Raw genomic sequence first — 57671 nt, 5'->3', positions numbered from 1 at the left:
ACGTCAAGGATTACCTTTATATTGTGAACAAAAAATATGACGATCGAATTGACATTGAGTTTCTTATTCAAGACGAGGCCATTCTAAAAAACAGAACAATTAAGTTGATCCTGCAACCGCTTGCAGAAAACGTAATTTTTCACGGATTTGGCGAGAATCCACAGTCAGCAAAAATCAAGATTAGGGTTATGAGAGTCAAAAAAGGAATGATGATCGTTATCCAAGACAACGGTAAAGGGATATCGAGGAGCAGAAGCCGTCAATTGGCCAGACAACTGAACCAACAAGACTTTAAGGCCGAGAGCATAGGTCTGTCTAACGTCAATCAGCGTATTCGATTGAAATTTGGACCTGATTACGGTCTAAAGATTAGAAGCAGGCAAGGGGTATTTACATCGGTATATATCGTGTTACCCATTACATGACATCTACAGGAGGTAGCGGGCATGAAGTTGCTTATTGCAGACGATCAATTATCTTTGCATAGATATTTAGATAAAGTAATGGATTGGGCGGATCTGGGAATTAGTGAGGTACAACATGCATATAACGGGGACGAAGCAGCCAACAAGATTGAAACCTTCCGCCCCGATCTGGCAATCATGGATATTCATATGCCGTTGCTTGACGGAATCGAATCGTTGAGACGGATTCAACATTTGGACAAAATTCCTCGTACAATCATTCTAAGTGCGTATGATCAATTCGAATATGCTAGGGATGCGCTTCGGCTTCAGGTTTCCCACTACCTGTTAAAGCCGGTCGATGCGGAATTGCTTAGGGATGCAATACGCGAGCTGATTCAACAATCTATATTAGATGCTGAGCAATCAATACGCAGCGAACTCGATCGAACGATATACTCTGGACATATCGAAGCAGATTCGTTAAAAAACTTCCAAGACGGTCTAGAGTTTCTCTCTATCAATCATTTTGCTATTATGACATTCGTAGGCAGTATGCCATCGAAGAATGATTATTCCTACTTGCTGAAAGAGCAAGCGGTCATCAAAATCCACTGTGTGATGTGTTGTAATAACCGAAAGGAGCAAGTGGTACTAATCGGTGGGGGGAAAGATCTAACGAACATTCTTTTGCTTGAGTTTTGTGAATCTGTGATGAAAAAAGCGGCGGGGTCAACACCGCCCCACACATTGTCTGTTGGAATTAGTTCAATTGCCCAAGAAGCCCCTTTCCTTCCACAGCTAATTGCTGAGAGCACACGTGCGGTAAGAGGACATGCTTCGGAAACCATATCCAAGCTTCTGGATGCTGTATGCCGGATTAAACCGTATATAGAAAGGGGATATCAAGAAGATTTATCTTTGCAATCAGTGGCAGATCGCTTCGATATAGACAAGTACCAATTAAGCCGTACGTTCAAACAAGAATTCGGAGTGAATTATTGGGCTTATGTGACACAGGTGCGGATGAATAAAGCCGCAGAACTGCTCGTTTCAACGAATTGGAGGAACAATCACATCGCGGAGCATACAGGCTTTTTGGATGAGAGCCACTTTAGCCGCGCTTTCAAGAAGCATTTTGGTGTTACGCCTAAAGAGTACCGCGCATCTTTTATTCGCCCCTCTAACTGAATATGCTACAAGTGCAACATTTGGCAACCAATATTGCAACAATATGAATTCAAATTAAAGCGCTTTCATATTAAACTTTACTTGTAAGTGCTTACAACGAGTGCTTATTACAAAAAAATGATTATATGGGGGTAAGTCAAACATGAAGAAAACGTCTCTTTTGCTATTAATCACTGTCCTTTGTTTGTCAGTTGTGCTCGCTGCATGCGGCAATACCAGCAATACAGGTAATACCAACAATGAAGGTTCAACCAACAATGCTACAAAGGGTGAAAATCAACCTAAACCGGTTAAGTTAAGTATTCTTGCATGGAACAATGAAAAAGAAATGAAACCTCTTATTGACGGCTTTAAAGAAAAATATCCGCATATCACATTCGATTTTCAATTTGCTCCACCAGTAGCGGATTATGTTGCTAAACTTCAGACGATGTTGTTGTCTGATACGGCGCCTGATATCTTCATGATTGCCGCAGAAAATCGTAATGAGATTATCGATGGCGATTTTGCACTTGATTTGACAGACGAACCATTCATGAAAATAATGTTGGACAGCAACAAATCGATGGTTAGTAAAGATGGAAGAACGTATGCCTTTTCACAATCCGGATGGGCAGGTGGCTTGTTTTATAATAAGGAATTGTTCCAAAAGGCTGGCATCACACAATTACCAGAAACATGGGATGAGTTCATTGAGGCCTGTTTGAAGCTAAAAGAAATTGGCGTCATTCCTCTCTATGACAGAATGCATGATATTACAATTATGCAATCTGCGATGTTCGGCAGTAATGTACTATCGAAAGACCCAACGTTTGACGAGAAGCTGTTTAAAGGCGAGGCAACATTCGCTGAAGGCTGGACTGAAGTGCTCACGATGTGGAAGGAAGGACTTATCGACAATAAAATTCTGACGCCAGATATGATCGGAATGACAAGTGATCAAGTGGCTACCGAATTCGCCCTTGGCAACGTGGCTATGTTCCCTGGTGGTCCTTGGAATATTGGTCCAGTTGAGGAAATGAATCCGGATATTGATTTCGAAATTATGGGTATTCCAGGTAAAGAACCTGGTAACAAATATTACAACGGTGCTCCAGGTACAGGTTTTGCTATCAACGTTAAAACGAAAAACAAGGAAGAAGCGATGCTGTTCCTTGAGTATATGGCATCCCATGAAGGACTGAAGCAATTCGAGGAAGGTACAGGCGGCATCATTACGGTTCAAGGCTATGAAAGCGAAGTAGACCCGAGATATCTACCTGCATATAGAGATGGGCTGATGGCAAGTAAGATTTACTTGCCAATGGTAACATGGAACAGGCATCAAGAAGCGCTTCGCAACCAATTCCTTGTATCATATCAAGATATTGTAGTTGGCAAAATAACACCTGAGCAAGCTACTGCTTCACTGGATAATAAACTGAAAGAAATGGATAATAAATAATCGAAATTAGTCAAAGGAGTGGGAAGGGAAACCCACTCCCTCTCTTCAACTATATATACCTCTATTCCTTATTAAATATGTGCTTCCGTTTCCATTTTATCTACTACCGACATAAGCAAACAACGTTTTAAGGGAGGCAAATTATGGCCAAGTTTGTTCGTCAACTACAGTTTCTTTTGTTTTTGCTTCCGATTCTAGCTATATACTCATTGTTTACGATCTATCCGTTAGTAAAATCGTTTTTCTTAAGTTTTACTAATTTTGACGGATATACGAAGACATATGATTTTGTTGGCTTGAAAAACTATGCGCGGATATTTGTTGATGATGCGATTACATCCGCCATTTCCTATACGTTATTTTTCACTTTTGGAAAAGCCTTACTTGTTACGTTATTAGCTATCCCGCTTGCTATGATATTGGATCAAAAATTTTTAACCAGAAACTTTCATCGCGCAATTTTTTTCTTCCCATCGATTCCAAGCGGCTTACTACTCGCCTATATTTGGGGATTTATCCTTGCACCGATTAGTTCGGGTGTACTGAATAACGTCCTTAGAGAGCTGTTTAACTTCGGCCCTCAGCCCTGGCTGTCCGACCCTTTACTAGCGAAACTATCTACGATCGTCGTAGCAACATGGGCGATAACAGGATGGCACGCAGTGTTGTATTTAGCATTTCTGCAATCCATTCCGAAAGATTATTACGAAGCAGCGTCAATAGATGGGGCGAACCGTTTACAGAAAATTCGGTTTATAACTTTTCCGCTTCTCGCACCTGCGATGACGGTCAGTGTCATGTTACTGCTAACCGGCGGGCTCAAAGTTTTTGAGATTCCATTCGCATTGACAAAGGGCGGGCCTGGCTATGAAACTTACTCGATAACCCAGGTAATTGTACAAAGGGGAATATCTGAAACACAGTACGGACTAGCATCGGCAATGTCGATCGTCTTTTTCCTAATTGTGTTAGCGATTGCGATCTTCCAAGTTACAGTAATGCAACGAAGGGAGCAGGGCTTACAATGACAAAAACATCTGAAAAACGGTTATGGATACTAGATATATTGATGCTCCCTGCCGGAGTAATTGCGTTTTTCCCATTTTATATGATCATTGTCAACACGTTCAAAACGATGCAAGATGCTGCAAAGAGCCCTATGGCTCTCCCTTCGAAATGGATATTCAAAAACTATGTTCAGGTTCTCGAGGAAACTTCGATCATACGCAGCTTTTGGAACACTCTGACAATCACGACCTTTTCTGTCGTATTAATTGTTTTGATTGGTGCAATGGCGGCGTATCCGGTTGTGTTCAATGCGAATCGATTAACACGGTTTGCTATGCTCTATTTGCTTGCCGGTTTTATGATTCCTTTCCAAGCGACACTCATTCCTTTATTCGTATTGATGAGTGATTTGCACCTGATCGATAAAATATATGGTTTGATAATTCTGTATATGAGCGGATCTGTTTTCGTCTTCTTCCTAATGACAGGATATATGAAGTCGATTCCGCGGGAGCTGCCCGAAGCGGCCGTCATTGATGGCTGCAGCATATGGGGCATCTTCTGGAGAATCATCTTCCCGCTACTTAAGCCCATTACGATTACGAGTATCATCTTTCAGACAATGTGGATATGGAACGACTTTTTGGCACCTATGCTGTTCTTGAATTCAAACTCCAAATCGACACTTGTTCTGCAAATTTATAGAGCCAAAGGCGAATTTACCGTTAATTGGCCAATGTTCATGACACTTACGGTCATCACATTGGTGCCGATATTCATTTTCTTTATTATTATGCAAAAGCATATCGTCAAGGGGATCGCCGCGGGCGCTGTCAAAGGCTAGAACATACGAAAGCCTATTCATATCTAATATCATACTGAGGGGGGGGATTAAGTTGGTTTTCATTTTGTAGGCGATAGTTATGTCGTCAAACTGTAATGAGTGGAAAAAAGGAATAAGAGAGGATGTTGTAGACAATGCGTAAATTAAGATTAGTGGTAGCTCTTTTGATTTGCTTTATTATGGTATCAGGTGTAATGTTACCCAACTTTTCTCAGAACAAGGCGGAGGCAGCTCCGGGACCAAGCGACACGTGGAGGCAGGTCGACCTTGCTGATTTCCAGATTGGCAAAAGCTATCTCATCGTATCCGAGATCGGCGCGCTTGCTAACGCTCAAGCGACAATTGACACACCCGGCGACGTCACCGGCGACACTCAGATTGGTATGTTGTCCAAGCCCGTGACGATTGATGAAGAAGGCTTAATCACATCCGAAGTGACGGACGACATGATCTGGCAGTTTGGCCTTGGCACAAACACTGCGGCGGCATCCGGCGGTCTTGGCGAAGGCCCGGGCTACCATGTATTAAACAACGCCCCTGGCGCAGGTGGAGGCACGGAACCCCTGAGAAGAGAATCCAGCTTCAACGCGCAGCATGCGCCCCTCAACACGACTGGCGCAGCCATCAATGGCAACCAGCAGAGCATGTTGATGCATGTTCTGGATGAAAATGAAGGCACAGTGTCCCTTTACATTTGGGGCGGGAACAGCCAGTGGAACATGGCCCTAACGAGTACGGAATCCGGCTACACCGCGAAAAGCAAGGCGGCTAGCACGACGAGCGCGGCTCAACTGCTTGCTCAGATGCAGGAGTCACCGGCATTGCGGTTGTATGAACCGAACGTGACCGTCGGCGTTCAGCACTACGTCATGGCGTCATCCGGCACGAACGGCAGTATAAGCCCGTCCTCCCTAGCAGGCCATGTTTGGGTGAACGATGGCGAAGACGTGACCTTCACGTTTAACCCCGCGTTCGGGTTTGAAGTAGACAAGGTTACGGTTAACGGCGAAGAAGTCGCTGTTACAGACAACACATACACAATAGAGAACGTCACCGCAAGCAGCACAAGCATCCACGTGACATTCAAGCCTGCTTCAAACGCGGGGGATTTACCGTTCACAGTGTATAACGACATATTCTCTGTCGGTAACGTCACTACAGCGGTCATCATCGACCTTGGCGAAGGCAACGCGGCAAACCTTGCCGACCTGAGCGCCGACATGTTCACGGCGGCCGCCAAGAACACAAGGCTTGATGGCTCGACCGTGATTTTCGACGGCTTGCGCAATATCACCAGAGTATATGTAAACAATGATCCCGAGCCGCTTGGCTACATATCGCCCGCACCGGGATCCGACGACCTCGTAACAGATATGCCAGCGAGCGGACGCTACATCATCGTTGAATTAGAGTTCTGGAATGTCAATGGCTATACATCCGGCGCAATGGTTTCGGGCAACTTGCAAAACGCATACTCGGCGATCCTCAATTACCGCGTCAACGTGGATCGTGAGATCAAGCTGACAAACGGCACTGCCGTAACCCCGAGCTTCACTCAGGTAGCGGTAGTAAACCCGGCGCTTGACAAGTTTGTCCCGGACAAAACGAACCCGGGCGGCACAGGTAGCATGGACATCCTGATTTCGATCGACGAGTCATGGGAAGACGAAGGTCCTCTCCCGCTGTTTATCTACAACCATGGCGGCGGCCGCGGCGGCCCTTCAGGGGACTTCTTCGCGCCTATGCAAACCGCGAATGGCGCAGCCGTGCTTTCCAAGCGCCAACTGGAGAACCCAGGCAAGTACAACGCGCACATCATAGCTACGCAGAACCACGCGGACAATCAGACCAACAACTTGGCCCTAATTGCATATGTGGGGAAACTGGCCGCTGAGGGCAAGGTGGATCCGAGCCGTGTCTACATGTCCGGCTTCTCGATGGGCAGCATGTACACACTCGGTTTTTTCAACCGCAATCCTGAGTTCCTCGCAGCAATCGTTCCGCTTGCAGGGGGCAATTTGCCAAACGTGGCACAGCTTACCGCGAATCCCGAGTACACAAAAACTGCCATATGGCTGAATGCACATAAGAATGACACCACTGGTGCAGGTACCTCATGGAGACAGTATTTCGAAACAGGCGCTGGCACCAGCGGCTTATATTTAGAAGCCAACGTGTCGATTCTGGAAACCAACCAGGCCTTTAATTTCCCGTACTACGGCTTTGACTGGACGCCGCACGAAACCGAAGCCCAAGTGTTCAGCAACCTTATCGGCCAATCAAACATAAGCTTCAAGTCTGGTAACCATGCAGAGTACGCAGATAAGAACATTTTTGATTGGATGTTCGATCAGCAAAGAAAAAATACTACTAGCTCAGCAACTTTGTCAGGACCAGATTTAGTGAAGTTTGGTGATACTTTCGATGTGACCTACGGTCTTGAAAGCTTGAAACAAGAAGTGTATGCTCAAGACATTACGATCGAATACGATGCTGATAAGCTAGATCTTGTAGGCGAGCCTGTATCTGTGGATACTCTGAAGTTTGAAATTCTAGATACGGATAAGCTAGAAGGAATCATTCGGATAATCGGTATTCATTTGAATGAAAGCGCTAACAATCCAAATCAGGACCTCTTTAAACTTAGCTTCAAAGCCAAGACTACAGCGGGAATAGCAGATATCGAAGTGACGCAGCTAGTTCTTGCCGATGGCAATGGAGTAGAGGCGGAAATAGATGGAGATACGCATAAGGTTAAGATAGAGAAACCTATAACTACGGGTGATTTCAACGACGATAGCAGAGTAAGCGTAGGTGACCTGGCTCTACTTGCTAAAGCCTATGGTAAATCTTCTGATAGTCCAGATTGGGATCTAGTAAAGCAGTACGACTTGAATAAAGATGGCACAGTCGACATTGAAGACCTTGTCAAATTGGCTCGTCTTATTCTGAATAAATAATTTTTAAAACAGCCCAAGGGTATCGCCTAAGCTTTATTCGGTCAATACCCTTGGACCTGTTTCTCAACTATCCGTTCTATGAACAAGGGAGACGATTCAATTGGAGATTCAAAAATTGCCGTTGCTACTGTCTAAGCTTCTGTTGTCTATGCTTCTGCTATTCACGATGATGCCGATCATGGCTAACGCTGATGAAAATCCCTTTTTTTTATTAAGCAGCTCCATCGGCAATGCAAAAGTTGGCGATGAAGTGGTAGTCACTGTTGAAGGCCATAGCGCGAAGAACGTTTTTGGATATGAACTTCGTCTATCCTACGACCCTAATGTATTGAAATTCCGTCAAGCATCTACAACTTGGGAAGGCTTCACAGTCCCATCGATTGTTGAGAACGGGAAAATTATATTCGCACATACGAAGGTTGGCAATGCCATGGGCGAAAGCGGCGATGTACACTTTGCCTCGTTGCGATTCGAAGCTATAAGTGAAGGCGATGCTACCATTCAATTAACTCGCGTCAAGCTGGTTGACGGCGGTGGTAGCAGTGCAACTTCAGAACCAGGTCAATCGTTGAAGGTCGTCATTTCGGGTAACTATCTTGACACAAAAGGCCATTGGGCAGAGGAAAACATTGTAAGAGCGACGGCAATGGGGTGGATTAAAGGATATCCAAATGGCACATTCGCTCCAAACAAGGAGGTTACTCGGGCTGAATTCACCACAATGCTTTCAAGAGCGCTGGCTCTGTCTTCTCCATCTGTCCAAGCACAGACATTTAAAGATTATGAGCAAATTCCACAGTTTGCAAAATCCCATGTATCGCAAGCGGTTGCTGCTGGATTGGTGAAAGGGTATGATGACGCCATGTTCAGACCATCCCAATGGATTAACCGCTCTGAGATGACGGTCATGCTCATGCGTGTAATTGGGTACGAAGACAAGATGAAGAATTTGAGTCCTGCGCTCGCCTATGATGATGCGGACCAAGTTCCAGATTGGGCTTACCCAGCCATTGCAACAGCTACGGACATGGACATAGTCAAGGGAAGAGGCAAGAATAAGTTTGCTCCAGACGGTTACTCAACCAGAGCCGAAGCCGTTACCTTGATTATGAGATTAGTAGACCATATTGCCTCAATGTCTAAAGTCAACTGATATTGATTGTTTCACGCATTAGCCTGTCAATAACAATGATACTTAGCAGGGTTAGTCTTGTTACAGACAGGCTATACTCATGGGGAGTTTACTGCTGATAGGAGATTCTAGGACACTACAGACGTGAACAAACAGCTACTCTATCCATTTATTGAATATTGTGAATGCGACATACAAACGTATCTATCACGATGCGTTATGTAGCTATCTGGAGCTATGAATTGAGATACGAAAATAAATTTACGAAGGAGACATTCGATGTCTGTAAGTACGACTGTCATTTTACGACTAGAAATGGATAAAAATGCAGCGACATTTGGAGAAATTGTTAATGCGATTAGTCAAGCAAGTGGAGATGTAGTTGCAATAGATGTAATTTCATCAGGCAAGCATATGACGACTCGTGACATTACGGTCAATGTATCTGATAGTTCTTATCAGCATGTAGTTGATTCGGTTAAAAGCTTATCCCATGTTCGATTAATTAATGTGTCTGACAGTATTTTTCTTGCTCATCTCGGTGGGAAAATCAGTGTGGAGCCCAAAGCACGTATTAAAAATAGAAGTGATTTATCTAAAGTATATACGCCCGGTGTCGCAAGAGTGTGTAAAGCGATAGAAGAAAATCCGAAGAAAGCTTTCTCATTAACGATTAAACGTAATACTGTTGCTGTTGTAACGGATGGTACTGCTGTACTTGGGCTTGGTAATATTGGTCCTCTTGCAGCGATTCCTGTTATGGAAGGTAAGGCGATGCTGTTTAAACAGCTAGCGGGAGTTGACGCATTTCCTATCTGCTTAGATACACAGGATACTGAGCAATTGATTCAAGCGATTAAGCAATTAGCTCCCATTTTTGGTGGAATTAATTTGGAAGACATAAGCGCGCCGCGCTGTTTTGAAATAGAAAAGAGATTGTCTGCAGAGCTAGATATTCCTGTATTTCACGATGATCAGCACGGAACAGCCGTTGTTGTACTCGCAGGCTTAATTAATGCTCTAAAAGTAGTAGGTAAATCAATCACGGATATTAAAATTGTTGTGAATGGAATTGGCTCTGCTGGCTCTGCTTGCTGCAAAATGCTGTTGGCAGCAGGTGTACAGCATCTAGTCGCAGTAGATCGGTATGGTGCACTAAATCCGCAAGAATCCTATGACAATCCAATGTGGCAGTGGTTATCGGAGCAGCAACAATTACATTACGTGGCGGGTGGTTTGTTGGAAGCGATAGACAATGCTGATGTATTTATCGGCGTTTCTCAGCCTGGTGTTTTAACAGTAGAGCATATAGAAAAAATGGCTACTGAAGCGATCGTATTTGCCATGGCCAATCCAGAGCCAGAGATTGAGCCAGACATTGCCGAACCACTAGTGCGCGTTATTGCAACAGGGCGCAGCGATTATCCGAATCAGATTAACAATGTGCTTTGTTTTCCCGGCATATTTCGCGGTGCCCTTGATTGTAGAGCAGCGACTATTAATGAAGAAATGAAATTAGCCGCTGCCGTTGCTATCGCCTCAGTTGTAACAGACGATGAACGGAGTGAGCAGTACATTATCCCAAGTATATTCAACGAGAGCGTTGTTGACAAAGTGCGCGATGCAGTAATCAAGGCTGCAATTGAAACGAAAGTCGCCCGCCGTATTCCTCTTGAGTACCGGCTTGATCGATCAGAGCAGAAAAAAGGGTGAATTACAAAAAGCAGTTGGAGGAAAACGATTGATTTTTCTCCAACTGCTTCGTGTGTGTGTAACAGCACATTCGATTAAGGAGCGAAAGTCTATATATCTGGCTGTTGAAAAATGATGGAATTTCTATAATGAAGGTTCTAACGGACTGCGTGGGCGCTAAAGTAGCTCATTTGACACATTTGAGATTTTAATGGACTTTTGTCCTTGCATAGTTCCTCCACTACGATAAGATTCGTCCGATCACTGGTGAAAACCGTGTATCCGTATTGGTGATCGATGATTCCATGTTTGAACGGAATCGCAGCAAGGCCTAAACACCTTTCTCGATTTAAGGATCATGCAACGGGCTGCTACTTCGAAGGGTTTCGAATGCTCACGCTTGATTGGTCGGATAGTGGGCCTGCCCTGATGTGTCATCGGAATGTGTGATTAAAGCTTAAGCGTATAGCTTGGGCTTTTTTTGTTGTTTTAGAAGCAGGAACCATCAGCCAAAACCAACACAAACGCCAATAGCATTTTTGAAAACAGTCATGATTTGTGGAATATTGTGGTTTTCAAATCAGTAAAACATGTAAAATTAACATAAAATCCACGAGTAGTTAACTCTCAGCTGACATTTCGGTATTAAGATTGTAATTAATCCACAATAAACAATAATAATCCACAAAAAAGTGATGCAAATATTTTGAATGTGAGGTTTGCATATGTCTCTGTCGTTCGAGAAAAGAAAGAAGAGAATTTTAGAGGCGTTAAGAAGGGACGGCCGGGTTGAAGTTCCGGTTCTGGCTGATCAGCTGCAAGTATCTGCTGAGACGATTCGCAGAGATTTGGAGCGTCTCGATCGGGAAGGCAATTTGAAAAAGGTGCACGGAGGAGCAGTCAAGCTTGAATCGGATTCACAGGAGCTTCCTTACGAAATTAAGACAAGGCTTAATGCGGAGGAAAAGGCAGCAATCGGAAAACAAGCAGCAGCTTTAATCAATGATGGAGATACAGTCATGCTTGGCAATGGCACAACCACCATTGAAATTATTCGCAACCTGGGAGAAAGTAGGGACGTGACGATCATTACCCATTCGACGCCGACACTGCTGCTGGCTCTTGAGAGCTTTCCGGGAAGAATCATTTTCATTGGCGGTGAAGTTAACAAGCGACAAAAATCAGTAGAAGGTCCGTTGGCTGATTTGGTGCTCAATCAATTACGAGTGAACAAAGCGTTTATCTCAGCTGGAGGGGTTTCTTTAGTAGATGGAATTACCGACTATGAGTTGTCCGAGGCCAAAATTTCAAGAATGATGATGGATAGAGCTGATGAAGCGTTCATCCTGGCGGATTCCTCGAAGCTAGGAAGAACGACCTTTGCTAATGTATGTCCCTTGGATGATGTCTATATGTTTATTACAGACAAGCACTGCAGTCCGGAATGGAAGCAATATTTGTCGGATAGAGATATACGGGTTTTCATAGCTGAGGCAGAGTAGCGAATAGAAGAAGTTTTGTTTGAAGAAGGGGCTACACAGAATAGACAGCTTAGATGAGCAGGAGGAACTAGAATTTGAAGCGGATTGCTATAGATATGGATGAGGTTATTGCCAATACATCAATCTCACTTCTGAAATTATTTAATCAACTATATGATCAGGATGTTACTGAAGATGAGCTTAAAAGTAAAAACTTGATTCAAGTCAGACCGCATTTTCGAAAAGAAATCGAGAGCTTTTATACTTCTGAAACGTTTTTCAGAGGGCTAGATGTCATTTCGGATAGTCAGACGGTAATCCTTGAGCTCCAGGAGCAATATGAGATTTTCATTGCAACAGCAGCGATGGAGGTGCCGGCTTCCTTTAAGGCAAAGTACGAATGGCTTAAGGAGCATTTTCCTAGCATTCCAGATAGTCATATCGTATTTTGCGGAGATAAAAGCATCATTCACGCTGATTACTTAATTGATGACAATGTGAATCAGCTTCAGTTATTCAGAGGGAAAGGGATATTGTATAGTGCCCCTCATAATCGATTTGCAACAGGCTTTACGAGAGTAAACAATTGGCTGGATGTAAGGGCGTTATTCATGAACAAAGCAGTGGAGGTTATGTAAATGAAACATGAACGAGCATATGATGCAATGGCATTAAAGCATCCTTTCACACCTCTCGCTCATTGGAGGTTTTCACTAGAAAGCGTGCTAGGCGGATCTGTTAAAGAGAAGGACCTCGTTATACGGGATGAAAGCGGGAATGGCAATAGCATTAAACTAGCAATTGCAACGACAACAAATACTGAGCCGGTAGAAGCAGTCAATAGTATGACGTGGGAACATAGCGGGGCTGATACCTTCCTGCACTTCCATAACGATGTAAACGATAAAGGAAATGGTTACTATTTTCGCACAGAAGAGCATGCGCCATTAAATAATGAGATTTTTGATGAAGGCTTTACATTTGAAGCGATTATTCGCCTGCCAGCTCCATTTGATGAGAAGATTCACAGCTGGATGGGAGTTGTAACACGACAAGGGCAAGGTGCAGAGCTTGACCGAAGCGGCGAAGCTGAGGTGCTGGCGACCATGTCTGTGTCCAACTGCAAGGAGATCCAATGGGTCAGCCACCCAATGAATATGAGAACCTCTACTACAAGCTGGTCACGTTACTTGGATGAGGGCAAATGGCATCATATTGCCATTGTTAATGATACTAAAAGAACCTTGATATATGTAAATGGCATCTGTGATTATAACAGTCCTGTTGAGCCTATTGTCGGTATAGCAGCTATAGAAGGAAACGGATGGAATATCGGAGCTTCCGAATGGGCTGGTCGAGTCGACTCCTTATTCAGCGGAGTTATTCAGGAAATCAGAATTTCAGGTCAGGCGCTTCATCCGAAAGATTTGCTTTCTTTTACTGCAGAAGAGGAGCTTCTTAAAGGCAGCTATACTGGAGAACCGCAGCTTACAGGAGACAATAACTATCACTTCGTGTTTGTACCTGATCCACAAATGCAATCGTACTTGAATCCAGAAATGCTCGATGCGCAGACAGAGTGGATTGCGAAGCAGCAGCATCATTTGCAAATTGAGATGACCGCCTTTGTTGGTGATTTTGTTCATAATAATGACTCTACCGTTGAATGGAATAGGGCATCGTCAGCGGTGTTAAAGCTGGATGAGAGTCATTCTGCCTATATGGCAACTGCCGGCAACCATGATTACGATGATACTCATGCGTATCTTCGATTTTTCGGACCGGAGCGCTTTGCTAGCAAAGCTTATTATAAAGGCTTCTCACCTTCACGTTATAGCTCATATGCGATTAAAAATGCAGGCAGTTACTGCTACTTGTGGCTATTGGTCGATATGAAAAATCTGCATGAGGACGCAGCTTGGTGCAAGGAAATATTAAATAAGTATGCTAATTATCCAACTATTCTAGTATCTCACGACCTGATCTATATGCTTCCTGATGGTGAAACAAACGTACCGCATCAATCAGAGAATGGTGCATTCATATGGGAACAGCTTATTTTCCCGTATGAACAAGTGTTTATGACTGTTAATGGACATTTTAATGGCAACGTGCATCAAGTTCGCTCCAACAAAAATAGACAGGAAGTAATTCAAATGCTGGTGAATTATCAGGATCGTTACCGAGGCGGAAACGGCTGGCTTCGATTAGTGGAGATGGACGAGCAAAACAATGCTATAAAATGCCGAAGCTTTTCTCCTTGGGTTGCCAAGCTCTCTGAGGATACAGTGCTGCAATATCCTGATTATCTTTTTTTAACTGGGCGCTATGACGAGTTTGAGTTGGAATTTAATTTTGCTGCAAGATTTGCTTTTGCAGAGCAAAACAAAGGAAATTGTTAACGAGCTTGATTATGAAAAAAGAGCTTATGCTATGAAGCTGGGGAAATACACACTTGTAACCGCACATACAGGTTTTGGTCATGCACCAGACAATACTTGGAACTCCTTCATGGAAGCTATTCAGCATCAAGCAGATATCGCAGAGGTCGATGTACGAGTGATGGGCAAGGGAGAACTGATACTGCTGCAGGGAGCACGAGCTTTTAGGTTCTGTTTATATAGAAAATAAGACAGAGCAGTTGCAGAGATGTCTGCAGCTAGGAGCAGACAGCATTACAACGATGTAGGTGGAGAAGCTGAAGGCTTTGATTAATGAAGAAGCTTCTTAGAAGAAAGGAGTACGAACAGCATGAGCTCGAAAGTATCGGTAGCTGCTGGAGGAGATAAGAGACATATCGAACCAACCGCAGGAAATAGAACGTTGAAGCGAATAGGTAGGCATTATCAACTCTATTTGATGCTGCTGCCATGTATTGTATTCTTTATTATTTTCTCATATTGGCCTATGACTGGTCTTGTACTGGCATTTAAGGATTATCAATTCAACAAAGGGATTTTAGGCAGTCCATGGATTGGCTTAAGATATTTTGAAATGTTTTTCATGGACCCGCAGAGCTGGAAAATTATAAAAAATACACTGGTCATTAGTGCCATGAAAGTATTTCTGGCCATGCCATTTCCAATTATTCTTGCCCTAATGTTTGCTGAAATAAAGCGTAAAAAAATACAAGGATTATTTCAAGGTATTGCATACTTACCGCATTTTCTATCTTGGGTCATAGTCATTGGACTTACCGAGCGCATGCTTGCGCCGGATACAGGACTAGTCAATCAAGTTATTTCATGGTTTGGCGGAGATGGAAGCACGTTCTTCTTAATGAAGGAAAGTGCGTTTTATCCGATTATGTTCTGGAGCCATATATGGAAGGAGATCGGCTGGAGCTCCATAATTTATTTTGCTGCCATAGTGGGCATTAACCTTTCGTTATATGAGGCTGCGAAAATAGATGGTGCCAGCAGATTGCGTCAGATATGGCATGTTACACTCCCAGGCATACGCTCAACGATTCTTATCGTTTTTATATTATCCCTTGGCAATATTCTATCAGCAGGCTTTGATCAGATTTACATGCTGAAAACGCCAGGCAATATGAATATATCCGAAATACTGGACACCTACATTATTTATATGGGCCTTGAAAGTGGACAGTTTGGCTTTGGAACAGCACTTGGTTTGATGCAAAGTATTATCGGCTTGATTCTTGTACTAGCTGTTAATAAAGCATCTCGCAAATGGTTTGAAACTTCGTTGTGGTGATATGGCGCAAGCCTTCACAAATAGAAAAAGATAGTCAGGGAGAGGGAGAATTCAGCAATGAAGAACAAAAGCTGGTCGAAATCGCTTTTACTAATGTTGGCAGCAATGATTGTATTGACGGCATGTACAGGGAAGTCTTCTTCTGATTCAACAAGCAATTCAGGCAACAGCGGTACTCCATTGGACAAGCCGGCAACCTGGATTGCGGATCGCAAAGTTAAAGGTTTGGTTTTCATGGGTAGTGATGTCGATGAGGCAATGAATCCTGAAATTCAGGCGAAGCTCAAGGCAATGACAGGTATTGAACTAACTCTACAAGCGATTGGACATGACGATTCTACAAAGGCGTTAGCTGCTGGTCTGGTTGCAGGAGATTTGCCTGACTTTATCGGCTACTATTTGAACCACAGCGGCCGTCCAGAGATGGAGATCATCAATAAAGCTGCGCGCGAGGATATGTTCCATGATCTTGCTCCTTATTTGAAAAACACGAAGATATACAGCAAATATTTTGAAAAAGGATATTTGCCAATGGATACGGAGTATGGCGTAATGTTTCGTCCAGAGTATAATGGCTCAGCTTATTCCGTGCACATTAATATTCCCCGTGAAGGTGGCTACAGTGTTCGAAAGTATATTTCTGGCCCGTACATCCGTAAAGATATTGCAGATGCGCTTGGTGTAGATCCGCGCACGATTACGACTTCGTCGCAGCTGTATGAGCTTGCAAAGAAAATTAAAGAGGGACACTTCAAAGATAATAACGGAAAAGAAGTCTCTCCAATCGGTCCAATTATATGGGGCGGCGGCGATCGTGCAAGCCTATATAACGATTTAGTATGGACAGGCTATAACGGTGAAGGCTTCAAGCATGATGCAGCAACAGGGAAAATTATGCATGAAAGCCAAACGGACTATGGCTTGAAGCGTGTGGAATTTGTTCAGAAGCTGCTTAAAGAAGGACTTATGCAGCTAGAGTACTACACCATGGAAGAAACACGTGCCAAAGAGGGTATGTTGAACAATTCCTTTGCCATTATAGGCGAGATGCATAACTATGTGGATGAAAATAAGGATGGTCGTTATATTCCAGTAGGTCCACTAAACTCGGTGGATGGTCCTTATAAAATGGAATTGCTTTTCAAAAGCGGATATGGTGGATGGTCGGTTCCAAAAACAACTAAAAACCCAGAGGATATTGTAAAGCTTGCTGATTTCCTTGCCACTCGAGAAGGTAAGCTGCTTTGGATGTATGGTATTGAAGGACGCGACTACGACTTGGATGACAAAGGAAACCCAGTACCGAAAAAAGAAGTGATGGATTTGCTTGAGAAAGATCCAGCAAAGGCAAAGAAGCTGGGCTTTGGTGGAGTAGGCAATGACTGGGGCTGGTACCTAGGCGGCACTGACAAAAACGATTTGGTTGATTTCGGTGAAGCTACTTATGGTTCTTCATTAGCACCTGATAAAGATAAAGTAGCTTTATCCATTGCTGATTATTGGGGTTATGACGAAAAGAATAAAAATGCGGATGTGAAGGACGGTTATGCTGCCCTTGCCTTTATTGGAGAATTTGGCAAAGGATTGCAGCTAACGATGGCGCTAGATAAGTACAAAGAAAGCATGATCCGCGCATACTATGCGAAGGACATGGATGAAGCGAAAACGATTCTTGATGCAGCAGCGAAGCAGCTTCAAGCTGCTGGCCTAGAGGAATATATCAAGCTACTAGAAGCGAAAGATAAAAACCCACAAACCAAATTGCAATTCTAATCGTTCACAGGTAATTATTACATGTAGTCATACCTCGCAGAAGCCTTCTCCTATTTAGGCAGAGGGCTTCTGTCACATGAAACGGGGAGAAGCGTCACATGAAGAAAATAGCTACGTCTTCCACAATACTCGACAAGTTAATTAGCTTTATAAATTTTACGATTCTTGTCTTGCTAAGCTTAAGTATTCTCTTACCGATCTTAAATGTACTGGCTCTAGCGTTTAATGAAGGGTCGAATGCTGCAAAGGGCGGTATTTATTTTTGGCCGAGGGCATTTACGTTTGGAAACTTCACGGAAGTGTTCAAGCAATCCAACATTATTAATGGATTTTTTGTTTCGATGTTTCGAACGGTAGTAGGGACGGTTTTAAGCGTAGTACTGACAGCGATGGCTGCTTATGCTTTGAAAAGCCGTTCACTGCCTGGTCATAAGCAGATTACTTTTATTATTTTCTTTACGATGCTGTTTAGTGGCGGCATGATTCCATACTATCTTGTGCTCAAAAATCTATCGCTGACAAACAGCATTTGGGTTTATGTGCTTCCAGCCTTGTACAGTGTATGGAACATGATGATTATGCGGTCCTTCTTTGAACAAATACCGGCTGGTCTAGAGGAAGCTGCAAAGATAGATGGCTGCGGGGATTTTGCGATTTTCATGCGTATGGTTGTACCGGTAAGCAAGCCTGTATTTGCAGCTATTGCTCTCTTTAATGCAGTAGGACATTGGAATGACTGGTTTACTGGCGCATTTTACGTAAGGGACGAATCCTTAAAGCCGTTGTCTACTGTTTTGCAGGAGATGCTGACGAAGCAAAAGGCACTGGCAGATACGTTAACAAGTGTAACGAACGCTATTCAGTTGGAAATGGCAGCGAAAATTACAGTGACAGGAACTTCTTTGAAAATGGCGACGATTATTATTGTTATCACACCGATTATAATCGTGTATCCGCTGCTGCAAAAATATTTTGCACAAGGCGTTATGATTGGTTCTATTAAGGAATAACAAGCGCAGCTAACTTGATTCAACATAGAGCACCATAGAGATAGAAGGAGAGAAACAGGATGAAGCTTGTTAGTCCTTATCGACAAAGCGGAGTATGGCTAAAAGGAAGTCTTCATAACCATACAACAATCAGTGAGTGTCATCATCCCCTTACAACAGTGTACCGGATGTACAGTGTTTATGATATGCTTGCGATTTCGGATCATAATTTAGTTACACCTCATGCGGAAGAAAGCAATATACCAACCTTGTTTGAGGCTGTTGAGGTTAGCAGTCCTGAATGCCATATGCTTCTTGTTCATTTACCGGAGCACTTAATGGATCATTTCAGTTATGACTTCAGCGTGGAGCATTATGACCATTTATCGGCAGCGTGTATAGCGCACGGGGGATTTTCTGTCCTAGTTCACTCTAACCGAGTTTACTCGCAAGATTGGAAGCTTGAGTACATGCTTGCGATGAAATCCTACACAGGCATTGAGGTTATTAACGGTGATGGGTCCCCTCAATATGATATTGCCTTTGAAAGATGGGATGCGGTATTACCACATGGCTGCAGGGTATTGGGCTTTGGAAAATTTGTGACGCTAATTGGTAAACATGGAGAAGTACTGTACGAACAAGCGGGTCGCTTTAACGAGCTTACCTACACATGCCGTGGCAATGAGGGATATGTCCGAATAGCTGCATATTTGGAGGGCGGCTTTGGTGCTTTTAGTCAGCCGATATTCATAGAGCAGGGAGCTGATGAAGTTGTCTTCTAAGCGTTCAGCAGCTTTGAATACCCCTGGATTGTTTACGCTGACCTGGCCTATCTTTATTGAGTTATTGTTTGGTATGCTGCTAGGTGCAGTTGATACTATGATGTTAAGCGGGTATTCGGATGAAGCGGTAGCTGCAGTTGGAATAGCCAATCAAGTACTTACTGTAGCGGGAATGATATTTGGATTTATTACAATTGGTACTGCGGTAATGTTGAATCAATGGCTTGGCGCAGGGCAGTTTGGAGGAGTGGAGCGAATAAGTTCTACATCATTGACGCTGAACCTAATGCTGGGTCTTATTATTAGTGCGGCTTTATTCTTTTTTCCTGAAGCGTTTATTTCACTATTTCACTTATCCGATGAGGTTAGTAGAATTGGAGAGGCATACTTGTCTATAGTAGGCGGTTCGATGTTTATGATTGCATTAACGATGACATTAGGGACTATGCTGCGCTGCCGAGGTATTGTAAAGGAAATGATGGTGCTGTCTCTCGTGATCAATGTAATTAATATTTTAGGCAATTATTTGGTATTAATGGAGCCATTCGGCTTGCCAGTGCTTGGTGTAGAAGGAGTCGCGGCTGTAACCTGGGTATGCAGAATTATATCGTTGCTTGGCTTTCTAGTGCTTTGCTATCGCAAGCTTGAGCATCCTATTCGTTTGATTAGTCCTAGGCGAATCCAAGGAGGAGACCTGCGCTATCTATTTAAGCTTGGTTTGCCATCTGCTGGAGAGCCGGTTTCTTATAATTTATCGCAAAGCATCATTACTTATTTTATTACGCTGCTGGGAGCGGCTGCACTTACAACAAAAATATATACGCAAAATATGACCTCTTTTATATTTATTATTTCGATGGCAGTAGGATCAGGAACACAAATTATTGTAGGGCATTTGATTGGAGCCGATAAAAAGGAGGACGCGTATCGTTCAGGAGTGTACAGCTTAAAGGTCGGGCTTCTGCTAACAGGTAGCGTAAGCGTCATTTTATACTTCATTTCAGAGCCACTACTTCGACTGTTCACCTCAGATACGGATATTATCCAACTTGGCACCGAGCTTTTCCTGCTATCCATATGGCTAGAGCCTGCAAGGGCATGTAATATGGTGCTTATTAGCTCACTCAATTCAGCAGGAGATGTGCGCTTTCCAGTTATCATTGGAATTATATCCATGTGGGGAATAAGTGTGCCACTAGCATATGTTATGGGAATTACATTAAATATGGGCTTAGCGGGAATTTGGATTGCTTTTGCAATTGATGAATGGGTTAGAGCAGGCTTAATGTTCTATAGATGGAGAAGAAGGGCATGGAAGAAGGTAGTTCTCGTTACTTCAAGTAGCGTGTCCATGTAGCTGGCGGCATGAGTTAAAAAGGAGGTATACAGCTTGAATAATGAACTGAAATTTCGACCGGACGGGACATTTAAAATCGTACAGCTGACCGATTTGCATATTGGAGATGAACATGCAAAAGAGCGTGGAGATGATGATAGGACAGTACAGCTTATCGAACAAATTCTAACCGCAGAACAGCCGGATCTTGTCGTGCTGACAGGTGATCTGCATGGGAGCCATGGTGTAACAGATCCGCTGCTTTCGTGCCGCAAGGCGATTGGGCCGGTTGTCCGTTCGGGGATTCCTTGGGCTGCTGTATTCGGCAATCATGATGCTGAAGAAGCTGTGACGAGGGAACAACTTCTAGCTGTTCAGCAAGAATACGCCGGTTGCTTGACGATGGCGGGACTTTCCGGTATTCATGGAGTTGGCAATTATACGCTGCCTGTGAAGCGTTCAGACGGAAGTGACGATGGTTGTATGCTGTACTTTATTGATTCAGGCTCGTATGCGCCTGAGCGAATTGGTGGATATGAATGGATTCATCATGATCAGATTCAATGGTATATGGAGCAATCCCGCCAGTATACCAAGCATAATGGAACCCCTCTATCTGCACTCGCATTTTTCCATATTCCGTTCCCTGAGTACGAATTCGCATGGACAGGTGAGCAAGTTACCGGAATAAAGGGAGAAGATGTTGAATGTCCAAAAATCAATAGCGGATTGTTCAGTGCGATGGTTGAATTGGGGGATGTGATGGGAACCTTTGTCGGCCATGATCATGATAATGACTACTGTGGAACATGGCATGGGATTCGCATGTGCTATGGCCGAGCGACCGGGTATAACACTTATGGCAATCTAAAAAGAGGGGCGAGAGTCATTAGCCTTCATGAAGGCAAGCGTTCATTTGACACTTGGATCAGACAAGACGACGGGGAGGTAGTGTGATGAATATTGATTTTGGATCGAACATCCTATCAGAAACCATCATTATTCCGGTATTCGAGGATCGGCTAGATGCACTTCCAGACGTTTTGCAAAGCTTCCGGGCATTGAAGCTAGTGTCCAGTATTGGCACAAGGCATGCTGTGAACTGGTTTTACGGCCGAAATGATGAACATGATTTCCTGATCGTTGGACTTGGCAAGACGGATGGTTTCAATGAGGCTATCATTCGAGAGGCAGCAGGGAATGCGGGCCGTTCCATATGGCAGGAGCGTCGTCAGTCGGCGGTCGTTTCTTTCGAAGCGTTGATTAGAGGAGATTTGGTCAAACAGCTTGATACGGATCTCATTTCCGGATGGGTTGAAGGGTGGAAGCTCGGCACCTATTCCTTTACGAAGTATAAGTCCAAGCCAGGGGAGAAGATGGCGACGCATTTATATTTGAATGTTCATGAGACAGAGGATAACCACCAGGCGATTCAACTTGGAAATATACGCGCCGAGAGTGTTATCTGGGCACGCGAGCTGACCAATGAACCGCCAAATGGGCTTCGCCCCCGGATGTTGGCGGAGAGAGTCGCAGAGCGATTTGCTGAAACACAAGTTCAAATTAAGCTCTACGAGGGAGCGGGACTAGATGAGCAGCAATTCGCAGGTCTGACAGCAGTAGGCAGAGGCAGCAGCCATTCACCTGTATTTATCGAGCTTCGGTACTGTACGGATGCTTCACTTCCGCTTACGGCATTAATTGGCAAAGGTATAACGTTTGATACAGGCGGAATTAGCTTGAAACGGGATTACGACTTGAGTGAAATGCGGATGGATATGGCAGGTGCTGCGGCTGTGCTTGGGGCTTTGGACATTATCGTTAATAGCGGTACTGCAGCGAATGTAGCGGTATTGATTCCTGTAGCCGAGAATTGTCCATTTTACGACGCTCTTCTGCCTGGAGAGACAATTCGTTATGCGAACGGACTTACTGTCCAAGTTTGCAATACGGATGCAGAGGGCCGACTTATTCTCGCAGACGCTCTGATTCATGCGCACACGATCGGTGCAAGCGAAGCGATTAATGTGGCGACATTAACTAACTCAGTAGCTCATGCGTTTGGTTCCAAAATCGTGGCTGCTTTTGGAGATGATGCAATAACCGCTGCGCTTAAGGCGTCCGGAGCTCCTTTTGGTGAGAAGCTATGGCAGATGCCTTTAGAGCTCGAATATGAATCCTATTTGGACAGTGATTACGCCGACATCAGCCACATCAGTAATGTACCTGGAGCTAGAGTCATTACTCCAGCACTGTTCTTGCATAAATTCGTGGATGCTTCGCTCAAATGGGTGCATATCGATATGAATGGTGCTAAGTCAGCTTCTTCGGCGAAGGGTGAGCATGCCGTCGGGGCTACGGGATTCGGAGTTCGGATGCTGGCAGCATATTTGATGGATCGGGCGGTTTTGAGGATGGAGGAGACAAACAAGTGAAGGTAGATTTTCATTTCCATCTTGAAGAAGGACCTTATTCCTTCAAATGGCTGCAGAGAACGGCATCCGCCATTGCAAATCTCGCTGGCAGTGAAGAACGAAAGCATTCATTGTCCTGGATGACCACACAGATTGAACGCTTGCAGAAGAGATTATCGGAAGGCAGCTTCTCCGAGCATTGGATCGAAACCTATATGACTGCGGGACAGCTGCGAGGAATCGAGAGGTTTGGCATTGTCGATCATCTATATCGCTTTGATGAGTTTCGCAACTATTATGAACGGTATATGACACTCGATAATAGCGATCTGGGCCGCTTGCAGCATAATTGGCTGGAACAGGTGCGGATTGGTTCCATTGATGAGTATTTGTCAGTGGTACAAAAAACGCAGAAGAAGGGCTACCCGATCTCGCTAGGGGTGGAGGCGGACTTTTTCCCGGGCGGGGAAGTTGAGCTGAAGAAGCTGCTTGACCAATATGAGCTGGACTATGTGATCGGAAGTGTGCATTTTATCGACGGATGGGGGTTTGACAACCCTGAGCTGCAACATTTGTTCGAGAAAAGAAACTTGCTCGACTTGTACGCTCAAGGCTTCGAGCATGTGAAGCAGGCAGCTCGTTCAGGTATCTTCGATATTATTGCCCATCTCGATAATTTGAAAGTATTCAATTATAGACCGAAAGAGGCGGATATGCTGGAACTGTACGATGATGTGGCCAAGACGCTTAAAGAGGCAGATGTTGCTTCCGAGATTAATACTGGCTTGGCCTACCGTTATCCTGTAAAGGAGATGTGCCCGAATCCAACATTCTTGAATAGGCTCTACGCGCATGGCGTTCCCATCACACTTGGTTCCGATTCGCATTTTCCCGACGATATTGGAACGATGCTGGAGGAAGCTGAACAGTTGGCTCGTGACACAGGATATACGGAAATTGTCTATTTCGAGAACCGCAAGCGAATCCATACCGCGTTGTAATAACAGGTAGATGAAAGAATCCATAAAGTAATATTTTAAAAATGGTCACTAACAAAAAGGGCAACCAGAGATTAATTCTGGTTGCCCTTTTGTAGAGGATGTTAATTTAATGGCAGATTTACTGGCTAAAAAATAAAGATAGTCAGTGATAAAAATTCTGAAAGGTTGAGGATTCGTTTCAACGCTCCACTAGCGATTGATACTACCTTTTATGCAGGCGGTATATTGTTTTTATCGGATGTTCGTTGATTTAGTTCAGAAATTGGCTCACACGAAGTTTTATCTTATAGAACATTTCGAAAAAGCCTTTGTTGACCATACCGGCTTAAGCCATAACCAGTGTCCTTCTATTGGATTGAAATTCGGACTGTAAGGTAATAGTGAAACCAATTTCGGGTAGCGGATACTCATTTAAAAATGTCTGTAATGCAGTGATGAATACGGCTGTTAATTATGTAAGTAACGAGAAGGTCCAGAGGAAATCGGATAAAGCCAGGAACATAGGCTTTTTCTTCTTCGTGTTTTCTGAGTCAGTCTGATATATGTTTTACGTAGTGTGACAGTATGTAAATAGGAAGAATGCACGGATGCTTGATCTGCTAGGGAATGAATGATTTCGCCTTTCTCCTTGGAACACTTAAGCAAGGTCAACTGGCCATTTGGTTGACCTTGCTTCCGTTAATCACTGCCTGCACTATTTGACGTAACGGCGGAAATTCTTTGTAAGGCGTACGAGCCTGCAGTGCGACATATACCGGTGGGTGCTTTTTCTCTGCGTATGACTTTGCCAGTTTTTGCGGCGGATGCAGACATAATGCCGTTTGGAGACGGAATAGATGCGGAAGCCTCGTCGTATGCACCTAGAGAGCCATCTAGCATCCGTGCCAGCTTTTCGGTTAGCGGGGAATTTGACCCGGCGCCATACAGATTTGCGGAATACAAAAGTGCCGCCTTTGACGTTGCGTTTATACTTCCACTCGCTGCCGCGCCGGAACACCATGAGGGCACGTTTCGCTTCGAAATAGAGATAGGCGGTGTGTTTACCGACGATAGATGCTCTGCCGTGTTTAATTGCGCGAGCTGCCTCCCGAAGAAATTTAGGTCCGTAGTAATCGTCGTCGTCGAACTTGGCGATGAGGCCGTTGTCCGCCTTTTTAATGGCAAAGTTCAAGCATTTACCTAACCGGTATTTTTGGGGTAATTGGTAAACTGTGACTTCGCCTTCCGGATATTGGCTGACTCGCTCCTTGTAGACCTCGATGTCCATTTTGTCATTGTTCAATACGATTATCATCTTCTTGTTCTTCCAAAGCTGGCGATCATAATTTTCAAACACGTTGTCGATGCAGGAGGACCTCATCGTGCATGCGATTACGGTAATCATTTAACCCTCATCTCCATTCGAAGGACGTTGAAGCTTTGCTTTACGCCGATTCCATAACGCGTTTTTCTTTATTTTATATAACTTCTTATTGATCACATTCCGATAAAGCCGCAAGAATGCGTCCGTCATGTTATGCTCGGAGTACCGGGTTCTGGCGTACCTTCTTAACGCGCGGGCGCTGGGAAGCCGCTTGCGGTTGCGAACCTTCGATGCCATTCCGGTAGTCGTGTTGCATATGAGCCGCGGCACGCCGCGAAGCACTTCGGGAACGGCACCACGGCGGAAACCGAGCACGGGCGTACCGCTCGCCATTGCTTCGACGAGGACGAGCCCAAACGGCTCATCCCATGTAGAGGTGAACAGGACGCAGTGCGCGTTGGCCAGCAGTCTGCGTTTACGGTCGCCACCGACAGGGCCGATATAGCGGATCTTTTTACCTAAATGAGGCTTGATCTTGGCCCGGTAGTATTTCTTGTCATTTAGCGTGCCGGCGATGATAAGCTTTCGCCGTGTCTTCTTGGCTACTTTAATGGCTAGGTGAACGCCTTTCTCTTTAATTAGCCTTCCGAGGAAGAGCAGGTACTTTTTCTTTTTTTTTCGGAAGGTATAGTCATTCATACTCATGCCGTTGTAAATGGCGTAACCATTTCCTTTACCGTACTTACTCAAAATGAATTTGCTGACGTAGACCCGGATCTGAACGCTCGACTTAATTGCTTTGGAATGGGATTGGCAGATGGTTGGAATCGGAGGGTTTGCTTTCGCGACGATCCCGTAATGATCATGGATGATGTCGATGTTCTTTGGCATATTCTTGATAATGAAATCCAACTGCTTAGTTTGATCGTTCGATTCGTATTCAAACGTTTGGGTCGCGTTCGATGTCGAGCCCTTTTTGGCGAACAGAAACACCTCATGTCCCCGTTTGACTAGCTCCTCAGTCAAATAATGTACGTCACGCTGCGTACCTCCGTAATTCTTAGGTGGGACAGGAATTGTATTCGTTGAGATTTGTACTATCCTCAAGTGCACCTCAGCTCCTTGCGTCGATGTATACAACAGGCATTCACAATAGGATATGAGCGGATTTCCCTAGGGGCACGGCTCTAATGGCTTTTACAGCGTATTGCAAGCGAAAGAAAGATGGAATCATCTCGGGACCTTCTTATAAGCATAAATATTTGAAATCTATGTTTGATTTTCTGGGAATTAAGGATTATAAGATTGTAAGAACTCTGGGGACAGAGATTAGAAATTCAGAAGTGGTGTTGCAATAGCCAAACAGTAACGTGGAGGAATGAAGGTACGAAAAGAGCACAGACGAGGTATACGAGAATTAATTACGAGACCTTTCATGCTTATTACCCGAATTTTTGGATAGGTTGTAATGAACAAACAACTCGATTCGTTAATCTTTATTTTGAACCTAGACACAATATTTCACCAAGTAAGCAGAGCTACCTCTATGTAAGCTCTTTTATTGTATTTCACAATTCAAATTGTACTTTTAATTTATAAAAGTACATGGTCGAATTGCTCTCGCGATTGGCAAGCTTGATCATCACACATCGGATTTACTTTTCGGTAACAAGACGTCCGGTTTCCAGGGGCGATATTATAGAATCCTAGTTCGCAAAAAGATACAACCTGATATGCGGCTCCAAGCGACTGATATTTCCCAGATACCATTCCCTTATTTATACATATTACTAGCCGTACCGATGTTTCCCTGATATGTATTCTTTACGCTAAGGTTGGATGAACAAATCCTGCATAGATATTCAGTCGCTACATATACCCGCATCTTCTGCTTTTGTGATGCACTACCTTCTTCTCAAGCCTGCGCTTGGGTAAACGAATCGCTTGAGATGGACGTATCGGACGTCGATTAGGACGCCCCGCCCTTGGTGACGTAGTATTATACGAATTGAACGATTTCTTCCATGGGGCGTCTCGTTTTGGGACGTTTTGGTTCTTTGGACCGATAGCCGAATGCCGTCATTACGCTCAATCCGAATTCGTCGTTTCCAAGTAAACCTTTGTTATCGAGCAGTTCATTGACGGCATCCATATCGAAGCCTTCAATCGGACATGAATCGATGCCGATGTGCGCCGCCGCCGTCATCATATTTCCCATCGCCAAGTACGTTGACTTTGAAGACCAGTCCAGTAGTTCGCGCTCAGAATTCAGATGAAGATCTTCGTAGAATTGCGCATAAGCTTGCTCCATGCTTTTATAAACTTCTATAGGCATACCTTTCACTTGGGTTAGCTGTTCCAAGATGTATGAAGAATCATGAGTGAGCCCTTTTCTGGCCAAAATGATAACGAAGTGGCTCGATGTAGGCAGCGACCGCGCCGCCCCGGTTACGTGAGGAGCGAGTTCCTTTCTGAATTCTGGACTCTGTACGATCAAGAATTTCCACGGCTCATTGCCCCCCGAGCTCGGAGAAAGGCGACCGGCCTCGAGAATGAATCGAAAGTTCTCATCGGATATTTTCTTCGTTGGATCAAATTCTTTGGTTGCATGCCTGAAATAAAACGTGGACAACAAATCGGTTTTTTTTTCCTCGATATTCATTGATTTAAATTCACCTCTTGAGTTAATTATTAGATATTACTCCTTGAGTTAATTACAAAATTAGATCTGCTGAATCAGGGGAGTCTTGATTATCCCACCCGCAGTACTGTTCTATGCGTCGAAATTGACGAAAGTAATTCAGATAGGAACATTCATCCAGTACAGCCGCGTCAAACATGGTTATTTTTGTTTTATGGACATAACTTCTTGTATATTACAGCGTTTTGGAGAGTGACATTTCATTTTATCCATTTGGTCGTAACTTTCCGGTTACGGGATCTCTAATAGGATCCCTGTTCGCAAGAGGATTATCCATACGGAAGACCATCATCTCCGTGCGATGAGCCCAATATGGGTCAAGACCTCTTCTCATTTATGATGGGCATTGAAGCTTAAATTGCCTTGGAACCAACTATAGAGGTATAAATTACCGAAATAGAGGCTTTCATCAAGAAATTTGGAGATGCGGTAAGACGAGCCAATGAAGCAGTTTTCGACGGAGTCAAAATTCATGGCGCGAACGGATTCCTGGTTCAGCAATTTAACCCCATGTTGGTTCTCAGTTCTGAGTGTGCATAGCCGTAGGAATCTGGATCAAACGGATGGGAAACGGCACATGAGTACAGCATAGGGCTTTTTCAAATTTACGATTTGGGGGCTTGACCTTCTAACCCTTACAAAATGAATTTATCTAGGGATAGCAAATATATCTCATAAGCTCAGCCGTTATAGCTATCCAAATTAATTTAATCTGTTGGCTTTTACCTAACAAAATTAAAGGAAATTGATATTCATCGTGATTCCTTTACCATCAATTTACTTACCACTGCCTTAATAAAATGCGCGCATAATAAAAGAATCGGTAGAATTACTCCTGCAGTAAAAGAATAAAAAGGATAAATTGTCAATAGCCACATACTCTCATAAGCAGTATCGGGGAAAATAACTGTGCTTAATACTACCGCTATTATTGCAATCGGCAAACTAATTGAAGTGAATTTCGACAATTTAAATAAATCGGAAAACCCTTTAATTGTGGCATAAAAGTATAGTGCTAATTTGTAATAAATAGTTACAAACCAAATTACGGCGAAAATCAATTCGATTCTTGTAATAAAGTCTTCAACGTTTACTTTTTTAGCGATTGAATAACTTGGATAGGTTTCGAACTGCATATTAGGTCCCAGCACTAAGATACATGTTAATGTAGTTAAAAATATGAACAAACCTCCAATTAGACTTCCGAGTTGAAATGACTTAAAATTGGGTCTCAACGTATTGGGAAGTATCATTAGAAAGCATACTAAAGGGCCTCCTGATATTGAAAAATAGACAAAGGATGCATGAATAATATTTTTGATGGGAGTTTCTAATACTGGTTTAATGTTTGTTAGCTCCATTTGAGGGACTAGCAATGCCAGCAGTAAGATAAAAAGAAGTGTGACAAGCATAAAAAAGATTTCAGCAGCTCTTCCTAGCGTTACTAATCCAAGGCGTACCCCAAATACCATAATTACGGCCATTGTGATAGAAAAGGCGACTAGTGGTGTTTCCGGCATAATTTCAATGTTAATAAATTGTCCTGAAAGAAAAAGTAACACTGTAACTCCGTAAAGCAAATAAAATAACATAAACACGGATACCAGGCCACCGAACCATTTTCCTAGTAACTTTTCACTAATCTCCACCCAAGTGAGATCAGGATAAAATTGAGACAGCTTAAGTAACAACATGTTTATTAACAGGGAAGCGCCAATACCAATAATGATCGCTAACCACGAATCATGGTATGCAGTTCGATATAACAGCTCCGGGAGTAAAAGGATAGAATTCCCGACTGTAAATAATGAGATAAGTAGCATAAATTGAAATTGATTGATTTTATTCACTAGATCACTCACTTTCTCCTAAATTATCTGACCCCAAAAATGTCATTAAGCGGTTTATACAAATGAAGAATCCAATCTAATGGGTTCGGAGTCTCTATACTTGTTTGTCTGATCACACATAATAAAAAAGCAAAAAGCATTAGAGTTATGAAGGCAATAGCCTCAGCTTTACGTTTCTCAGAAATGAGCACAGGGAGTTCGTAAAAAACGAGTGCAAAGAAAAGTATTACAATAAAAGTAATTCTCATTCAGCTGACTCCTCTTTCTGTTCTAGTTTATTAATAACAGAGTTTCTATCACTTCCCGTATTCACAATTTTACCATCGACGCTTACTTCAACTTGTAACGTTTCGAAGACTCGATTCCAATGATCTTTAACGGAAATCCAGTACGTGGGGACGGATTGGTGAAATTTATGACCGAATCTGAAAATATCTGTACGGTACTTTTTTTGCACTTCATCAATCGTATCTACAATAATTTCTTTTAGCTTTTTTTCAGCCTCACCCTCAATTTGCTTTAGTTGAGTTTCTTGATTAAGGTTCATTGGGCATTGAACTTCGGAAACATTTGCAAAGAAATTTACTTGTATATGAATAATAGGTCGCTTGTTTTTTACAAATGCACGAACATGAGTATTAGATTTCATAATATCAATACCAATAAGTCTATCGCTATTGAGACATGGAAGATGCCCACTGGTTTTTTGTATGTTATTCATAATATAGTTATAAGCTTTACTTTGATCTTCATTAAGCCACCCCACCAGACGATCTTTTTTGAATACAGCTAGATTCCTTAATTGAATAGCTGCTGCACCCTCCATTCGCTCAACATTTGATTTTGACCCAGCGGAGGATGCATCATTTCCTATTACCGTCACTCCTGTTAAAACAGCTTCACTCCCCTGATTCGTCATACCTAAAATCAACTTATCTAAATACACGCCAGTAGTCGGACCCCACTCTTTTTCTGAATTTTGTAAAGTCCGATATAATCTTTGAGAAGGAACTTTCTCAATCCTTGGTATAACACTGAGAACTTGTTGTGCTGAAACGTCCTTGGCGATGACAATATAAAAGTCTGGTCTGATTTGATTATTTCGACTGAAAAAGTCCAAAATATCCCTAATGCCGCTCTTGGCAAGCTCCTCACTAATAATGACTGTGCGTAAATGCGCTAAATAGATTCTCCTGGATGTGGTTGTAGTAATTCTTTTTATCGCTTCTTGTAAGGTAGCGCCAGATGCTTCCACTGTAGTAGCTGGAAGATGAAAGTCTGATTTTTTTGCTACTAAAGCATCCGGAACGACGACTTGAGCGCTCACGTAATATCTCCCGTTTAATTTGTCGATCGCCAGACCTAATGTAATATTTAATTCATTCAATTCATGCCTGCTCCAGCACCCAGTTATATAAAGAAGCATTGCAAAAGAAATGATTATTTTTGAATATTTCATCATGAAGGCGACTCTTTTCTATGTTTTATGTATTCTTCCTCGGTATTTATTTTTTTCTCAGTTATGTATTGTCTTCTATAGGAATCTGGTTTGTAATGCATTCGCCACCAGGGCATCCTTATTAAATTGTCCTTTTGACTTTTTAACTTAAATGGAGCAAAAGGACTCATATATGGGATACCAAAGGATTCCAAATGGCATAGATGAAGGATAGTTACAATAATCATGGCCATTACTCCAAAAAAGCCGAATACAGCCGCAGCTCCCATAAAGATAAACCGCAAAATTCGAATCGGAATACCAATTTCAACGCTTGGCAATGTAAAACCAGAAATGGCTGTAAGGGCTACTACAATAACCATACCAGTCGAAACTAAACCGGCTTCTACAGCAGATTGCCCAAGGATCAGCGCACCCACAATTGAAATCGGACTGCCTATGGCCTTAGGCATTCTTATACTTGCTTCTCGCAATAATTCAAATACAGTTTCCAAAAATAAGGCTTCAATATAAGCTGGAAATGGTGTACTTTCTCTCTGTGACGCCAGATTGATTAGAAGCGGTGTAGGTAACATTTCTTGATGGTACGTTACTAAAGATATAAAGATTGAAGGAGATAATAATGTTATGAAAAACGCAAAAAAACGGAGTAATCTTGTAAAGCCATAGTCTTTATGATAGTAATCTTCTGCAGACTGAATGAATGTTGTGAAGAGTGCTGGTGCAAGTAAGACGAACGGCGTGCCGTCAACGATGATACTCACTCTACCTTCTAGAAGAGCAGCAGCTACTACATCTGGCCTTTCTGTATTGTAAACTGTTGGAAATAAAGTGTTGTTATTATCTTGAATTAACTCTTCAATATAATTACCTTCAAATACACCCTCGATCTTAATTGAATCTAAACGTTTGAGAATACTGTGAATGATTTTTTCATCAGCAATGCCTTTTATAAACATGACTTCAATCTTTGTCTTCGAAATATCTCCTATAAATTTACTCTCACACCACAAATTTTGATTTTTTATTTTTTTTCGTATAAGTGATAGATTCGTCTCTGAAGATTCCGTGAAAGCTTCCTGAGGTCCCCTGATTACATTCTGTGAAACAGGTACCGTGACATTTCTTTTTTCTATCTTAGCTGTATCAATGGCTAAACCTTCTGCCATTCCATCAAAGTGTAGGAATGTATGACCTGACAAAATTGCATTATGTAATTCCGATAACTCTGAAATAATTATAGGTTCAGATACAACTAATAAATTTTTGCAAATATAACTCAAAGAAGGAATATTTATTTTAGTGTTTTTTTCTGAATATGTTTTTAAAAGTTCAAATATAGATTTCATAATAGAATGAACAAGTTCTTTATTAACAAGATTATTGAGATAAACGATTACAGCTCCCCGATTTATCGGTACTGTAAACTCTCGTATCGTTACATCCGAACTATTCCCGAGATGTGCTTTGATTTGTTGAACATTTGTGGATAAGTCAGCAGTGAGTTTATCATGATTGGTCTCTTCAAAGCTCAACACTCAACTCCCCCTTCACAAAAATCCCTAAAACTTGAGAATAGTATGTGTACTTGGAAAAATATTATACGATGTTGAGACACGAGAGGGAGAAAAATAAGTGTACATAATGAAGCAATAGAAATCGGAACCGATATATGCTTGAGGGTAATGGCATCGCGATCGCGTTCTACCATGGCTTTTCGGGCTTCTAGAGGTTTTTTTAAGAACGGATTTTTCAAGTCCTGAACTCATAGGAATCTGTTCATGTGAAATACCCTTTTAGTGCCTTGTAGGGCGTCTAAAAGGGTAATTTATTATATCAGCTATCTAATTTATGATTTACCTTCCAGTTATAGGATCTGTATTCGGATCCCAGTTCTTTAGAGGATCCATACGGAACCGCGTTAGATCCGTGCTGCTGATCTTCCAGGTACCATTCACCTTTTTATACGATTCACGGTATTGGCCGTAACCGTGATGCCCTGGATAAGCGTCATTCACATCGGGGAATGTCAACAAATCGTCCATGGCCCAAACCCCTGTGGCATTATCCTTATCTATTATTTCGATTTCAGGCATATATCCGTGGTGAACCGTCGGAGCTTTATCCACAAGATCTCCGATCATCTTCCCGTAAGCTGCTGCCCCGCCCTTGGAATAATCCACACCTTGCGAAATAATTGTGGCATCCGATGTAAACAGGTTTCCAAACTCCGTCCATTTTTTCTCATCGACAAAACGGAAGTAACGGGCTTTCAATTGTTTGATTAGCTCGAGGTCTTCTAAGCGCTGATATTTCGCTTCAAGTTCTACTATTTTAACTGCTATTTGTTGATCCGTGTATACTGACATTCAATCACGTCCTCGTTTAGTTATATACAGAGAATTCAAATTATAAATTTAAATCCGGCTATTCATCCAAACTGTACTGTGCGTTAGTTTCGTGCTGCTAATTCCAAAGGCCATCACTTTTTTGCGTTTCGTACAACAGCGCCCAAACCCCTTTAACGTTCTCCTTGTCAATCATGTCAATCTCGTGCATATATCCGTGGTTGACCGTCGCTGCCTTACGAACAAGATCTACGATCATCTTCTTGCGCCCCCGCTTTTGGGATGGTAAACGCCCAAAGAATGACCGTTAGAACGGCCGCTAAAATGCGAGTACCGTCAGAAGTTACTCATTGGGTTAATCTCACCCCTATTGTAGCTTTCCTCCCGACGAGTATGTTTTATTCATTCGTAAGTTGTAGCTCTCTACATGGGAGAAATCTCATTAGGGATGGTAATTGTGCCTCAACTGCCTCGGAGTCAACTATAACAGGTAATCAAATTCTTCATAAGAACGCACTTTTTTTAAACATGCTTTAAAAAACTAAAGCCAGGAGACCGTTTAAACGGAATGGCGAAAAAGAAGATAGTTTTGGAAGGTCATCTACTATTACAATTGTTTAACAATTAAAAAGGTAAGAGGCTTTATTTTTCTAAAGCATATTTAAAATAATAGCCTTCTTATGAAAAGTAAGAAGGCCTGTTATAGTTGATCCCGAAGCAAGTGAAGTTCACTTACAATCCTAATGAGAAGAGGGTTTGCAGATGTAGGCATACAACATCGGAAAGAATGTAAGTATGGAAAGTAGATGCTTTTACGCTTATGGTATGCCCGGTTTGTTAGAGAGGCAAACGTCTCTTTGACGCAGTTAGCATACTCATTACAAAACCGTGCGAATTGTTTATCGAAGCTTCGCTTCATCTGCTATTGGATGTGAATTCCTCGGATGCTGTATACGGCAGACGATGTATTAAAAATATTATATTGGGTATATTTTGTGGATTCTTTGTATCCAGATGGTTTGAATACTTTAGTAAACTTGCCGTACAATCCGGGTTTGGCTGCAGGGGATACGGCCGTGATGTTGGCAAGTGATCGATTGAGTAATGAAGTGGGGGCGGGTGAGTTAGGACAATACAATACAAGCTGGAATAAGCGAAGTTAATTACTTTATTTCCATTTCAATTCTCTATCATTAATACGAAAGTTCTATGTGACGTCAGGGTATTTGCAGTACTGAGTAACAATGAATCAGCAGTTTGATCTTAACACGATTTTGGATGGATTCACTAGTTAAATGGAACCCACCCATATAAAAGAGCTTGCCTCATTACCCTTCAATGAAATGAGGCTCAACGAGTTGCGGTAAAGAAGGAGATTCCCATTCTGTTTTCCATCGATTTATTTCATTAAATACGCTTGAGAATGATTGTCCCTTTTCTGTAATTGAGTATTCGACTGTCACTGGAACAGTGGGAAATACTTGGCGTTTAATCATTTGATGTTGTTCTAAATTCCGTAATGTATCTGTTAATCCTTTCGTATTTACGTTACCTAAATTTCTTCGCAATTGATTAAAACGTTGAGGTTCCTTTAGAAGCTCTGTTATGACTAGAAAAGTCCATTTTCCCGAAAGAAATTGCAACACTTCGGAAATCGATTCGATACAAGGCATATCAAAATTCGAACATTTCAATTTCATCAACCTACTTTCTTTTTTAGCATTAGACTAAAAAGTAAACTTTAAATTAATTATACTAAATAGCGATTTAAATGTCACTACGGGAGCTCCTTGGTCCCGGATGGACATTATCTTTATCAGCGTTGGCCAATTCAAAACGCGCCTGATGATGCTGCCAAGACGTTGACCACCATAAGAAGGAATTAAGCCGCCGTACAGACCGACAGGATTTACAGCTTCCCAATGCCTAATGGGAGATGATTGAACATTTTATTCCATTTACGGATTAACGATAACGTTCAACAATGGAGAAATTATTATGGATGTATCTTGTGCTAAATCGTTTGAAGGCATTCCCGTGTCCATTCTTGACACTACAAATATTGTTCGAATGAATATGCCCAATATTTGGTCTCTACACAGAAACAAATGTATTTGGGGGCGTTAAGCGGGCGAATGAAGCCTCTCGTGCCACCGTTTAGAGATATGCGACAGTTAGCGTCCGCGAAAGTGATCTACATGCTTAACTTAACTCGATGTACCGCAGTTTGACGATTGATCAAGCGTAGAAGGAATTGAGAAATGTAGATAGGTATCATATAGCATTTGAAATGTTAAACAGGACTTGAGGACTCATCATTCCTCGATCCATTAAAGAAGGAGTGGAGAAATAGTGAGTGATCGTATAACAAAAGCGAATATGTTGTTGTTAATTATAGTTTGTTTTGCCCAGTTCATCGAGGTTATGAATGGTTCAACAGTAACCGTCGCATTGCCTTCCATCCAAACGGCGCTTCACATGCAGGCGAACGATTTGCAATGGATTGTCACTTCTTACGTGCTTACGTTCGCATGTTTTCTGATGATAGGAGGACGAGCAAGCGACTTACTTGGAAGAAAACGTGTTTTAATGATTGGTTTGGCAATTTTCGCGGCATCTTCACTGGCCGGCGCCTTGGCGACTGATCAGATCTGGCTGATTGCCAGTAGGGCGATCCAAGGAATCGGGGCGGCCCTTTCCATTCCTGCGGCGATGTCGCTTATCAGCAACAATTTCCCGGTCGGACCGCAGCGTAACAAAGCATTTGGAATTTTCGGTGCCTTAGGGTCAGCGGGAGCGGCGGGCGGATCGATCGTCGGCGGATTACTAACGGATTCTGTGGGCTGGAGATCGTTGTTTTACCTGAACGTTCCGCTTGGCATCTTGCTAATCATTGGATTAATTTTCGTGAAAGTAAATCCTACCGTAAAGAGCGAAAAAAAGTCCATCGACTGGTTTGGATTGATTTCTGTACTGGCTGGTATTTTCGTTCTGGTCTATGGCATCTCCATGCCTGATGTCGACGGGAGTTGGTCGGCTGCGAAGATTACTCTGTTGATAATCGGCGTAATATTAGTAGGCGCGTTCATATTGGTCGAAAAATATGCCAAGAATCCGTTAATGCCACTTCGTTTGTTCAAGTTTCGCTCGCTCGTCACGTCCAATATCATTGGTTTTTTGATGTATTCTTATTTGACCGGATTTATGTATTTCTCGACTCTGTATTTCCACGAGCTAGGTTATTCGTCTTTAGCTACCGGCATGGCTTTCTTACCACTTGGTTTTGCATCAATCGTTGTAACACAAATCACGCCGTTCTTTATGCGTAAGTTCGGGGCAAAAAGACTGCTGATCGTCACGCAGTTGATCAACGCAATTGGAATGTTTTGGTTAAGTAATATGGGTATGGATAAAAGCTATGTCTCATTTATTCTCCCAGCCTTTATCGTGCTGGGTTTGTCGGTCGGCGCGTCCTTTACAGCCGTTATCGCGGGTTCCATGCAGGATGTAAAACCTGAAGAGCACGGAATTGCCGGCGGTATCGTGAACACGTTCCTACAACTCGGGGGAAGCTTGGGCTTATCCATTTTGGCGACAATCGCGACGACTGTTACTGCATCGGCTGTAAATGAATCTGCGAATCAGGCTATGTTATCAGGCTTCCATACAGCATTAATCGTAAGTGGATATTTTGCGATCGCTGCCTTGTTTCTTGCATTCATGAACGGCGGCAAAAGAGAGATTGCCGGGGCTGTTCCTCAAGAGATGCATGTTTAAAACGTAGAAGGGAGAAGCTATGCACGTGGCACTAATTTGCATTAACACGTAAGGAGCTGAAGACCAAGTAGTTGTGTTCCTAGACAGGCAGTCCGGTTTGTTCGAGCACTGGGATATAGACGATCTGCCCGATGAGTATAAAGAAAGGTTAACGCTCCCTTTGCAACGATTTATTTATCAAATTTAAATAGAGGTGGACACTAAAATGAATAATGAAAGTATTCATCATATGATTATTTTTAGCCTTCAACATGAGGCAGGTTCTGAAGCTGCGGAAGCCTTTATGCGCGATGCGGAGCATCAACTGACTAAGATCCCAGGCGTGAAGCAGTTCCGCGCTTTCCGGCTGAAACCAAATAACCATATGGATTACGGAATTTCTATGGTTTTCGACAGCCAGGAGGACTATGCGGCATATGCTTCGCATCCGTTGCATGACGATTTTGAGAATCTTCGTTGGAAACGGGAAGCGACGCGTGCCATGGTAATCGATTACGATTATTAAAGATAGCTTGGCAATCACAATGGCCCCCCGTTGCCGACAATGTCATTAAGTTACGGTGCTGACCGAATATAAAAAAAAGAGACGGTTAAGGTTATCAAATAAATAACCTCAACCAGCTCTTTTTTTTGAGTAAAAATGAAAAAGTATCTGACAAAAAATGAAGGTGTGTATCGTAGCACTAGAAAAAACGAAGAGATTGCGTCAAAAATGAGCATATAAATTTGCTTAAACACTGCCATTCCTCAGTTGAATAATAACGGGAATCATTGGACTTAGCGAGCATTTTTAACAGGAAATGCGAGAATCTCTTATAAGATTGAATTTTCCTCTCCCGGAGAAGCAGCTATATTTCTAACTATAGGGATAACCGGCCCGCAGCCAGCACGGAAATGGATTAACGATTACATCCTACAAAGCAATAATCCCACCATATATTTAGTGGAATATACGCTTTTATTGATCGTTGTATAAATCCGGATAAACATAAACAAGAATGGAACCGATGGTACTTTAGAATAGAATAATGTATGATGTGTTTCAATTGATGTGATAGTCGAGGTTTAAGAAGAGGAACGTAGGAGCAAGGTAGTGGAGAGATGAGAATAGAGGGAAGGTCTTGTGGTCCGTAAATCATCATAAAGGATATTTCGTGGGAGCCTGTTGCAACAAGAGGGGCACAAGTGGGCTGTACATCTATCCTGAGTTTGAATTAGTTTCTATTGTCAAATGGAAATCCGGGGGTCTGTATTGCACTGAGCAACATTTGGTAAGCTTTGGTATCTCTATGTATTCGTCTCCTCTTATAATTCCATCTGGACTCGTTAGAAAGTTTTGATCTGAACTATCGAAAGTTCCTTCTTGGTTTATTAAAGATTAGATGGAATAAAAATCCTTTTTTGGTACATCACATTTGGAGGAGAAGAACTATGTCTTATGAAGTAGAGGTTATTTTAGAGGCGTACCCTGATTTTTCAAACTTTTTACAAAACATGATCAAAGAATTCAATAATAAGCATTCCATTCATCATTATTACAAAAGAAGAGAAGGGTCTGTTCAACCAATCAACATTATGGTAAAGGATAACAATCATAATTGGATTGGCGGAATAACAGCAGAAGTATACTGGAATTGGCTTGAAATCAATTATATTTGGTTTCATGAAGACTATCGTGGAGAAGGATTAGGTTCAACATTACTTAAAAATGCTGAAGAAATCGCGAAGAAGAAAGGTGCAGTGAAAGCGAAATTAACGACTTTTGAATTTCAAGCTCGGTCGTTTTATGAATTAAAAGGCTACATAGTTGTAGGTGAGATTAAAGATTATCCTCCTGGCAGTTCGTTTTATACGATGGTGAAGGTGCTCTAAGAAACATCCTTTGTACTAGTTACGAGCCGAACTATAGCCTATTGAAGACGCATGTGTCCATGGATCTGACGCAAGCACACCAACTGCTCATTTCTTCTAAAGCTAAATGGTGAGGAAGCTGGCTGGTTTTTTTAGTCAGTGGCACTTACAGCTTCAGATGAATCGTTAAGGAAATCCATAGGAGGTTTTTTGTTATGTAAGTATTCGGAAACAGAATAATCAGTAACTCCTATTTTAGAGTGTAACTCTTAAAATAAAAAGAAAAGTTTTCATATTTTTATAAATGAAAAATGAACAAAATCCCATTCATTTAAGAAACAGTTTGGAGGGCACCATGTTATACATCCTTCTATCGGATCAACACGAACAACCATTATATCAACAACTATATATTCAGATCCGTGATCAAATTAGAAACGGGAACCTCACAAACGGTATGCGTTTACCATCTGTTCGTACATTGCAAGTACAACACAATATCAGCAAAACTCCCATAGAAACGGCCTATCAAATGCTGACAGCGGAAGGTTATGTGGTCAGCAAACCCCGATCCGGTTTGTTCGTGGTTACCCCGTACAAGCATGTAATCGCAAGTATTCCAGATACGGAAGTATATGACTTGTCAAGAAAAATCACCTCAAATCCGCACATCCCAACTTCTGTTAAACACGCCGATTTTATAGATTTCGATCCTACGGCACTAGATCATGATGCGTTCCCCATACGAACATGGAATAAAATGCTGAAGGAAGCGCTAGAGAGCCATTCAAGCATGATTGGGAATTACGGGAATCCTCAAGGAGAGCAGGGGCTTCGTGCTGTGCTCGCCGACTATCTGCGGAATTCAAGAGGGGTGTACTGCTCGCCCGAACAAATCGTTATTGGGGTAGGGATGGCATACAGCATAGGAATCTTGACCAAACTGTTGAAGGATACTCGCAGTGTAGCATTCGAGGAACCAGGATATAATTTGGTTCGAGATCAATTCCTATTGAACGGCTGCGAGGTTTTGCCGATTTCGGTAAACGATAAAGGAGTATCATTAGCTGCTTTAGAAGAAAGCAAGGCACAAATCGTATACGTCACCCCATCCCATCAATTTCCGACCGGGAGCATTATGCCCTATCCCGAGCGAGAACGCCTGTTAGAGTGGGCGAACGCGAGAAACGCTTACATTATCGAAGACGACTATGACGGAGAATTCCGTTACCTGGGTAAACCGATTCCTTCCTTACAAAGTCTGGATACCCATGGAAGAGTAATCTACATTGGCACGTTCTCCAAAGTGCTAACGCCAGCGTTGCGTATGAATTATATGGTTCTCCCTCCGAAGTTAATTGAGCAATTGTCAAACATGCCTCACGAGGTGTTGTATGCACCTTCGCGAGTAGAGCAGTGGGCTATGCAGTCTTTCATTGAACAAGACAATTGGTATCGGCATATACGTAAAGTACGAAACTTATACCGCAAAAGGCATCACCATTTGATAGGATTAATTCAGAATCATCTGGGTCAACATGTCGAGATAACGGGACAAAACGCGGGGCTTCACATACAGATGGCGGTTAAAAAGTGCAAAACGACTAAAGAATTGATAGATTCGGCGGCAGAAGCGGGAGTGAAGGTCTATGACTTTCAAAAAATGTGGATGAATCAGCATCCCGTGCATTACCCCAAATTGTATTTGGGATTTGCAGGATTAAGTCTGGCAGACATGGAAACCGGAATTCGATTATTACAAAAGGTATGGTTCATGGAATAATGGTGCTGCACGAGGTCGAGAGAATTATTTTCCTGGTTTCGATGATAGTTATGGGGAGGATTTGTTTAATATATTTGGGCTGGTCATACCGAAGGATTGGGCATGAGCTTGGTCGACATCCTTCTACTATCGCAAGAGAACTGTTACGTAGCGGCAATATGAAGAGCCAGGTTTATGCTGCTAAATCTGCCCAAGAAGCGTCCCTGGAAGCTTGCGCCGCTACCTTCATTGAATGAAAGATGCGACTATACCTAGCACTGAAAATGCATGCCTGATCGAACGGCTCGTTCGATGGAGGTGTCTTCGATGTCGTGCTAGCCAATATCCACGTGGCACCTGCCCAACGGGAACAACTGATCGTGGTAAGAGTTTCTTGTTAAGCAGTCTAGAAGCTGTGCATAACGTGAAAGTCTACTTTGCCGATCCCTATTCTATTTGGCAGAGAGGCCCTAACGAGAACTCAAACGGTCTCCTTCAGAAATTCTTTCCCAAAGGGAATAATTCCGATTCCGTCACCGATGACCAACTCGCCGATGCCATTCGATTGATCAACAACCGCCCTCGTAAATGTCTCGGGTGGAAATCGGCTCACGAAGTCTTCTTGGAAGAATTGTCGCACTTAGCTAGACAATTCGTCATTTAAATAAAATTAATCCTAAATTGGAATACGCAGTTTAAGATTTGAATGTAGACCCTTAAATATCATAGGTGGAATTCTTCCGATGTTTGGGTTTCGATGAAAGCTTTACACCTTTTCCGCTTGCAAGAAACACCCCTACCAGAATGAAAGCGAGTCCTGCGATCATACTCCAACCGATGTGTTCGTTTAACATCAAGGCCCCCCAAACCAGAGAGAATAAAGGCAATAGATAAGTGACCATGGTCGCGAATACGGGACCGCCATTTTGAACAATCCAGTAGAAGAGTATGTATGCTACCCCAGATCCGAAGATCCCTAGTCCGATCAGAACAGTCATATTCTGCGGCACGGCAATCTTCGAATACGAAATGGTTTCAAAAGATAGTGCGAAACCGCCGCTTCCTAACATTGAGAATAATAGGGTGCCGAAAGTTGCTTGGTAGGTGGATATTACTTTTAGAAGACGCTTTGAAAAATGAGATCCGAGCCCATAGAAAAGTGAAGCAATAATCATCGCGATAAATCCGTGTGCATCCACGGAAATGATCGAAGCAGGATTAAGGCCGAGAAGAACAATCAGGCCGATAATGGCAGCGCTTATCCCAATCCATTGCATTCGGAAAGAAACCGTTCCAAAGAATAAAACCCCCACAACTAGTGACCAAAGAGGAGTCGTAGCATTCAGTATGGAAGCCATGCTGCTTGTTAGCCTCATCTCACTGAAACCGATGATCGCCCATGGTATGCAAGTATTAACAAGAGCCATAACGCATACGGATACCCATGGCGTATTCTTGAACTGAAACGGTTTTCGCATCACGACCATAACGAGCGTGATGACGGCTAGCCCAAGAACAGATCGCAGAAATACGACTGTCCAGGGTCCGAAATCTTGAATGAGCACTTTGATGAAATAATAGGACCCTCCCCAAATGAGGCTGAGCAATAGTAAAACAAGAAAAAGCGATCGGTGCACTATGGTCATCCCTGCTTCCAGATAGATTGAAAATTCACGAAGGAAAGGTAGTAAACAAATCTTTTAATTCATGAAGCATAACTTTCTGATATTCGTTGCTAGCATGATAGAGCTCGCCGATCTCCCGATATATTTGGTTCAGTTTCCCCTTATAATCGGCTTTTTGTTTATCAGGATTGTTCTTTTTAAACCGATCCATCACGGCCTGAATATAGGCTGGACGCGCTCCCCATCTGCCTAGAACCTCTCCGGACACATTCAAGATAACCGCGATCGGCTGCGCTCGCCCGCCATCCGTGAGAAAGAGATCCATGGTCTCCATATGCTCCTCCATGAGCAACACTTCAGTCGAAATGCGGCTCTGCTCCATCACTCGAAACAGTAAAGGAACATTCCAGATTACGTCCGGGCACCAATCCGTGCATAGAATCAAACAGTGCAGGTCGGAGCGATTGTTTAAAGCGGTAAAGAATACTTTCTGTTCTTCTTGCGTCCATGTGAAATTCTCGTAAACGGAGATCAACTTTTCTTTGGTATTCGGGATATTACTGATTTCCATTGTCCGAATCTGCATGTCATCCATGAACTGTTGAGGTGAAATCCCTTTACCGATTATGTGTGTTAGGTTTAATCGTGCTTCCATTTCTTCACGCATCCTTTTGATTATTTTTGAGATACAGTGAATATAAAACAAAACTGACCATCTATAAATGGTCAGTTTTGTTAATGTTTTAAAAGACAGAATGTCCGAGCAGGATGACTGAGAGTTGTTCTTGCCACGTTTAAATCATGGTAGGGCTCTAAAGGGAAGATTCTAACACGGGGCGTATAGTTCGACACAATGCCTGGTTGGAATATCAGACTTCGATCGCTCGTTCCATACAATATTATCGGATTTTTGATTTTTTCTTATACGACCGAGTTCAATTATTTCTCGACATTATGCATATACGAGCTTGGCTATTCGTCTCTATCGATCGTGATGGCTTTCAGGCGCATTTGCTCTTGAATAGGAGTCGTTCATAAGGGACCTTATGAATCTAAAATAAGTTCATAATGTTCTGTAAGAGGAGACACCCTATATATTAAGTAACTTTATTTTTATAAAGCATGTTTAAAAAAATAGCGTTCTTATGGGATAGGTGAAGACCTGCTATAGTTGACTTTGAGGAGATTCACTTTAATGAAGTCCTTAAATGAAGGAAGATGTTCAATTATGCAGGCGCAGATAAACAACACCGTTTGGCTAGTTACAGGTACTTCAAGTGGTGTCGGGAAGTTTTGGCAAAAACTGTTCTGAATCACGGGCATTGTGTCGTGATGACTGCCCGGAATACCGAATCTCAAAAGGCGCTTGCGAATCATTTTCTAGATACAGCTCATTTGGCTACTGTTGATGTTACCGACCCTAAGGATGTTCTTAAAGTCGTTGAAGAAGCGGAGAGAGAATTCGGTAAAATCGATGTTCTTGTAAACAATGCAGGTATTGGTTATAGTTCAGCTCAATCTAACACCATGCTACCTCTAAGATCGGTTGCCTCTTTTATAGTACCTCTTTCACACGGTATTAAACATAAGCGGCTGTTTCGCGGTCATTGCGTTGATCCTCTCGATACCGCTCGAGATGCATGTTTAAGTGACAGAGAATAGAGTAGAACCTAATTCGATTTCGGATGGGTTCACTCGCAACAACAATACTCTTGGAGTAAAAGGGGAGAATAAGAGAATGAAAGTAGAAGTTTGGACAGATATGATATGTCCGTTTTGTTATATAGGCAAACGTCGTTTTGAAGCAGGTCTAGAGAAGCTTGCTCATCCAGAGACTGTAGAAATCGTTTATCGAAGCTTTGAACTAAATCCACATATCCAGGTGAATCCCTTGGATGATATTACTGGCATGGCTGCTGCTAGACAGGGATCGACTCGTGAACACATGAAAGCATTACAGGATGATATTTCAAAGCGTGCTGAACAGGATGGACTCAAATTCAACTACGATACAGCCAAGCCCACCAATACATTAAACGCTCATCGCCTGCTACAGTTTGCTATGCAATTTGGAAAAGCGGATGATGTGATAGAAAGGTTGTACCAGGCATATTTCACGGATTCTTTGTACTTGGATGACCTGAGTATCTTAGTTGACATTGCCATCCAAGCAGGTCTGGACGGTGACGATGCAGCAGAGATGTTGGCAAGCGATCGATTTCATGATGAGGTAAGGGCCGATGAGTTGGCTGCAAGACGAGTAGGGATACGTGGCGTTCCTTATTTCGTCATCAATGACAAATATGGCATCTCTGGAGCTCAGCCAGCGGAAGTATTCGTAGAAGCGTTACAGCAAGCATGGAAGGAAGAGAACCCGTATATTCCATTTAAATCAACTTCTGTTGATCCTAAAGCTTCACTTTGTGAAGATGGGACATGCGAAGTATGAATTTGTACTAAATAGATTTTATCTAAGATTCCTAAACGATGGAGGAACATAATGATGCAAAAAAATAATAACGAAATAACGATACAGACACCTATGTATTCAGGATTTGGTCCTAGAACGACAGCGAAGGAGGCTTTACAAGGAAGAGATTTAAGTGGGAAAGTCGCCATTGTGACGGGGGGATACTCGGGTTTAGGTTTGGAGACAACACGCATTCTCGCAGAAGCAGGGGCTACCGTTATTGTACCCGCGCGTACATCAGGGAAGGCTATGGCTGCGGTCTCCGCTATTCCTGGAGTTGAAATAGAATCATTGGATCTTATAGATCCCTTCTCAATTGATGCATTTGCCCAACGTTTTCTTGATTCCAATCGTCCATTGCATATTCTTATCGATAGTGCTGGGATTATGGCTTCGGATCTTTCACGTGATAATCGTGGATATGAATCTCAGTTTGCTACAAACCATTTGGGCCATTTCCAATTAGCAGCTAGACTTTGGCCAGCTTTAGTCAAAGCGGAGGGGGCTAGGGTAGTATCTGTTTCCTCACGAGGCCATGCGATTAGTGGTATTGACTTCAACGATCCTAATTTTAAAAATCGAGAATACGACAAATGGATTGCGTATGGACAATCCAAGACAGCCAATGCATTATTTGCTGTTGAGTTGGATAAGCGAGGTAAAAACTATGGAGTTCGTGCATTTTCCTTGCATCCAGGGTCTATTGTAACTGATTTGTCACGTCATTTGTCAGATGATGAAATGCGTGCGATGGGGGCGCTGGACGAACAAGGGCAACGAACTTTTAGTGAGTATAACGATGAGTTGAAGACAGTATCAGAAGGTGCAGCTACAATTGTTTGGTCAGCTGTGAACAAACAGTTAGAAGGCAAGGGAGGAGTCTATTGCGAGAATGTGGATATTGCAGAGGCCGTTCCTGCCGATAAACCTTTAGGACCAGGAGTTAAGCCTTGGGCGGTTAATCCTGAATATGCGGAGCAACTCTGGCAACTTAGTGAAAATCTGACTGGCGTTAAGTTTCCTGTATAAGTAGTTATTGAGCAAGTTGTAATTGAGTTTCTGTCATACTCTTTGATTGAAAAACTAGTAGAGCGCTAACCCAAATGGTGATCGCTCTATTTTCACTATTGCGGATCAGCAGCTTGTGTTTATTTGTTCGCTTAACTATAGAATGGTAAGACCATAATTAAAATTGCTCAGAACGAGTAAGATGATAAATGGAAGAAGCGTTTTGTTACGGCACGAAGATTATTTAATGGGTGAGCCGAAACTTTATTTGCTTGTCTAAGCGAAAGGAACACATACCTCTATATGCAAGTAAACCCTTTGGAGATCCAAAGGGTTTACTGTGTTCATTTTCATTTATTTAGTCACTGTGGATTACTTGCTGGTTACAGTCTGTCCAGTTACAGGGTCTGTATTCGGATCCCAGTTCTTAAGAGGATCCATACGGAATCGTGTTAGTTTAGTGCTGCTAATTTTCCAGGTGCCATTCTCTTTTCTATACATTTCGCGGTATTGACCATACCCGTTATGTCCCGGATACGCATCCTTCGCGTCAGGGAAAGTCAACAAATCCTCCATGGCCCAAATACCCTTAGCGTTATCCATGTCGATCATATCAATCTCAGGCATATGCCCGTGGTGAACCGTAGGTGCTTTGCCCACAAGATCTCCAATCATTTTTCCATAAGCTTGCCCGCCCCCTGCAGAAAAATCCTGGCCTTGGGAAATAAGTGTGGCATCCGATGTAAAAAGATCCCCAAATTCCGTCCATTTTTTCTCATCGATAAAACGGAAAAAACGGGCTTTTAATTTTTTTATCTCTTCGATGTCCTCCAATCGTTGGGATTTTTGTTCAAGCTGAATAAGTCTATTGATTAGAATTTCTTGTTCATTATTTTTTGTGTTGGTCATATTATGTCAATCTCCTTCTAATTTTTGATAGAAACAAAAAGCACGATACTTTGATTCAAAAGCTGATCATCTAAGTAAATGATGCTTCAGTCGCTTCGAGGTAACTATAGCAGGTATTCTAAATTTTCATAAGAAGGCTATTTTTATTAATATGCTTTATAAAAATAAAGCTATACGTCTAGCCTGAATAAATGAAGCGAAAATTGCTTAAATTGAAGATAGGCTATAACTTTTTTAAAAAAACATATAAAAATCCATTCTCATGCGAAGACATTTGAAGACATTTGGGCGATGGCGATTTTCTAGCTTTTCTACAAAGATGGAGTGACAGGGGGGCTTAACGGGTATGCTCCATATAGGGAACGTACAAGCGGTCAGCGGCGAAGATTACGCAAGCCATCAATACGGTCGGCATGTTCTGGTTAAGTAATATGGACATGGGTAAAAGCTGCTGGTCGTTTATTCTACCGGCCTTTATCTTCTTATGTTGTCGATCGGTGCATCCTATACCGGCGTTATCGTCGGTAATGAATGCCGATACCGTTCCTTTAGATATGCATGATTAAAGGGAATTGAGGTTAACTCATGTCGGTTGGCCCCGCGTAAATCCTAAAGGACACAAAGTCATATGAATTGATCTGGAATTAGTTCTAAATTGTAAGAAGTAGACATCTAAGACATCTGATATTAGCTGCCTGCTTCTTTTTTTATGAAGAATATTTAAAACGGAAGATGGGCAACGATTTCGATTGTCATGAGAATAACATAGGTATGATGCTTTACTTTTATAAAGCATATATAAAAAAATTGCCTTCTTATTTATAAAATGAATACCTGCTATAGTTATCTCGAGGCGATTGAGGCTTCACACACGCTGAAATCTTAAGGCGTGTGGAACAGGATAGTCTGAAATTAACTAGGGTATAGCCAAGCGTTTGATTCCTTGATGAAGTGAGGCAAATGAGCTGGTAGAGCGACGAGTAGAGAGCGTTGTGTTCCTCGACATATAAGTCAATATGTCATCTCCAGAGTTCAATTTTTATAGATCAAAATCAATTTTAATTAGAAAGCGGGAGTAAAAATGGATACAACAGTAAGAAAATTAGAGATGCTAGACACCTTCAATTACCGACATGCAACAAAAGAATTCGATCCAGAGAAAAAAATACCCGAAGATGATTTCCAATTTATTTTGGAGGCTGGTCGGTTATCTCCTAGTTCGGGGGGGAATGAGCCATGGAGATTTGTTGTTGTACAGAGTCCAGAATTTAGAAATGAATTAGCTCCACACGTGTCTGGTGCAGTGCGACAGCTTCCTACATCAAGTCATTTCGTTTTGATTTTGGCTAGGAAAGGTCTGACTTATGATTCTCCATATTTAGTCGAACAACAAACTCAAAAAATGCAAATGCCTTTGGAAGTTTTCAATAAAATGAGACCTGCTTACGAACAGTTTTATCATGATCTGCATTTAGATTCTGAAAGAGCTCTGGTGGACTGGTCATCCAAATCAACTTACATTGCACTTGGCAATATGATGACGGCAGCAGCGCATATCGGCGTAGATTCATGCCCGATTGAAGGCTTCGAATTAGATGCCGTGAATGACCTTCTTCAGAAGAGAGGGCTTCTGGGGGATGATGAATATAGCTTGAGCGTCATGGTGGCATTTGGTCATCGTGTACGCGAAGCGCGTCCTAAGAAAAGACTCCCGATGAATGAAATCGTAAAATTTGTGTGACGTAACGTAGAACTAGATCGCGTTCTTCAAAAATTTTTCAAACTCATGTATATCAAGGATGACTCCCTTTCTGCTATGGCAGCAGGGGAGTTATTCGTTTTTTCATACAGAAATCGAGTAGCATAGCAGGGTAGTCAACTGTCAAACCTCTGAGTATTTTCCCCCCCTGAGAAGAAGCTTGTTTATTTGTGCGCTTTCGTTCCGCAGAATGGTCAGTCGATGTTTCGATGCGTTCGGTATCGTTGATCTGGCGATCATGCCCTTACTGCAATTTACATTGACGACGCTCAAATGTATACCAGTCTTAGAGATGAAGTGATCCAATTGCATTTCTAAGCTAATTGTTCCGGAGGGTACTTTCAGTATGCCAAATCAAAGCTTGTTAAGAAGAATAACTGAATTTACTAATGGCCATTCTTACCGAGAATGGTTATTTTGCAATCTTGCTGTCTTATTCCTTATCTCTATATCACACACTTAGGTCTGTGATATAGTTATCAAAAATAGTCCTTTTTGAGAGGAATTGTCGCCATCATGCATAAGGTAATCAAGCCTAAAGTGCTTTACTTCGGAACCTCTGTGGTGCTTATCAGTACATTAAATGAAGACGGTACACCCAATTTGGCACCTATGTCCTCTGCCTGGTGGCTCAATCAATCTTGTATGCTCGGGTTGAGCAGCAAGTCGCAGACCGTCCAAAACTTAATCCGCGAGCAGGAGTGTGTACTTAATCTCCCGTCCATCGATTTGATTCCTGCGATTAATCGACTAACACTGTTAACAGGTAGAAATCCAGTGCCTGAATCGAAATTACTGAGAGGCTATCAGTATCAGGCTGATAAATTTGGAATTGCAGAGTTAACCGAACTTCCGTCACAATGTGTACGTGCGCCACGTGTCAAAGAATGCCCTGTACATCTGGAAGCCACATTAGTGAAGCTGCATCCATTCGAAGAACCGAGTTCCCTTGTCTCCATTGAAGTACGCATAGATAGAGTTCATATCGAAGATGACCTTCTAAAAGATTCTAATTCAAATCATGTTGATCCTTCCAAATGGCATCCAATAATTATGAATTTTTGTGAATATTTTGATCTAACCGAGCAATTATCCGTATCAAAATTAGCACCGGTGTTCGGATTGGATCGGTGAAATACAAAGAAGAATGAAGTAACGCCCTTTGGATATTCAGAGGGCGTTACTATATTCTTTTTACATGTTTGTCGCGGCATTACTTGCCAGTTAAAGGTTGTCCAGTTACTGGGTCCGTATTCGGGTCCCAATTCTTAAGAGGGTCCATGCGGAATCGTGTAAGTTCCGTGCTGCTGATTTTCCAGACGCCATTTACCTTTGTATACGTTTCGTGGTATTGGCCGTACCCGTGATGTCCTGGATAGGCATCCTTGGCGTCAGGGAAGGTCAACAAATCCTCCATGGCCCAAATCCCTGTGGCGTGGTCCTTGTCGATTATTTCAATCTCAGGCATATATCCGTGGTGAACCGTAGGCGCTTTACCTACTAGATCCCCAATCATTTTCCCGTAAGCAGCCCCGCCACCTTTGGAATAATCCACGCCTTCCGAAATAATTTTAGCATCAGATGTAAAAATATCTCCAAATTCCGTCCACTTTTTCTCATCAACGAAACGGAAATATCGGGCCTTTAACTGTTTAATTTGTTCAATATCGTCCAGACGCTGATAGGTTGCTGTTTCAAGCCCAGTGATTTTCACCGCTTCCGTCTGAGCATTCTGTTGTGATTGATTATTTTGTTTCGCACAACCCGTAATTATGACTGCAAGAATGGCTACACCCAAAATCAAAAGTTTTTTGTTCCTCAACATATTGAGGTCACATCCTTTTTTGTAATTTGTAATCATGTTGCCTTACTGGGTTACTTGCCAGTAACAGGGTCTGTATTCGGATCCCAGTTTTTAAGAGGAACTATCCGGATTCGCGTTTAGACGGTGCTGCTGATTTTCCAGGTGCCATTTTCTTTTCTGTACATCTCTCTATATTGCCCATAACCGTTATGCCCCGAAGACGCCTCCATAGCCCAAATACCCTTGGCGTTAACTTTGTCAATCATTTCAATCTCGGGCATATGTCCATGGTGGACCGTAGGTGCTTTTCCCCATGATCTCCGATCATTTTCTCATAAGCTTGTCCTCCCCCAGCAGAAAAATCTTGGCCCTGAGAAATAAGTGTGGCATCAGTCGCGAAAAGATTTCCTAATCCCCCCCAATTTTTTTCATCGACAAAACGGAAATATCGGGTTTTCAGTTTCTCGATCTCCTCGATATCTTCTGATTGTTGGAACTTTTGTTCTAGTTGAGTAATTCTAGTTATTAAATTTTCTTGCTCATTATTTTTCTTGTTGGTCTTAATATGTCAATCCCTTTCTAATTTTAGTGTGGAAATGATAACCATATACTTTGAGTCATAAGCTGATTCATTGATAATCAAATGCAACAACGCTAAGATAGTTTTCTGAGGAACCTACAGAATGTGCGGCCACTGTTAGGGCAGATTTCAAATTTTTGTTTCCTTGCTTTCCTTTAGAAGACTTCCTTTGCCTGCGCTCTCATTATGTCCGGGTATAACTGCTGCCCAAGAACACAAGTGAGCCTCAGTTGGAAACTGCTCTTTAATGTTTGTTCCAATTTCAGCTAAGTTTTGTTCAGCCATTCGAGTGGCAATACCAGGGATAGAGTCTAATCGATCTATATCTTCATGAATGAAATAACTCTCTGGGTTCAGACATCTATGATAAAAGATCTAACTTTGCATGACAATTAATTACGTTGCTACGGGCAAAATCCTATTTCATCTGGTTTCGGCATGCGGACGACAGCCGCAGAAGCGCTCGGCGGTTAAATGATTTAATCGGTAAGACAGCTGTCGTCACAGACGGTTACTCCGGCATGAAAGGAATCGTCCTTCATCACTTGGAGTTAAGCGACATTGTTTCCATCGGTGCCTTTCCGGTTCGGTTTATTGTTTCAGGTCGGTTAAGACACATTCTTGTGAAAAATGCAGGCATTGTGGCGACGCCACTGACAAGAGACCTCACGGTTATTGAATCGCAAATTGCGGCAAATCTTCACGGCAATTTGCTAATTGACTGCTCGACTATAGCCTGCCCTTCAAGGTGCAAGTAAGCAGGCTTACGACCAATTAAGACAACGAATGCATTATTCGCGAAGGAACTGAACTAGATCGTCGGGGTATTGCCGATTCGTGAACATATGAAGGTATTACAGAAGGTACGTTGTGAACAGGATGGTTTGAAATTCAATTATGATACCGCAAAGCCGCCAACACATTTATTTTCAGCCTGCTCTACTACATTATGGCAAGCAGTTTGGCAAAGCGTTTGATGTGATGAAAGGCAGGGAGATAATCAAAAGCTGCAAATTACGTAGCACAGCGTGCGGATTTGTTTCAAACATTTTGAAAGCTCACTTGCGGAGGCATAATTAAGATTACTGCGCCTATTTTATACAAAGACTGAAAGAGAATTGTACATGTTTCTCCCAAAGGAAAAAAGGGAGCATAACTTTACTTTTCTAAAGCATATATTAAAAATTAGCCTCCTTATGAAAAAAATATATATCTGCTATAGTTGTCTCCGAGCCATTTGAATTAATACTTAGTTTTTTAATGATTCATTCTTTAAAACAGTAATTAATCAGAAGGAGGGATACGTTTAATCCAAACAATCATGCATTCGTGAGGGGATACTGATAGGTAGCTAACCAGTCACTTTTAAATTTAAATATGTAAAAGAGAGAAGGAATACTCGTGGCACAAATTCGAGTTCACAATACAAACGAGCGAATTGAAGTTGAGGATCAAGTGGTTGATTTTCTGGAAAAGCAGGAAATTCTGTATGAGCACTGGGATGCTGACAAGCTCTCGGAAGAACTTAAAGAAAAATATGCGCTGAGCGACGAAGAGAAGCAGCAAATTCTCGCGACCTACGATTCCGAGATTAAAGATCTGGCCGTTCGACGCGGCTACAAGATCTGGGACGTTATCACCTTGTCCGAGGCGACACCTAACTTGGATGAGCTTCTGCAAAAATTCGAAGCAGTACACACGCATTCTGAAGATGAAATTCGCGCCATCACAGCGGGCAAAGGAATCTTTATTATCAAAGGCACGGACGATACAGGTTACTTCGACGTCGAGCTTGAGGCAGGAGACGTCATCTCCGTACCAGAATTGAAACCACATTTCTTCACGCTCATGGACAACCGCAAAATCGTAGCAGTTCGCCTCTTCATCGAAACGGAAGGCTGGGTAGCTTCTCCTTACAACGATCCTGAGTTTGTGAAGACTAATGCCTAATTACAGCACAATACATTCAGTAGCCTCTTATGTGGCCAGCTAAATGGATATAATAAATGATTTGAAATTTCACCAGTGATCAGTAAAAGAGATTATCCGGGATTATAGGAGAGTTAATAATGAGTACATTTGTTTTGGTACATGGATCGTGGCACGGAGCATGGTGTTGGGAAAGAATCGTTCCCATTCTGGAAGAAGCAGGACATCGGGTAATTGTCATTGACTTACCTGCACACGGCAAGGACCATACGCCTCTTACCGAAGTTAACTTGAAAAGTTATACAGACTGTCTAAGTGCAGTTTTGGATAAAGAATCCGAGAAGGTCATTCTGGTTGGACACAGCATGGCAGGGGTAGTCATAACACAAACCGCTGAGTATTTCCCTGAAAAAATTGAGAAGCTAGTTTATTTATGTGCTTATCTTCCGGTGAATGGTCAGACCTTGCTTCAAATTTCTCAAAATGAGAAAAAAGAAAAAGAATCTCCTTCCATTGTTATCATAAGTGAGGATCAAACGTTCATGGATATTAAAGACGAACTGATAAAGGATTCTTTCTATGGCGATTGCTCCGAAGAAGACGTAATTAAAGCAAAAGAAAAACTTTGTCTCGAGCCGCTGGCACCATTTTTTACCCCAGTGAATCTCACGGACGCAAGATTTGGCATGATACCTCGTGTCTATATAGAGACTTTAAAGGATAAAGCTATTTCTATTAGCTTACAAAGAGATATGTATACCGTGTCTCCGTGCAATCAGGTTATTACCATGGACTCAGACCACTCGCCATTCTTTTCACACACGGAGGAATTGTGTTCTCATTTAATTCAGTTAACATTTTAGACGAGCCGGTGAACAGCTTGTCGCAAATAGATAATTGAAAATTTCTTAGTGAAAGTTTGACTGGTGTAAAATTTCCCAAATAAGTAGTAATCGAAATTTGCACTCGCAACTAAGCCTGTCTAATGTTCATTGAATCGATGGTAAACAAGTAGAGCGCTAACCAAAATGGTGAGCGCTCTACTTGTTTATTTCTGGCATGGGACTTTACTTTTCTAAAGCATGTTTAAAAAAATACACTCCTTATAGTAAAATTGAATACCTGATATAGTTAAAGCCGAGGAAATTAGGGCCGCTTTAGTCATTATACTCTGGAATATTGGTAGGGAGTTAGGAGCTACTTTAATAATTGAAAGGGAGGACGTACCATATGATAAACTGCAATTGTCCGGTTTGCCTGACTGGTGTTGTTGAGCCGGTTGGATACATAGAATTAAAAGAGGGACCGTTGGAATTCTGTTTTGGGCGATATCCATTGACGAATAAAGTAGCTATTCTAATCGGGCTATGTAGTCGGGGTAATTGCCAATATATTGGGTTGGAAACAGCTTCAGAATCCCTTGTAAATGCCAAAAGTCTTATAGGATCTGATTTGAAGATAAGAAAATAGATAGATCTAAGTATGAACTTATTGTCTGTGCCAAAGTAGGAAAGACAAGAAAACTAATGTGTGATGAAGAGCGTTTGCATTTAAGAAACAGAACCTCGTAGAAAAAATTCAATTATAGAAGGTGTCAGTGTTCATGCATCATTACTGCCGGAGACGGATCATATGATTAGTGAACTAAATGGCGAAAGATATGTTTACAATGTTTTATTAAAATTAACCAAATGGAGAATGAATTCCTCCATTGAACTTTTTGAAGACCATTCATACCGAGAATGGTCTATTTTTTTAATTTATTCAAATAAACAAGATACTAAGCAAGTATACATGCAGAAGATATAGGCTATTGAACAAGCTCTGATATTTACCATATGGTTATGCCTCTCCCTGAGGGCATAGGTGCTAATAACCATGAAGTTGGCGATACAGGAGGCAGGGATCCGCCTTGAAGAAACAGATGTGATTAGCGCTCATGCTACCAGCACGAAAGTCGGGGATCGCATCGAAACACTTGCTATAAAAAAACTACTTGGAGCAAGTGCAGCTCATATACCGATAACTACAAATAAATCGATGACTGGTCATTCAATGGGTGCCTCAAGCGTATTGGAAGCAATAGCCTTGATTAAGTCGCTTCAGAACAATATCATTCCACCGACAATAAACCACGATCATCAAGATTCGGAATGCGATTTGGATTATGTGCCTAATCGAGCAAGAGAAATAAAATTTAAAATTGGTCTATCTAACTCTTTCTGGTTTGGGGGACATAATGCCGTGACCGCCCTACAATCCAACATGTAATCATTAAAAAGGTTTGACGAGTAAAATCCAAGCCCTAAGCTGATTTCTTGTATCTAACTTAAACTTTAAATTAAAGCAAGGAGCATAACTTTACTTTTCTAAAGCATATATTAAAAATTAGCCTCCTTATGAAAAAAATAAATACCTGCTATAGTTGTCACCGAGGCAATTGAATTTTCAATTACTATCCTGACGGAGAAGAGGTTGTTCATATATGCAGGCATAGAATCAAAATCTACCTCTTTTTAGTAGGAATCATTGATGATCAACAATTAAATATAAGACTGTGCTGTAATTCGGTTATCGATCCTAGCAACAGTGGCTGAAGTCGCGATAGTCGCAAGAATGCATAATCAAGCCCCCGGCAAGAACGTATTCTCGATTTGCTGACAATTCTTCGCAAGTAATAGATTTGGCAACCGGAGGGAGATCCGGTTAACACTGATAGGTAACAATGGAGACCATTGAAGCTAAACATCGGCTACTTCGGAAATCGAACTTGAAGCCGGCGACGTCATACCCATACCGGCATAAAACCGTATTTTTTCACGTTGATGGATAATAGCAAAGAACAAAATCCGACAGAGTTATGGCCTTGCGGGGCCATTTAGATGGTTGCAGCCAAAGATTTGAAATTTTAAAGGTGATCCATACAAAGGATTTGCCGGGATAATTGGAGAGATAGTAATGAGTACATTTGTTTTGGTACATGGATCGTGGCACGGAGCATGGTGTTGGGAAAGAATAGTTCCCATGCTAGAAGAAGCAGGACATCGGGTAATTGCCGTTGACTTGCCTGGGCATGGCATAGATCATACGCCGCTTACCGAAGTTAACTTGAAAAGTTATACGGACTGTCTAAGTGCAGTTTTGGATAAAGAATCCGAGAAAGTCATTCTTATTGGACACAGCATGGCTGGGGTAGTCATAAGCCAGACCGCTGAGTACTTCCCTGAGAAAATCGAGAAGCTTGTTTATCTGTGCGCGTTCCTTCCGGATAATGGTCAGTCATTGTTCGATGCGTTCGGTATCGTTGATCTGGGCGATGACGCTCCTACTGCAGTTTACATTGACGAGGCTCAAACGTACATTGGTCTAAATGATGAAGCGATCTATTCCCATTTCTATGCCGATTGTTCCGAAGAGGACTTTCAGTATGCTAAATCAAAGCTTGTTAAAGAGCCGTTGATCCCATCGGTTACGCCTGTCCAGGTAACAGAGGAAAGATTCGGTTCAGTACCTCGCGTATACATCGAAGGGCTAAGAGATAAAGCCATTCCAATCAAACTGCAAAGAGCCATGTATGCCAAAATGCCTTGCGAACAAGTCATTACCATGGACACAGACCATTCTTCATTTTATTCGCACCCAGAAGAATTGTCAGTCAATCTACTGAGTCTAGCTTAATTGTTGATGGCAGCTAAATGAAATATAAAATGAGATTAAAGGAGAATGAAAAATGAGTAAACCAGTTGTTAATTATACTAAGGATCTTGTATGGTTCGACACAATGCCAGGTGAGCAGATGGCAGTGCGCCTTCACAGCAATCAAGTTGGCGGAGCACTATCTATCGTTGAAGCACGTGTACCGTCTCTAATGGGACCGCCGAAGCATTTCCATAACGAACGCGAAGAAACGTTTGAAATTCTTGAAGGCACTTTCCGTTTTCAAGTTGGCGATGAAGAATTTGATGCTACTCCTGGAACGAGTGTCTTGGTTCCCCGCGGCGTACCTCACGCTTGGGCTAACATAGGAGCTAATATGGGGCGGATTCTGTTCATCTTCACGCCGGGCGGAATCGAAGACTTCTTCCCTGAAATCGGTCGTCATTCGCTAGAGGAAATTGTTAAAATCGCTTCGGAAAATGACACAGTGATTATTGGGCCTCCAATGGTTGTTTAATAATCAAGCTGTTATCTAGAACCTTACGAAGCAAAACTTAGGCGCGGAAAATGTCAGTGAGACTTATGCTGGCATTTTTCGTCGTTAATTAATTGACGAATTGTAATATGAAGTGCGACAGCTAGATGAACAAAAAAAAGCCCATGAATGGATTCGTGTAAAATGGAAGTTACCACACAACCATCATT

At 42.3% G+C, this 57671-nt stretch carries 48 protein-coding genes and 6 pseudogenes (1 of these 54 running past the window's edge); 39 read left to right on the top strand and 15 right to left on the bottom strand.

Features of this window, described 5'->3' with window-relative positions; genetic code table 11:
- From FHS16_RS29455 to FHS16_RS29360, 20 genes are all read left to right on the top strand, one after another.
- Positions 1 to 425: the final stretch of a sensor histidine kinase gene (locus tag FHS16_RS29455; RefSeq protein WP_246432033.1), read on the top strand. The gene continues 1381 nt to the left of window position 1, outside the view; the window shows 425 of its 1806 coding nt (coding positions 1382-1806); its start codon lies beyond the left edge, outside the window; its stop codon occupies positions 423 to 425.
- A 21-nt stretch (positions 426 to 446) separates the two neighbouring features.
- On the top strand, positions 447 to 1595 hold the full coding sequence (locus FHS16_RS29450) for a response regulator transcription factor (protein ID WP_183570978.1): 1149 nt from the start codon (positions 447 to 449) through the stop codon (positions 1593 to 1595).
- 142 nt (positions 1596 to 1737) lie between these two features.
- On the top strand, positions 1738 to 3039 hold the full coding sequence (locus FHS16_RS29445; protein WP_183570976.1) for an ABC transporter substrate-binding protein: 1302 nt from the start codon (positions 1738 to 1740) through the stop codon (positions 3037 to 3039).
- 143 nt (positions 3040 to 3182) lie between these two features.
- On the top strand, positions 3183 to 4067 hold the full coding sequence (locus FHS16_RS29440; protein ID WP_183570974.1) for a carbohydrate ABC transporter permease: 885 nt from the start codon (positions 3183 to 3185) through the stop codon (positions 4065 to 4067).
- On the top strand, positions 4064 to 4891 hold the full coding sequence (locus tag FHS16_RS29435; RefSeq protein ID WP_183570972.1) for a carbohydrate ABC transporter permease: 828 nt from the start codon (positions 4064 to 4066) through the stop codon (positions 4889 to 4891). The genes FHS16_RS29440 and FHS16_RS29435 overlap by 4 nt, the downstream gene beginning before the upstream one ends.
- A 134-nt stretch (positions 4892 to 5025) precedes the next feature.
- On the top strand, positions 5026 to 7851 hold the full coding sequence (locus FHS16_RS29430; RefSeq protein WP_183570970.1) for a cohesin domain-containing protein: 2826 nt from the start codon (positions 5026 to 5028) through the stop codon (positions 7849 to 7851).
- Between the two features lie 100 nt (positions 7852 to 7951).
- Positions 7952 to 9004, top strand: a complete 1053-nt coding sequence (locus FHS16_RS29425; protein ID WP_246432032.1) for an S-layer homology domain-containing protein — start codon at positions 7952 to 7954, stop codon at positions 9002 to 9004.
- 258 nt (positions 9005 to 9262) lie between these two features.
- The gene (locus FHS16_RS29420) at positions 9263 to 10696 is read left to right on the top strand and encodes an NAD-dependent malic enzyme (protein ID WP_183570968.1); all 1434 of its coding nucleotides are present in this window, start codon (positions 9263 to 9265) and stop codon (positions 10694 to 10696) included.
- 704 nt (positions 10697 to 11400) lie between these two features.
- Positions 11401 to 12177: a DeoR/GlpR family DNA-binding transcription regulator gene (locus FHS16_RS29415; protein WP_183570966.1), complete on the top strand. Its 777-nt coding sequence runs from the start codon at positions 11401 to 11403 to the stop codon at positions 12175 to 12177.
- A 74-nt stretch (positions 12178 to 12251) separates the two neighbouring features.
- On the top strand, positions 12252 to 12794 hold the full coding sequence (locus tag FHS16_RS29410) for a 5' nucleotidase, NT5C type (RefSeq protein ID WP_183570964.1): 543 nt from the start codon (positions 12252 to 12254) through the stop codon (positions 12792 to 12794).
- Complete coding sequence (locus FHS16_RS29405; RefSeq protein WP_246432031.1) at positions 12795 to 14558, top strand: LamG-like jellyroll fold domain-containing protein; 1764 nt, start codon at positions 12795 to 12797, stop codon at positions 14556 to 14558.
- Entirely contained in the window at positions 14512 to 14787 is a 276-nt protein-coding gene (locus FHS16_RS29400) for a PI-PLC domain-containing protein (RefSeq protein WP_183570962.1), read from the top strand. Before FHS16_RS29405 ends, FHS16_RS29400 begins: the two co-directional genes overlap by 47 nt.
- A 120-nt stretch (positions 14788 to 14907) precedes the next feature.
- Positions 14908 to 15876 (top strand): ABC transporter permease, encoded by a 969-nt coding sequence (locus FHS16_RS29395; protein WP_183570960.1) that lies wholly within the window; start codon positions 14908 to 14910, stop codon positions 15874 to 15876.
- A gap of 57 nt (positions 15877 to 15933) precedes the next feature.
- Positions 15934 to 17649, top strand: coding sequence for an extracellular solute-binding protein (locus FHS16_RS29390; RefSeq protein ID WP_183570958.1), 1716 nt, complete (start codon positions 15934 to 15936; stop codon positions 17647 to 17649).
- A gap of 98 nt (positions 17650 to 17747) precedes the next feature.
- Positions 17748 to 18659 (top strand): carbohydrate ABC transporter permease, encoded by a 912-nt coding sequence (locus FHS16_RS29385; RefSeq protein WP_183570956.1) that lies wholly within the window; start codon positions 17748 to 17750, stop codon positions 18657 to 18659.
- A 59-nt stretch (positions 18660 to 18718) separates the two neighbouring features.
- A complete protein-coding gene (locus FHS16_RS29380; RefSeq protein WP_183570954.1) occupies positions 18719 to 19423 on the top strand; it encodes a PHP domain-containing protein in 705 nt (234 codons plus the stop codon).
- Positions 19413 to 20780 carry an MATE family efflux transporter gene (locus FHS16_RS29375; protein ID WP_246432030.1) on the top strand — a complete coding sequence of 456 codons (1368 nt, stop codon included), beginning with the start codon at positions 19413 to 19415 and terminating at the stop codon, positions 20778 to 20780. Before FHS16_RS29380 ends, FHS16_RS29375 begins: the two co-directional genes overlap by 11 nt.
- A 33-nt stretch (positions 20781 to 20813) precedes the next feature.
- Entirely contained in the window at positions 20814 to 21716 is a 903-nt protein-coding gene (locus FHS16_RS29370) for a metallophosphoesterase family protein (protein ID WP_183570949.1), read from the top strand.
- Positions 21716 to 23194 carry a leucyl aminopeptidase family protein gene (locus tag FHS16_RS29365; RefSeq protein WP_183570947.1) on the top strand — a complete coding sequence of 493 codons (1479 nt, stop codon included), beginning with the start codon at positions 21716 to 21718 and terminating at the stop codon, positions 23192 to 23194. Before FHS16_RS29370 ends, FHS16_RS29365 begins: the two co-directional genes overlap by 1 nt.
- Complete coding sequence (locus FHS16_RS29360) at positions 23191 to 24174, top strand: histidinol-phosphatase HisJ family protein (RefSeq protein ID WP_183570945.1); 984 nt, start codon at positions 23191 to 23193, stop codon at positions 24172 to 24174. Before FHS16_RS29365 ends, FHS16_RS29360 begins: the two co-directional genes overlap by 4 nt.
- A 694-nt stretch (positions 24175 to 24868) precedes the next feature.
- On the opposite strand, the gene FHS16_RS29355 is transcribed toward FHS16_RS29360, so the two are convergent.
- Positions 24869 to 25558 (bottom strand): glycosyltransferase family 2 protein, encoded by a 690-nt coding sequence (locus tag FHS16_RS29355; RefSeq protein ID WP_183570943.1) that lies wholly within the window; start codon positions 25556 to 25558, stop codon positions 24869 to 24871.
- A complete protein-coding gene (locus FHS16_RS29350) occupies positions 25559 to 26584 on the bottom strand; it encodes a glycosyltransferase family 4 protein (RefSeq protein ID WP_183570941.1) in 1026 nt (341 codons plus the stop codon).
- Positions 26585 to 26724: 140 nt separating this feature from the next.
- On the opposite strand from FHS16_RS29350, the pseudogene FHS16_RS32120 reads away from it, so the two are divergent.
- A pseudogene (locus FHS16_RS32120) lies at positions 26725 to 26835 on the top strand (FMN-dependent NADH-azoreductase); the annotation flags it as partial.
- 641 nt (positions 26836 to 27476) lie between these two features.
- Here the strand turns inward: FHS16_RS32120 and FHS16_RS29345 are convergent.
- Positions 27477 to 28133, bottom strand: a complete 657-nt coding sequence (locus FHS16_RS29345) for an NAD(P)H-dependent oxidoreductase (protein ID WP_376769718.1) — start codon at positions 28131 to 28133, stop codon at positions 27477 to 27479.
- Between the two features lie 438 nt (positions 28134 to 28571).
- Between FHS16_RS29345 and FHS16_RS29340 the strand changes: the two are divergent.
- Positions 28572 to 28682: pseudogene (locus FHS16_RS29340) on the top strand (oxidoreductase); the annotation flags it as partial.
- A gap of 248 nt (positions 28683 to 28930) precedes the next feature.
- Here the strand turns inward: FHS16_RS29340 and FHS16_RS29335 are convergent.
- From FHS16_RS29335 to FHS16_RS29310, 6 genes are all read right to left on the bottom strand, one after another.
- Positions 28931 to 30028, bottom strand: a complete 1098-nt coding sequence (locus FHS16_RS29335) for a GerAB/ArcD/ProY family transporter (protein WP_183570938.1) — start codon at positions 30026 to 30028, stop codon at positions 28931 to 28933.
- 244 nt (positions 30029 to 30272) lie between these two features.
- A complete protein-coding gene (locus FHS16_RS29330; RefSeq protein ID WP_183570936.1) occupies positions 30273 to 31490 on the bottom strand; it encodes a Ger(x)C family spore germination protein in 1218 nt (405 codons plus the stop codon).
- A complete protein-coding gene (locus FHS16_RS29325; RefSeq protein ID WP_183570934.1) occupies positions 31487 to 33022 on the bottom strand; it encodes a spore germination protein in 1536 nt (511 codons plus the stop codon). Before FHS16_RS29325 ends, FHS16_RS29330 begins: the two co-directional genes overlap by 4 nt.
- Positions 33023 to 33343: 321 nt before the next feature.
- Positions 33344 to 33856: a nuclear transport factor 2 family protein gene (locus FHS16_RS29320; protein WP_183570932.1), complete on the bottom strand. Its 513-nt coding sequence runs from the start codon at positions 33854 to 33856 to the stop codon at positions 33344 to 33346.
- Positions 33857 to 33953: 97 nt separating this feature from the next.
- Complete coding sequence (locus FHS16_RS29315; protein ID WP_183570930.1) at positions 33954 to 34094, bottom strand: hypothetical protein; 141 nt, start codon at positions 34092 to 34094, stop codon at positions 33954 to 33956.
- Between the two features lie 1069 nt (positions 34095 to 35163).
- Positions 35164 to 35535 carry a winged helix-turn-helix transcriptional regulator gene (locus tag FHS16_RS29310; protein ID WP_246432029.1) on the bottom strand — a complete coding sequence of 124 codons (372 nt, stop codon included), beginning with the start codon at positions 35533 to 35535 and terminating at the stop codon, positions 35164 to 35166.
- A gap of 652 nt (positions 35536 to 36187) precedes the next feature.
- Between FHS16_RS29310 and FHS16_RS29305 the strand changes: the two genes are divergently transcribed.
- From FHS16_RS29305 to FHS16_RS32110, 6 genes and pseudogenes are all read left to right on the top strand, one after another.
- Positions 36188 to 37612 (top strand): MFS transporter, encoded by a 1425-nt coding sequence (locus FHS16_RS29305; protein WP_183570928.1) that lies wholly within the window; start codon positions 36188 to 36190, stop codon positions 37610 to 37612.
- A 205-nt stretch (positions 37613 to 37817) separates the two neighbouring features.
- Positions 37818 to 38117 carry a Dabb family protein gene (locus FHS16_RS29300; protein WP_183570926.1) on the top strand — a complete coding sequence of 100 codons (300 nt, stop codon included), beginning with the start codon at positions 37818 to 37820 and terminating at the stop codon, positions 38115 to 38117.
- A 926-nt stretch (positions 38118 to 39043) separates the two neighbouring features.
- On the top strand, positions 39044 to 39484 hold the full coding sequence (locus FHS16_RS29295) for a GNAT family N-acetyltransferase (protein ID WP_183570924.1): 441 nt from the start codon (positions 39044 to 39046) through the stop codon (positions 39482 to 39484).
- Positions 39485 to 39818: 334 nt separating this feature from the next.
- Positions 39819 to 41246, top strand: coding sequence for a MocR-like pyridoxine biosynthesis transcription factor PdxR (gene pdxR, locus FHS16_RS29290; protein ID WP_183570922.1), 1428 nt, complete (start codon positions 39819 to 39821; stop codon positions 41244 to 41246).
- Positions 41231 to 41386: pseudogene (locus FHS16_RS32850) on the top strand (helix-turn-helix domain-containing protein); the annotation flags it as partial. The gene pdxR and the pseudogene FHS16_RS32850, both read left to right, overlap by 16 nt.
- Positions 41387 to 41452: 66 nt before the next feature.
- Positions 41453 to 41889: pseudogene (locus tag FHS16_RS32110) on the top strand (IS30 family transposase); the annotation flags it as partial.
- A 52-nt stretch (positions 41890 to 41941) separates the two neighbouring features.
- On the opposite strand, the gene FHS16_RS29280 reads toward FHS16_RS32110, so the two are convergent.
- Both FHS16_RS29280 and FHS16_RS29275 read right to left on the bottom strand, forming a co-directional pair.
- Positions 41942 to 42862, bottom strand: a complete 921-nt coding sequence (locus FHS16_RS29280; protein WP_183570920.1) for a DMT family transporter — start codon at positions 42860 to 42862, stop codon at positions 41942 to 41944.
- 34 nt (positions 42863 to 42896) lie between these two features.
- Positions 42897 to 43505, bottom strand: a complete 609-nt coding sequence (locus tag FHS16_RS29275; RefSeq protein ID WP_183570918.1) for a thioredoxin family protein — start codon at positions 43503 to 43505, stop codon at positions 42897 to 42899.
- Positions 43506 to 44143: 638 nt separating this feature from the next.
- Here FHS16_RS29275 and FHS16_RS29270 point away from each other — a divergent pair.
- The 3 genes from FHS16_RS29270 (at position 44144) to FHS16_RS29260 (ending at position 46349) form a co-directional block, all read left to right on the top strand.
- Complete coding sequence (locus tag FHS16_RS29270; protein ID WP_183570916.1) at positions 44144 to 44512, top strand: SDR family NAD(P)-dependent oxidoreductase; 369 nt, start codon at positions 44144 to 44146, stop codon at positions 44510 to 44512.
- A 76-nt stretch (positions 44513 to 44588) separates the two neighbouring features.
- The gene (locus tag FHS16_RS29265; protein WP_183570914.1) at positions 44589 to 45299 is read left to right on the top strand and encodes a DsbA family oxidoreductase; all 711 of its coding nucleotides are present in this window, start codon (positions 44589 to 44591) and stop codon (positions 45297 to 45299) included.
- A 54-nt stretch (positions 45300 to 45353) separates the two neighbouring features.
- Positions 45354 to 46349, top strand: a complete 996-nt coding sequence (locus tag FHS16_RS29260) for an oxidoreductase (protein ID WP_183571028.1) — start codon at positions 45354 to 45356, stop codon at positions 46347 to 46349.
- A gap of 351 nt (positions 46350 to 46700) precedes the next feature.
- Here FHS16_RS29260 and FHS16_RS29255 read toward each other — a convergent pair whose 3' ends face one another.
- Positions 46701 to 47237, bottom strand: coding sequence for a nuclear transport factor 2 family protein (locus FHS16_RS29255; RefSeq protein WP_183570912.1), 537 nt, complete (start codon positions 47235 to 47237; stop codon positions 46701 to 46703).
- 1081 nt (positions 47238 to 48318) lie between these two features.
- On the opposite strand from FHS16_RS29255, the gene FHS16_RS29250 reads away from it, so the two are divergent.
- Entirely contained in the window at positions 48319 to 48978 is a 660-nt protein-coding gene (locus FHS16_RS29250) for an NAD(P)H-dependent oxidoreductase (RefSeq protein WP_183570910.1), read from the top strand.
- Between the two features lie 534 nt (positions 48979 to 49512).
- Entirely contained in the window at positions 49513 to 50130 is a 618-nt protein-coding gene (locus tag FHS16_RS29245; RefSeq protein ID WP_183570908.1) for a flavin reductase family protein, read from the top strand.
- 79 nt (positions 50131 to 50209) lie between these two features.
- Here FHS16_RS29245 and FHS16_RS29240 read toward each other — a convergent pair whose 3' ends face one another.
- The 3 genes and pseudogenes from FHS16_RS29240 to FHS16_RS32105 form a co-directional block, all read right to left on the bottom strand.
- The gene (locus FHS16_RS29240) at positions 50210 to 50821 is read right to left on the bottom strand and encodes a nuclear transport factor 2 family protein (protein WP_221226506.1); all 612 of its coding nucleotides are present in this window, start codon (positions 50819 to 50821) and stop codon (positions 50210 to 50212) included.
- Between the two features lie 116 nt (positions 50822 to 50937).
- Positions 50938 to 51278: pseudogene (locus FHS16_RS32790) on the bottom strand (nuclear transport factor 2 family protein).
- Between the two features lie 231 nt (positions 51279 to 51509).
- Positions 51510 to 51665, bottom strand: a complete 156-nt coding sequence (locus tag FHS16_RS32105; RefSeq protein ID WP_246432027.1) for a transposase — start codon at positions 51663 to 51665, stop codon at positions 51510 to 51512.
- A 116-nt stretch (positions 51666 to 51781) separates the two neighbouring features.
- On the opposite strand from FHS16_RS32105, the gene FHS16_RS29220 reads away from it, so the two are divergent.
- The 6 genes and pseudogenes from FHS16_RS29220 (at position 51782) to FHS16_RS29195 (ending at position 57483) form a co-directional block, all read left to right on the top strand.
- The gene (locus FHS16_RS29220) at positions 51782 to 52138 is read left to right on the top strand and encodes an SDR family NAD(P)-dependent oxidoreductase (protein ID WP_183570904.1); all 357 of its coding nucleotides are present in this window, start codon (positions 51782 to 51784) and stop codon (positions 52136 to 52138) included.
- 643 nt (positions 52139 to 52781) lie between these two features.
- Complete coding sequence (mtnD, locus tag FHS16_RS29215) at positions 52782 to 53330, top strand: acireductone dioxygenase (protein ID WP_183570903.1); 549 nt, start codon at positions 52782 to 52784, stop codon at positions 53328 to 53330.
- A gap of 119 nt (positions 53331 to 53449) precedes the next feature.
- On the top strand, positions 53450 to 54172 hold the full coding sequence (locus FHS16_RS29210; RefSeq protein WP_183570901.1) for an alpha/beta fold hydrolase: 723 nt from the start codon (positions 53450 to 53452) through the stop codon (positions 54170 to 54172).
- Positions 54173 to 55093: 921 nt separating this feature from the next.
- A pseudogene (locus tag FHS16_RS29205) lies at positions 55094 to 55580 on the top strand (beta-ketoacyl-[acyl-carrier-protein] synthase family protein); the annotation flags it as partial.
- 687 nt (positions 55581 to 56267) lie between these two features.
- Positions 56268 to 56987 (top strand): alpha/beta fold hydrolase, encoded by a 720-nt coding sequence (locus FHS16_RS29200; RefSeq protein ID WP_183570899.1) that lies wholly within the window; start codon positions 56268 to 56270, stop codon positions 56985 to 56987.
- Between the two features lie 52 nt (positions 56988 to 57039).
- A complete protein-coding gene (locus FHS16_RS29195; RefSeq protein ID WP_183570897.1) occupies positions 57040 to 57483 on the top strand; it encodes a cupin domain-containing protein in 444 nt (147 codons plus the stop codon).
- The last annotated feature ends 188 nt before the right edge of the window (positions 57484 to 57671 follow it).

It is taken from the genome of Paenibacillus endophyticus, assembly GCF_014192395.1.
Taxonomy (GTDB): Bacteria; Bacillota; Bacilli; order Paenibacillales; family Paenibacillaceae; genus Pristimantibacillus; species Pristimantibacillus endophyticus.
The sequence above is the reverse complement of the archived record's forward strand: the minus strand, read 5'-3'. Positions and strand labels throughout refer to the sequence as shown.

Coding starts and splice junctions, on each gene's coding strand:
- FHS16_RS29200 (WP_183570899.1), top strand. CDS start 56,268: ATGAGTACATTTGTTTTGGTACATGGATCGTGGCACGGAGCATGGTGT.
- FHS16_RS29250 (WP_183570910.1), top strand. CDS start 48,319: ATGGATACAACAGTAAGAAAATTAGAGATGCTAGACACCTTCAATTAC.
- FHS16_RS29255 (WP_183570912.1), bottom strand. CDS start 47,237: ATGACCAACACAAAAAATAATGAACAAGAAATTCTAATCAATAGACTT.
- FHS16_RS29365 (WP_183570947.1), top strand. CDS start 21,716: ATGAATATTGATTTTGGATCGAACATCCTATCAGAAACCATCATTATT.
- FHS16_RS29445 (WP_183570976.1), top strand. CDS start 1,738: ATGAAGAAAACGTCTCTTTTGCTATTAATCACTGTCCTTTGTTTGTCA.
- FHS16_RS32105 (WP_246432027.1), bottom strand. CDS start 51,665: ATGGCTGAACAAAACTTAGCTGAAATTGGAACAAACATTAAAGAGCAG.
- FHS16_RS29295 (WP_183570924.1), top strand. CDS start 39,044: ATGTCTTATGAAGTAGAGGTTATTTTAGAGGCGTACCCTGATTTTTCA.
- FHS16_RS29435 (WP_183570972.1), top strand. CDS start 4,064: ATGACAAAAACATCTGAAAAACGGTTATGGATACTAGATATATTGATG.
- FHS16_RS29450 (WP_183570978.1), top strand. CDS start 447: ATGAAGTTGCTTATTGCAGACGATCAATTATCTTTGCATAGATATTTA.
- FHS16_RS29195 (WP_183570897.1), top strand. CDS start 57,040: ATGAGTAAACCAGTTGTTAATTATACTAAGGATCTTGTATGGTTCGAC.
- FHS16_RS29355 (WP_183570943.1), bottom strand. CDS start 25,558: ATGATTACCGTAATCGCATGCACGATGAGGTCCTCCTGCATCGACAAC.
- FHS16_RS29265 (WP_183570914.1), top strand. CDS start 44,589: ATGAAAGTAGAAGTTTGGACAGATATGATATGTCCGTTTTGTTATATA.
- FHS16_RS29310 (WP_246432029.1), bottom strand. CDS start 35,535: ATGAAATTGAAATGTTCGAATTTTGATATGCCTTGTATCGAATCGATT.
- FHS16_RS29430 (WP_183570970.1), top strand. CDS start 5,026: ATGCGTAAATTAAGATTAGTGGTAGCTCTTTTGATTTGCTTTATTATG.
- FHS16_RS29210 (WP_183570901.1), top strand. CDS start 53,450: ATGAGTACATTTGTTTTGGTACATGGATCGTGGCACGGAGCATGGTGT.
- FHS16_RS29240 (WP_221226506.1), bottom strand. CDS start 50,821: ATGTTGAGGAACAAAAAACTTTTGATTTTGGGTGTAGCCATTCTTGCA.
- pdxR (WP_183570922.1), top strand. CDS start 39,819: ATGTTATACATCCTTCTATCGGATCAACACGAACAACCATTATATCAA.
- FHS16_RS29415 (WP_183570966.1), top strand. CDS start 11,401: ATGTCTCTGTCGTTCGAGAAAAGAAAGAAGAGAATTTTAGAGGCGTTA.
- FHS16_RS29385 (WP_183570956.1), top strand. CDS start 17,748: ATGAAGAAAATAGCTACGTCTTCCACAATACTCGACAAGTTAATTAGC.
- FHS16_RS29275 (WP_183570918.1), bottom strand. CDS start 43,505: ATGGAAGCACGATTAAACCTAACACACATAATCGGTAAAGGGATTTCA.
- FHS16_RS29390 (WP_183570958.1), top strand. CDS start 15,934: ATGAAGAACAAAAGCTGGTCGAAATCGCTTTTACTAATGTTGGCAGCA.
- FHS16_RS29395 (WP_183570960.1), top strand. CDS start 14,908: ATGAGCTCGAAAGTATCGGTAGCTGCTGGAGGAGATAAGAGACATATC.
- FHS16_RS29420 (WP_183570968.1), top strand. CDS start 9,263: ATGTCTGTAAGTACGACTGTCATTTTACGACTAGAAATGGATAAAAAT.
- FHS16_RS29440 (WP_183570974.1), top strand. CDS start 3,183: ATGGCCAAGTTTGTTCGTCAACTACAGTTTCTTTTGTTTTTGCTTCCG.
- FHS16_RS29315 (WP_183570930.1), bottom strand. CDS start 34,094: ATGATCGTAGATCTTGTTCGTAAGGCAGCGACGGTCAACCACGGATAT.
- FHS16_RS29320 (WP_183570932.1), bottom strand. CDS start 33,856: ATGTCAGTATACACGGATCAACAAATAGCAGTTAAAATAGTAGAACTT.
- FHS16_RS29260 (WP_183571028.1), top strand. CDS start 45,354: ATGCAAAAAAATAATAACGAAATAACGATACAGACACCTATGTATTCA.
- FHS16_RS29245 (WP_183570908.1), top strand. CDS start 49,513: ATGCATAAGGTAATCAAGCCTAAAGTGCTTTACTTCGGAACCTCTGTG.
- FHS16_RS29300 (WP_183570926.1), top strand. CDS start 37,818: ATGAATAATGAAAGTATTCATCATATGATTATTTTTAGCCTTCAACAT.
- FHS16_RS29380 (WP_183570954.1), top strand. CDS start 18,719: ATGAAGCTTGTTAGTCCTTATCGACAAAGCGGAGTATGGCTAAAAGGA.
- FHS16_RS29330 (WP_183570936.1), bottom strand. CDS start 31,490: ATGATGAAATATTCAAAAATAATCATTTCTTTTGCAATGCTTCTTTAT.
- FHS16_RS29405 (WP_246432031.1), top strand. CDS start 12,795: ATGAAACATGAACGAGCATATGATGCAATGGCATTAAAGCATCCTTTC.